Annotated in this window: 63 protein-coding genes (2 of these 63 cut by a window edge); 57 read left to right on the top strand and 6 right to left on the bottom strand. The window is 36.2% G+C overall.

Features of this window, described 5'->3' with window-relative positions:
- The 18 genes from IGI52_RS00855 to IGI52_RS00940 form a co-directional block, all read left to right on the top strand.
- Nucleotides 1–329, top strand: the 3' portion of a protein-coding gene (locus tag IGI52_RS00855; RefSeq protein ID WP_438780138.1) for a hypothetical protein. The gene continues 310 nt to the left of window position 1, outside the view; only the last 329 of its 639 coding nucleotides appear in the window; the start codon falls outside the window, past its left edge; the stop codon is at nt 327–329.
- A 716-nt stretch (nt 330–1,045) separates the two neighbouring features.
- Nucleotides 1,046–1,660: a recombinase family protein gene (locus tag IGI52_RS00860; RefSeq protein ID WP_438780139.1), complete on the top strand. Its 615-nt coding sequence runs from the start codon at nt 1,046–1,048 to the stop codon at nt 1,658–1,660.
- Between the two features lie 291 nt (nt 1,661–1,951).
- On the top strand, nt 1,952–4,234 hold the full coding sequence (locus IGI52_RS00865) for a MucBP domain-containing protein (protein WP_438780140.1): 2,283 nt from the start codon (nt 1,952–1,954) through the stop codon (nt 4,232–4,234).
- A 35-nt stretch (nt 4,235–4,269) separates the two neighbouring features.
- Nucleotides 4,270–4,521, top strand: a complete 252-nt coding sequence (locus IGI52_RS00870; RefSeq protein WP_438780141.1) for a hypothetical protein — start codon at nt 4,270–4,272, stop codon at nt 4,519–4,521.
- 16 nt (nt 4,522–4,537) lie between these two features.
- Entirely contained in the window at nt 4,538–5,167 is a 630-nt protein-coding gene (locus IGI52_RS00875) for a hypothetical protein (protein ID WP_438780142.1), read from the top strand.
- Between the two features lie 308 nt (nt 5,168–5,475).
- Nucleotides 5,476–5,619: a hypothetical protein gene (locus IGI52_RS00880; RefSeq protein WP_438780143.1), complete on the top strand. Its 144-nt coding sequence runs from the start codon at nt 5,476–5,478 to the stop codon at nt 5,617–5,619.
- A 56-nt stretch (nt 5,620–5,675) separates the two neighbouring features.
- Nucleotides 5,676–6,191 carry a hypothetical protein gene (locus IGI52_RS00885; RefSeq protein WP_438780144.1) on the top strand — a complete coding sequence of 172 codons (516 nt, stop codon included), beginning with the start codon at nt 5,676–5,678 and terminating at the stop codon, nt 6,189–6,191.
- Nucleotides 6,192–6,941: 750 nt separating this feature from the next.
- Nucleotides 6,942–7,730, top strand: coding sequence for a TraX family protein (locus tag IGI52_RS00890; RefSeq protein ID WP_438780145.1), 789 nt, complete (start codon nt 6,942–6,944; stop codon nt 7,728–7,730).
- Nucleotides 7,731–7,957: 227 nt separating this feature from the next.
- Nucleotides 7,958–8,104, top strand: a complete 147-nt coding sequence (locus IGI52_RS00895) for a hypothetical protein (protein ID WP_438780146.1) — start codon at nt 7,958–7,960, stop codon at nt 8,102–8,104.
- Between the two features lie 277 nt (nt 8,105–8,381).
- Nucleotides 8,382–8,684: a winged helix-turn-helix transcriptional regulator gene (locus tag IGI52_RS00900; RefSeq protein WP_438780147.1), complete on the top strand. Its 303-nt coding sequence runs from the start codon at nt 8,382–8,384 to the stop codon at nt 8,682–8,684.
- Nucleotides 8,656–9,018 carry a hypothetical protein gene (locus IGI52_RS00905; protein ID WP_438780148.1) on the top strand — a complete coding sequence of 121 codons (363 nt, stop codon included), beginning with the start codon at nt 8,656–8,658 and terminating at the stop codon, nt 9,016–9,018. The genes IGI52_RS00900 and IGI52_RS00905 overlap by 29 nt, the downstream gene beginning before the upstream one ends.
- Before the next feature lie 4 nt (nt 9,019–9,022).
- The gene (locus IGI52_RS00910; protein WP_438780149.1) at nt 9,023–9,412 is read left to right on the top strand and encodes a hypothetical protein; all 390 of its coding nucleotides are present in this window, start codon (nt 9,023–9,025) and stop codon (nt 9,410–9,412) included.
- Between the two features lie 211 nt (nt 9,413–9,623).
- The gene (locus IGI52_RS00915; RefSeq protein WP_438780150.1) at nt 9,624–10,241 is read left to right on the top strand and encodes a recombinase family protein; all 618 of its coding nucleotides are present in this window, start codon (nt 9,624–9,626) and stop codon (nt 10,239–10,241) included.
- Nucleotides 10,242–10,328: 87 nt separating this feature from the next.
- On the top strand, nt 10,329–10,937 hold the full coding sequence (locus IGI52_RS00920) for a site-specific DNA-methyltransferase (protein WP_438780151.1): 609 nt from the start codon (nt 10,329–10,331) through the stop codon (nt 10,935–10,937).
- A 2-nt stretch (nt 10,938–10,939) separates the two neighbouring features.
- Nucleotides 10,940–12,157: a DUF3883 domain-containing protein gene (locus tag IGI52_RS00925; protein WP_438780152.1), complete on the top strand. Its 1,218-nt coding sequence runs from the start codon at nt 10,940–10,942 to the stop codon at nt 12,155–12,157.
- A gap of 455 nt (nt 12,158–12,612) precedes the next feature.
- A complete protein-coding gene (locus IGI52_RS00930; RefSeq protein ID WP_438780153.1) occupies nt 12,613–12,990 on the top strand; it encodes a hypothetical protein in 378 nt (125 codons plus the stop codon).
- A 227-nt stretch (nt 12,991–13,217) separates the two neighbouring features.
- A complete protein-coding gene (locus IGI52_RS00935) occupies nt 13,218–13,754 on the top strand; it encodes a hypothetical protein (RefSeq protein ID WP_438780154.1) in 537 nt (178 codons plus the stop codon).
- Nucleotides 13,687–14,391 (top strand): hypothetical protein, encoded by a 705-nt coding sequence (locus tag IGI52_RS00940; protein ID WP_438780155.1) that lies wholly within the window; start codon nt 13,687–13,689, stop codon nt 14,389–14,391. The genes IGI52_RS00935 and IGI52_RS00940 overlap by 68 nt, the downstream gene beginning before the upstream one ends.
- A 26-nt stretch (nt 14,392–14,417) precedes the next feature.
- On the opposite strand, the gene IGI52_RS00945 is transcribed toward IGI52_RS00940, so the two are convergent.
- Both IGI52_RS00945 and IGI52_RS00950 read right to left on the bottom strand, forming a co-directional pair.
- Nucleotides 14,418–14,714, bottom strand: a complete 297-nt coding sequence (locus IGI52_RS00945) for a DUF1827 family protein (RefSeq protein ID WP_016180631.1) — start codon at nt 14,712–14,714, stop codon at nt 14,418–14,420.
- Between the two features lie 148 nt (nt 14,715–14,862).
- A complete protein-coding gene (locus tag IGI52_RS00950; RefSeq protein ID WP_070557921.1) occupies nt 14,863–17,082 on the bottom strand; it encodes an ATP-dependent Clp protease ATP-binding subunit in 2,220 nt (739 codons plus the stop codon).
- 440 nt (nt 17,083–17,522) lie between these two features.
- On the opposite strand from IGI52_RS00950, the gene IGI52_RS00955 reads away from it, so the two are divergent.
- The 31 genes from IGI52_RS00955 (at nt 17,523) to IGI52_RS01105 (ending at nt 44,355) form a co-directional block, all read left to right on the top strand.
- The gene (locus tag IGI52_RS00955; protein WP_010740408.1) at nt 17,523–17,789 is read left to right on the top strand and encodes a phosphocarrier protein HPr; all 267 of its coding nucleotides are present in this window, start codon (nt 17,523–17,525) and stop codon (nt 17,787–17,789) included.
- Nucleotides 17,789–19,516, top strand: a complete 1,728-nt coding sequence (ptsP, locus tag IGI52_RS00960; RefSeq protein WP_016180633.1) for a phosphoenolpyruvate--protein phosphotransferase — start codon at nt 17,789–17,791, stop codon at nt 19,514–19,516. The genes IGI52_RS00955 and ptsP overlap by 1 nt, the downstream gene beginning before the upstream one ends.
- A gap of 251 nt (nt 19,517–19,767) precedes the next feature.
- Nucleotides 19,768–20,811 carry a glycosyltransferase gene (locus tag IGI52_RS00965; RefSeq protein WP_438780156.1) on the top strand — a complete coding sequence of 348 codons (1,044 nt, stop codon included), beginning with the start codon at nt 19,768–19,770 and terminating at the stop codon, nt 20,809–20,811.
- Nucleotides 20,812–20,826: 15 nt separating this feature from the next.
- Nucleotides 20,827–22,065: a glycosyltransferase family 4 protein gene (locus IGI52_RS00970; RefSeq protein ID WP_438780157.1), complete on the top strand. Its 1,239-nt coding sequence runs from the start codon at nt 20,827–20,829 to the stop codon at nt 22,063–22,065.
- Between the two features lie 32 nt (nt 22,066–22,097).
- Nucleotides 22,098–22,997: an NAD(P)-dependent oxidoreductase gene (locus tag IGI52_RS00975; protein WP_227150647.1), complete on the top strand. Its 900-nt coding sequence runs from the start codon at nt 22,098–22,100 to the stop codon at nt 22,995–22,997.
- A gap of 104 nt (nt 22,998–23,101) precedes the next feature.
- Nucleotides 23,102–23,332, top strand: a complete 231-nt coding sequence (locus IGI52_RS00980) for a YkuJ family protein (RefSeq protein WP_016180637.1) — start codon at nt 23,102–23,104, stop codon at nt 23,330–23,332.
- Nucleotides 23,333–23,580: 248 nt separating this feature from the next.
- A complete protein-coding gene (locus IGI52_RS00985) occupies nt 23,581–24,744 on the top strand; it encodes a cyclopropane-fatty-acyl-phospholipid synthase family protein (protein ID WP_311895324.1) in 1,164 nt (387 codons plus the stop codon).
- 133 nt (nt 24,745–24,877) lie between these two features.
- Entirely contained in the window at nt 24,878–26,293 is a 1,416-nt protein-coding gene (locus tag IGI52_RS00990) for a DUF2142 domain-containing protein (RefSeq protein ID WP_438780158.1), read from the top strand.
- A gap of 191 nt (nt 26,294–26,484) precedes the next feature.
- Nucleotides 26,485–26,925 carry a fatty acid biosynthesis transcriptional regulator FabT gene (gene fabT, locus IGI52_RS00995; RefSeq protein WP_016180640.1) on the top strand — a complete coding sequence of 147 codons (441 nt, stop codon included), beginning with the start codon at nt 26,485–26,487 and terminating at the stop codon, nt 26,923–26,925.
- Complete coding sequence (locus IGI52_RS01000) at nt 26,922–27,884, top strand: beta-ketoacyl-ACP synthase III (protein ID WP_438780159.1); 963 nt, start codon at nt 26,922–26,924, stop codon at nt 27,882–27,884. The genes fabT and IGI52_RS01000 overlap by 4 nt, the downstream gene beginning before the upstream one ends.
- A 52-nt stretch (nt 27,885–27,936) precedes the next feature.
- Nucleotides 27,937–28,164, top strand: coding sequence for an acyl carrier protein (locus IGI52_RS01005; RefSeq protein WP_010746005.1), 228 nt, complete (start codon nt 27,937–27,939; stop codon nt 28,162–28,164).
- 64 nt (nt 28,165–28,228) lie between these two features.
- Complete coding sequence (gene fabD, locus IGI52_RS01010; protein WP_438780160.1) at nt 28,229–29,155, top strand: ACP S-malonyltransferase; 927 nt, start codon at nt 28,229–28,231, stop codon at nt 29,153–29,155.
- Nucleotides 29,156–29,201: 46 nt separating this feature from the next.
- Nucleotides 29,202–29,933 (top strand): 3-oxoacyl-[acyl-carrier-protein] reductase, encoded by a 732-nt coding sequence (gene fabG / locus IGI52_RS01015; protein WP_016180643.1) that lies wholly within the window; start codon nt 29,202–29,204, stop codon nt 29,931–29,933.
- 17 nt (nt 29,934–29,950) lie between these two features.
- On the top strand, nt 29,951–31,177 hold the full coding sequence (fabF, locus tag IGI52_RS01020; RefSeq protein WP_016180644.1) for a beta-ketoacyl-ACP synthase II: 1,227 nt from the start codon (nt 29,951–29,953) through the stop codon (nt 31,175–31,177).
- 2 nt (nt 31,178–31,179) lie between these two features.
- Entirely contained in the window at nt 31,180–31,647 is a 468-nt protein-coding gene (gene accB, locus IGI52_RS01025) for an acetyl-CoA carboxylase biotin carboxyl carrier protein (RefSeq protein WP_438780161.1), read from the top strand.
- A gap of 200 nt (nt 31,648–31,847) precedes the next feature.
- Nucleotides 31,848–32,270: a 3-hydroxyacyl-ACP dehydratase FabZ gene (gene fabZ / locus IGI52_RS01030; protein ID WP_016180646.1), complete on the top strand. Its 423-nt coding sequence runs from the start codon at nt 31,848–31,850 to the stop codon at nt 32,268–32,270.
- A gap of 6 nt (nt 32,271–32,276) precedes the next feature.
- The gene (locus IGI52_RS01035; protein WP_270267985.1) at nt 32,277–33,641 is read left to right on the top strand and encodes an acetyl-CoA carboxylase biotin carboxylase subunit; all 1,365 of its coding nucleotides are present in this window, start codon (nt 32,277–32,279) and stop codon (nt 33,639–33,641) included.
- A gap of 11 nt (nt 33,642–33,652) precedes the next feature.
- Nucleotides 33,653–34,519 carry an acetyl-CoA carboxylase, carboxyltransferase subunit beta gene (gene accD / locus IGI52_RS01040; RefSeq protein WP_102872616.1) on the top strand — a complete coding sequence of 289 codons (867 nt, stop codon included), beginning with the start codon at nt 33,653–33,655 and terminating at the stop codon, nt 34,517–34,519.
- On the top strand, nt 34,519–35,304 hold the full coding sequence (locus tag IGI52_RS01045; RefSeq protein ID WP_438782205.1) for an acetyl-CoA carboxylase carboxyl transferase subunit alpha: 786 nt from the start codon (nt 34,519–34,521) through the stop codon (nt 35,302–35,304). The genes accD and IGI52_RS01045 overlap by 1 nt, the downstream gene beginning before the upstream one ends.
- Nucleotides 35,305–35,547: 243 nt before the next feature.
- Complete coding sequence (locus IGI52_RS01050) at nt 35,548–36,390, top strand: transporter substrate-binding domain-containing protein (RefSeq protein ID WP_102872617.1); 843 nt, start codon at nt 35,548–35,550, stop codon at nt 36,388–36,390.
- 12 nt (nt 36,391–36,402) lie between these two features.
- Nucleotides 36,403–37,092, top strand: a complete 690-nt coding sequence (locus IGI52_RS01055) for an amino acid ABC transporter permease (RefSeq protein ID WP_438780162.1) — start codon at nt 36,403–36,405, stop codon at nt 37,090–37,092.
- An 18-nt stretch (nt 37,093–37,110) separates the two neighbouring features.
- Nucleotides 37,111–37,845: an amino acid ABC transporter ATP-binding protein gene (locus tag IGI52_RS01060; protein WP_438780163.1), complete on the top strand. Its 735-nt coding sequence runs from the start codon at nt 37,111–37,113 to the stop codon at nt 37,843–37,845.
- Nucleotides 37,846–37,972: 127 nt separating this feature from the next.
- The gene (locus IGI52_RS01065; protein WP_016180653.1) at nt 37,973–38,497 is read left to right on the top strand and encodes a YqeG family HAD IIIA-type phosphatase; all 525 of its coding nucleotides are present in this window, start codon (nt 37,973–37,975) and stop codon (nt 38,495–38,497) included.
- A complete protein-coding gene (gene yqeH / locus IGI52_RS01070) occupies nt 38,498–39,607 on the top strand; it encodes a ribosome biogenesis GTPase YqeH (RefSeq protein WP_438780164.1) in 1,110 nt (369 codons plus the stop codon).
- 29 nt (nt 39,608–39,636) lie between these two features.
- Nucleotides 39,637–39,948: a ribosome assembly RNA-binding protein YhbY gene (gene yhbY / locus IGI52_RS01075; RefSeq protein WP_216409746.1), complete on the top strand. Its 312-nt coding sequence runs from the start codon at nt 39,637–39,639 to the stop codon at nt 39,946–39,948.
- Nucleotides 39,949–39,983: 35 nt separating this feature from the next.
- Nucleotides 39,984–40,619, top strand: coding sequence for a nicotinate-nucleotide adenylyltransferase (locus tag IGI52_RS01080; protein ID WP_438780165.1), 636 nt, complete (start codon nt 39,984–39,986; stop codon nt 40,617–40,619).
- The gene (yqeK, locus tag IGI52_RS01085; protein WP_127978779.1) at nt 40,609–41,205 is read left to right on the top strand and encodes a bis(5'-nucleosyl)-tetraphosphatase (symmetrical) YqeK; all 597 of its coding nucleotides are present in this window, start codon (nt 40,609–40,611) and stop codon (nt 41,203–41,205) included. The genes IGI52_RS01080 and yqeK overlap by 11 nt, the downstream gene beginning before the upstream one ends.
- A gap of 59 nt (nt 41,206–41,264) precedes the next feature.
- Nucleotides 41,265–41,621 carry a ribosome silencing factor gene (gene rsfS / locus IGI52_RS01090; RefSeq protein ID WP_277956735.1) on the top strand — a complete coding sequence of 119 codons (357 nt, stop codon included), beginning with the start codon at nt 41,265–41,267 and terminating at the stop codon, nt 41,619–41,621.
- Complete coding sequence (locus tag IGI52_RS01095; protein ID WP_137440051.1) at nt 41,621–42,349, top strand: class I SAM-dependent DNA methyltransferase; 729 nt, start codon at nt 41,621–41,623, stop codon at nt 42,347–42,349. Before rsfS ends, IGI52_RS01095 begins: the two co-directional genes overlap by 1 nt.
- 74 nt (nt 42,350–42,423) lie before the next feature.
- Complete coding sequence (locus IGI52_RS01100) at nt 42,424–43,563, top strand: nucleotidyltransferase (RefSeq protein WP_438780166.1); 1,140 nt, start codon at nt 42,424–42,426, stop codon at nt 43,561–43,563.
- A gap of 72 nt (nt 43,564–43,635) precedes the next feature.
- Nucleotides 43,636–44,355 carry a YebC/PmpR family DNA-binding transcriptional regulator gene (locus IGI52_RS01105; protein WP_438780167.1) on the top strand — a complete coding sequence of 240 codons (720 nt, stop codon included), beginning with the start codon at nt 43,636–43,638 and terminating at the stop codon, nt 44,353–44,355.
- Nucleotides 44,356–44,399: 44 nt separating this feature from the next.
- Here the strand turns inward: IGI52_RS01105 and helD are convergent, their stop codons facing one another.
- The 3 genes from helD to IGI52_RS01120 form a co-directional block, all read right to left on the bottom strand.
- Nucleotides 44,400–46,682: an RNA polymerase recycling motor HelD gene (gene helD, locus IGI52_RS01110; RefSeq protein WP_438780168.1), complete on the bottom strand. Its 2,283-nt coding sequence runs from the start codon at nt 46,680–46,682 to the stop codon at nt 44,400–44,402.
- A 404-nt stretch (nt 46,683–47,086) separates the two neighbouring features.
- Nucleotides 47,087–47,953: a VOC family protein gene (locus IGI52_RS01115; protein WP_438780169.1), complete on the bottom strand. Its 867-nt coding sequence runs from the start codon at nt 47,951–47,953 to the stop codon at nt 47,087–47,089.
- 15 nt (nt 47,954–47,968) lie between these two features.
- Nucleotides 47,969–48,379, bottom strand: coding sequence for a VOC family protein (locus IGI52_RS01120; protein WP_438780170.1), 411 nt, complete (start codon nt 48,377–48,379; stop codon nt 47,969–47,971).
- 319 nt (nt 48,380–48,698) lie between these two features.
- Here IGI52_RS01120 and IGI52_RS01125 point away from each other — a divergent pair, with 319 nt between their 5' ends.
- From IGI52_RS01125 to IGI52_RS01155, 7 genes are all read left to right on the top strand, one after another.
- Nucleotides 48,699–48,875, top strand: coding sequence for a 2-hydroxymuconate tautomerase (locus IGI52_RS01125; RefSeq protein ID WP_016180667.1), 177 nt, complete (start codon nt 48,699–48,701; stop codon nt 48,873–48,875).
- A gap of 319 nt (nt 48,876–49,194) precedes the next feature.
- Nucleotides 49,195–51,135 (top strand): threonine--tRNA ligase, encoded by a 1,941-nt coding sequence (thrS, locus tag IGI52_RS01130; protein WP_270786007.1) that lies wholly within the window; start codon nt 49,195–49,197, stop codon nt 51,133–51,135.
- Between the two features lie 419 nt (nt 51,136–51,554).
- Complete coding sequence (locus tag IGI52_RS01135) at nt 51,555–53,681, top strand: penicillin-binding transpeptidase domain-containing protein (protein WP_438780171.1); 2,127 nt, start codon at nt 51,555–51,557, stop codon at nt 53,679–53,681.
- A gap of 163 nt (nt 53,682–53,844) precedes the next feature.
- A complete protein-coding gene (locus IGI52_RS01140) occupies nt 53,845–54,318 on the top strand; it encodes a glutathione peroxidase (protein ID WP_438780172.1) in 474 nt (157 codons plus the stop codon).
- Nucleotides 54,319–54,442: 124 nt separating this feature from the next.
- A complete protein-coding gene (gene rpmG, locus IGI52_RS01145) occupies nt 54,443–54,592 on the top strand; it encodes a 50S ribosomal protein L33 (protein ID WP_010740369.1) in 150 nt (49 codons plus the stop codon).
- 272 nt (nt 54,593–54,864) lie between these two features.
- Nucleotides 54,865–55,272, top strand: a complete 408-nt coding sequence (locus tag IGI52_RS01150) for a hypothetical protein (RefSeq protein ID WP_016180671.1) — start codon at nt 54,865–54,867, stop codon at nt 55,270–55,272.
- On the top strand, nt 55,269–56,000 hold the full coding sequence (locus IGI52_RS01155; RefSeq protein ID WP_137440042.1) for a DUF6681 family protein: 732 nt from the start codon (nt 55,269–55,271) through the stop codon (nt 55,998–56,000). Before IGI52_RS01150 ends, IGI52_RS01155 begins: the two co-directional genes overlap by 4 nt.
- A 59-nt stretch (nt 56,001–56,059) precedes the next feature.
- Here IGI52_RS01155 and IGI52_RS01160 read toward each other — a convergent pair whose 3' ends face one another.
- Complete coding sequence (locus tag IGI52_RS01160) at nt 56,060–56,986, bottom strand: ABC transporter substrate-binding protein (RefSeq protein WP_016180673.1); 927 nt, start codon at nt 56,984–56,986, stop codon at nt 56,060–56,062.
- Between the two features lie 158 nt (nt 56,987–57,144).
- Here IGI52_RS01160 and IGI52_RS01165 point away from each other — a divergent pair, with 158 nt between their 5' ends.
- A protein-coding gene (locus IGI52_RS01165) for an ABC transporter ATP-binding protein (RefSeq protein WP_016180674.1) crosses the window boundary here: on the top strand, nt 57,145–57,671 show its 5' portion. The gene runs 262 nt beyond the window's last position; 527 of the gene's 789 nt are visible here — the first part of the coding sequence; the start codon lies at nt 57,145–57,147; the stop codon falls past the right edge of the window.

The following is a 57,671-nucleotide window of genomic DNA, read 5'->3' on the forward strand; positions in this document are numbered from 1 at the left end:
AAGAAGCAGTTGAAATTTTAAATAATTGGAACAATAAAAAATATAGATGTGAAGATAATCTTGTAAATAGAGAATTTTTCAAAGTAGTCAGAACTATTAATAAAATTAGACGAAGGAAAAAAATTGGGATTTCATTTGAATATATTGCAGATTCTAAGAATGAAGCTGCTAATTTGGTTTCAAGGTATGATTTTCTCTATAATAGAAGAGTTCTTTTGAAGCGAAAAGAACGGATATCCATAACAGATGAGAGAAAACAAGAATTAGAAAATAAAAAATTCCGCTTAACTAATGAGCAACTCAAAAATTTTGACTTTTTAAAAATTTAAAATAAAAAGTATACTTTACTTTTAATTGGCTTGAATGAAATAACCGCACGGTTGAGCCTTGTTTTTCGTTTCTATAAAATAACTAAAAATACTTGACAAATCATGCTATATGCTATAGAATAAAAGCAAGGGCAGATGCAACTTCCTCTATATACACATACTATTTATTACTATATCCAGTCCTATATTACTTATTCCATATATATTATTCTTACTTCCTATTCCATACTACTAATACTAATTGAAGATAATAAACCTAACTGAAACAATTAGACAGAATAAAGAGAAGAAAGGTCTTAGGTGTTATCTCTATAAACGTTATAGTATCAACGATATTCAGTAATCATAAACATAATACAACATCAATACCCGAACGCCGAATTTTTAATATTATGGTAAAAAAGTGCAAGAGGTTGAAAATAAAAATTGATAGGATATCTTTCTTATAAGATAAGCCTATTTTTTATATCTTCAATTACTGTTATTATGTATTATTCTATCTATAAACATTGCTGTTATAGGATTTATAGAGTGTTCAATAGTTTCAAACTCATGCACTTTATATTTTTTGATTTTAAAATAGAATACTTATGCCAGAGATATTCCTATATTTAGAGTAGGAGTATCTTTTTTTAGTTCGAATGATGAAATAAATTTTTATCTGAAAGAATTAAAATAAGTAGATTACAAAATTTTTTAATTAGGAGATGAAGTTTATGGAGAAATTAAAAGAATATAAGATAGGTTATGCTAGGGTATCAAAAACAGATGATACGCAAAATGATTCATTGATGGAGCAAGTAAAATTATTAAAAGAAAAAGGTTGTGAAAAAATATATTTTGAAAAAGCAAGTGGTGGAAAAGATGATAGAGTAGAATTCCATAAAGCTATCAAAAAAGCTAAAATGTTATCTAAGAATTATCAAGTAAGCTTAGTTTGTTATAGATTAGACCGTTTGGCAAGAAGCCCGAGACTTATTTTAAATGTATTAGAGGATTTGGAAGAAAAAAATATCAACATTATATCTCTTTCAGAAGGATTAGATTCAAATTATGCTACAGGGAAAATGATGATTCAAATGTTAAGCATTATGAGCAATTGGGAGTTAAATTCTATAAAAGATAGGGTACGAGTTGGTGTTGAAAATGCAAGAAAACGAGGAGTTCGATTAGGAAGACCGCCTAAACTAAATAAATCTAAGATTAATCAAGTAATCCGCCTATACCAACTGAATTCATTGACAGTTAAAGAGATAGCTGCACGTTGTTCAATTTCAGAAAGTTCTTGTTATAGCATACTAAAGCAAGCTAAAATCAGCAGAAGAAGATAATTTAGGAAGAACATATTGAAGAAAAACAAAAAAATGGTATTATTAAATCATAAGTTATTTTAATGAACCAAATCATCAAATATCAAATGATTTTTGGAGTACATACATAAAAAAATATACATATCTAAGAAGCTTGCTATTATTGAATTTCCAATAAAGTAAGTTTCTTTTTTTGCTAAAAAAACCTAACTTTTCCAATCATTTGATAATTGTAGTTTATGGTTATTAAAATACTTGTTTATGTTGGCTTAAATACAAAGGACGTGTGATCAACGAAAGGAGTTTGTTTATTTGAAGAAGAAAAAAATATTGGCTGGATTAGGTTTAGGAATGTTATGTGCTACTACTTTTGCATTTGTAGATGAAGCAGATGCTGCAAAGAATATGCACCGTTTATACAACAAGGTAAATCATGAACATCTTTACACAGCAAATGCAAATGAAAAAAACATGTTAGTAAAACTAAAAGATTGGAATTATGAAGGAATTGCATGGACTGCACCGGATATTGGAACAGATGTATATCGAGTATATAATCCAAATAGTGGTGAACATCATTATACAATGAATCCAGGTGAAAGAAACCATTTAATCAAACTGGGATGGAAAAACGAAGGAGTAGGTTGGAAGTCTGATACTTATAAAGGACAAGCATTATACCGTCTATACAATCCTGCAGCTGGTGTAGGAAGTCATCATTATACAAAAGATACAAATGAACGAAAACACTTACTTAAAGTAGGATGGAAGAATGAAAATATTGGTTGGTACGGAATGAACCCAAACCAACAGTTGAATATTACAATAGTTCATAAAGGAAATGATAATAAGATATTAAATAAACAAGTGGTAAAAGTAAAACGTGATAATAACTATACTGCAAAAAGTAAAAATTTCAGCGGATATACCCTTAAAGGTTCAAGTAGCCAAAAAGTAAAAGCAGATGGAAATAAAACAGTTACTTTTACTTACAACAAAAATGCAGTTAAACCACCATTAGTACAAAAATTTACTATTACAACAGTCCACAAGGGTTCAGATGGAAAAGAATTGAAGAAAACAACTACAAGCATTGAAAAAGGCAAGTCATTTACAGCAAAAGCAGAAACATTTTCAGGATACACATTGAAAGGCAATGCTACACAAACAGTAACAGTCAATGGAAACAAAACAATTACCTTTAATTATACGAAGAATGCAGTACCTATTCAAAAATTCAAAGTATCTATACAATATAAGGAAAAAGGCGGCAAGTTATTAACAGCTACTATTGATACAGCAACAGTAGAAAAAGGGAAGCAATATACAGCAACAGCAAGAACGTTTTCAGGTTATAAAGTAGAGGGAAGCAAAACACAAACAATAACAGTAAATAGAGATACAACTATCACCTTTAATTATCTAAAAGATGCTGTTAAGGTTGATAAAACAGCTTTAATTGCCTATTACAATGACTTAGTCAAAAATACTGTTTTAGCTGATTACACTAGAGATTCTCAGGTCAATTTTAACCAATCAACTAGTTCAATCAAGGTCTATTACATCGATAAAGCAGATGTGACTCAAAAAGATGTGGATGCTGCATTAGCCAATTTAAAGACATTAAAATCCAAACTTGTATATATCAAAACATTGAAGATAAAAATTGATGAAGCAAATAAAATCATTAAGGGTAATAAAACAGATGCCTCTTGGTCAGCATTCCAATCAGCTTTAACTAATGCAAAAACTATTTATGGGAAAGCTAATGCAACACAATTAGAAGTGGATGGGGCTTTATCTAAATTGAATACTTCTATTGCTAATTTGAAAGATAAACCAGCAGTTGTTGTAAACAAGACAGCATTACAACAAGCCATAAACAAAGCTACTGCAATCAGTAAAGGGAACTATACAGATACAAGTTGGAACAACTTACAAACTGTCCTAACAAATTCAAAGAACACTTATAATAATGCTAATGCGACCCAAGCGCAGGTAGACCAAGCCACAACAGTGTTAAATCAAGCTATCAATAATTTGCAGGTAAAACCTACTGAGGATTTAAATGCAATTCAAAACCAAGTAAACCAATCTGCACTAACACAATGGAACCAACATAGAGCAAGTTATGGAAAAACTCAGGTAAGTAATCAAGCAACACTTCAAGCAGGAGCAAATCTACGTGCAAGAGAAATAGCACAAGTATATGACCATTACCGACCTTCAGGATATGATTCTATAGATGGAGAAGATAAAAATGGTAATTTTGGGAATACTTTATCAGAAGAAATTGGGTATATTGTACAAAGACCACACCCAAGTATTCCAAATGCTATGTTAGTAAGTAGGGATATTGTGGGAGAATGTATTGCAAAAGTTTATGATGTAGATATTGCTTGGATTAAAGCAAATGGAGCAACATACGCAATTCAAAGTTGGAAAAATTCATCTGCACACAATAATATTATGCTAACAGATGGAAGTACACGTAAATACAACCAAGGTTCAATAGGTACATTTATAGAAGATAATGGAAATGGAACATACAATGTGTATTATGTCTTGCTGTTAGGGTATGACACTAATTTATAGAAGGATAAAGTAGTACAATAGAAGGGAAGAGTATTATGGCATTTAGAGTAGAAGAATTTGCAGCTGCAATTAATCAATCAAACTTACTTTTAGAAAAAGGAAAGCTTGTTATTATCAATAATCGAGGGATTAGAGAAGAATACACTTCAGAAAGTGAGATTGTTGGCAAAGGGACAGTAGGATTTTATAGTGATAGAATCATCTGGACAGAAAATGGTAAAGAAGTAAGTAAGAATATTTCAGTTATCAAGTCAGCAAATGGAATACCAACAAACCAGTATAAATAAAAGAAGGCAGGAGAATATGGGATTATTTGACGTATTAAAAATTTTATCAAAAAATAAAAATGCACCAGATAGTGAACAAATCTTATTGTATAAAGATAAGATTGGTGAATTAGAGAAACAGCTACCAAATAAGAACATTTCTAAAGTTTTACTGACTAAGTGTGACTTGAACTTCAGTGTTTCCATTACAGAAAATGAGTTGGCAATTTATGTAAGTGTTGGAAACAATAGTTCTTCTACCAGCTTAGATTCATTTGATTCATCCATCAATGAATTTAATGATACTGAATTATTCAACTTTATTGAGCAATCAATAAAAGGCTATGAAGAAACTTCTATCAAAGATTTATTTTGTGTAGATGAAAGCTTTGGTGGAATGGGAATCCACATTGATTTTGATGATGCAAAAGAGGAAACATTGGTTGTAGAATTATTTTATTTTGCTAAATCAAAAGTTGATGCGCATAATTTCAAGTACAATGAGTATGATACAGAGCTGAATGAAATAGAGCTATCCAAAGAGAACCAATTGCTTATAGAAAACATTTTAGATAAAGTTGAGCAAAATAATTATTCTATTACTCATCCAATCAATAAAGAAATTGGCGAATACTATGAAAACTATCTAAAAGACAAGCTTAATTAAATAATGTAGACACTCCAATAAAAGGAGTGTCTATTTTTATGAAAACAAAAAACAAGCTATATTCCATTTCAAATATTTCATGCTTTAGAATAAGTACATAAATTTTTAGAGGAGTATTTAAGTAAAATTGATCCAGATGAAAATTTTTATTTAGCTAAAAATGTACAATAAATGCTATAAAACAGGCGGAATTAATATGAAGTACAAAAATGTTGAAAAGCTGATAATAATTTCAAGATTTAAAAAGAATCAGATGTTATAGTTAACTTAGTAACAAAAACAACTAGAAAATAAGTGAGGAGGAATACATGAATAAGAAAGATATGAAGATTATTAAATCAGTAATAGAATTAATGAAAGAAAACAATTATGAGTTAAATGCAGCAAGCCAAAGAGATTACAATGAATACATAGTCTCAGTTTTACAGAAAATTATTAGCAGTGAGGATTAATACATATGGAACACGATTAATAGGAAAAATTTAAAGCCAAAAAAAGGGGATAGTCAATGAAAGTATACGTTAAGGCAGTTTTAAACACAGAGGATAGGATTCAATACATAGTGAAAGCAGTTGAAGATAACAGAGTGAGGGGCTATTCAGTATCTAAGAATAGAGAATTTACATATTTAAGAAACAAAGAAACAACTGAAATACTAGCAGCATTTGAAGCAATAAATTACGCGTTTTGGTGGTTAAAAGGAAAAGGATGGACCAAAAAAATTAAAATTTATACAGATGTTGACGCCATTCCTGGTTACTTTTTCAGAAAAAGTTGTTATAAAGTATCAGGAATTAGTGTTATAGACAAAAAATTTTATTCATTTAAAAAATCACGAAAAGATTTTGAAACAGTACTAATTGAATATAGTGAAGATATCGAAGAGGTTTTAAAAATACAACTTGCCAAAATTGACAGAAAAGAAATTCCAGAAAAAAAGAAAACGGGAGAACCAGCCAAGCGAGTCAAGTTTACTGAAGAAGAGACAAATAAATTTATAGCAGAGTTAGAAGCATTGAAATAATATGCTTTTTCTTTGTTCCTAAAAATAGAAGTTGCTTGGATCAAAATAGGGCTTTGTTGAGGCTTCAAAATAAAGTTCCGGTAATTTACCGGAAAAATGTCGGAAAATTCCGGTAGTGAGAAAAACCTTAAATATTTTGGGAAAAGAACGCTCAAGAACATTTACTACTGTAAAGGGGGATGCTGTTTTATGGCGGCACGTTGTTTCTAAAATATTAAAAAGAAAAGGGATATTTTTTTTATGCAATTTGTAGTATCCTTTTAAGGAATAGGGTGTTATAAATTGAAATAGCACAAATTGGAGATGAAGATATTGTATAGGAAATTTTTTGAAAGTGGATTATATAAGTGGGCACATTTTATATTAATAATAGGCATTTTGATTGGAATGGGATTCACTGAGAAATATCCAAATTCAGTATGGTATATTTTAATATTGTGTTCGTTTGGATTGAATGTTATGTTATCTTTTCTCAAATATATGAGTTTTAAGAAATGATTTGTGCTGCTAATAATGGAAACAATATCTAAGATGTCATAATACAATGTGAGTTATAGTAAATAAATCTGACTGGCAGTATGTAAACTTGTCTTTTGTGAAATATAAATTTTTCACATGATTAAAGAATAATCAAGCATAAAAATTGACCATTGTTTTGTATAAGGATAAAGTTAACATGTAACTGGGATGGAGTTTTTGCTTTATAGCATTAATTATTTTGACAAAATGTGAACTGACTGGAGACGTATTATGAAAAAAGGATTGACAGGTTTTCAAATAAAAATTATTGGAGTAATAACAATGGTATTTGACCATGTGGGAGAGTTTATTATGGTTGCTCCAACCTGGTTTCATTGGATAGGGCGGGTTACAGCACCAATATTTCTTTTTGAGAGTTCAGAAGGATTTGTTCATACAAGTAATAGAAAAAAATATATGATGAGATTGCTGATAGGATTTTGGGGTATGGGCATATTAACTACTATACTTAATAAATATTTTGCAGCGGAAAATCAGGCTATTGTGAATAATATTTTTTCTACACTTTTTCTAGGAACAGTATACATGCAAGCTTGTGAGTATTTTAAAATAGGATTTAAAAATAAACAGATTAAGGTAATTGGTAAAGGACTGCTATTCTTTTTAACCCCTATACTTACGACTATCGGAATAATTATTTTAATGTCAGGAAATATCCAATCTCATTTAACATTTTTTAAGTTATATGTATTGCTTATTCCTAATCTAGCAATAGTGGAAGGTGGTTTCCTCTTTGTAGTGTTAGCAGTTCTGTTTTATCTTTTTCATGGACACAAGGTTGGGCAAATTATTTCACTTATTGTTATTGGAGGAATTAGTTTGTTTGCCAATGGATTAGATGCAGCATTTACTACTAATTATCAATGGATGATGATTTTTGCTTCAATTCCAATAATTTTATATAATGGGGAAAAAGGAAAGGGAATGCGAAATTTCTTCTATTTCTTTTATCCAATTCATATTGCAGTACTAGCAATCATAGGGTTTTATATAAATTAAGTTTAATAAGCATCATGTGAATCACTTAATCAGCTTTTTAGCCAGCTGATTAAGTGATTTTTTTTTGCATGAAATAGTTGACTGTTTAGATTTAATAAAAGGAACGAATTTGAAAAGTGTGAAATGGGTCAAAAAAAATATACGGTAGACAAAATTGTTGAAAAAAATTTTAGATTGAAAGTAATTTATTATAAAAGTAAGATGCATTAAATTAGGAGGTAGTAAGGATGAAGATAACAGAAAAAGAAAAGAAGACTATAAAAAAATTGGTAGAAAGCTTAGAAAAAAGTGATTTTTTAGTACCAAAAATGTTGGAAATAAAAGTAAACAGATTTACAGTAGAAATTTTCAAAAAAATATTGGAGGAGGGATAAAATTAGGACAAAAGGTTGTATGTGAGATGGATGGAATGTAGGAACTTTATGTCCTATAGATTCAACTCTCTATGAACAAGAATGTATGTAGATGAAAATAAAAATACAAAGAAAAATGATGATGAAAAGTAGAAATTTTTATCCTTATTTACAAAATCTCATCCTCAATCTCATCATTTGAATTTTTAAAAACAACTTTTTGTCCATAGATAAAATGAACCTTTTGTTCAATTAATGATAAAAAAATTTATGGACAAAAGGTTAGGAGGCTGAGGCAATGAATGAAGATAGTTTAAAAAAAATTGGATTTGATGAATTTGATGTAGGTATGCAAGTAATGGCGGAATTTAAGAGGGTATCTAAAAATCAAGAAATTATCAAGGGGATGGAACATACAGTAAAAGTTATTGGTAGACCAAGAAAGATAACAAAGCAACAATTATTGAAAGCATACGGTTTGTGGGAAAAGGGAAAACTAACACAAAAAGAAGTAGCCAGAGAATTAGGTGTTTCAATAAGAACAATAAATAGAAATTTTAAGAAATTGGAGAGTGAAGATAATAGTATACATAGAAAATAAATTAACCAAAGAGGAAGTAAAAGAAATTATAGAGAGTTTGAATCAAAAGGACAGTGATATTGCCGAAGCAGTAGAATATTTTGTAGAACACTTGAAAAATTCAGAATTAAAAGGATTTAAATTAAGTTATTCGAATAAAAATGTTGGTGAATATTTTCATCACTTAAATATTTATGTAAAACAAGAGAAAATAGAGAAGAATTATACATATGATTTTCCGTTATGTTTAGAAGAATTTTTTCAAGGGAAAGAAGATTTTTTAAACTGGTATGAAGAGGAAATTTGTTATGTAATAAATGAATTGTTAGAAGATGAATTGAGAGGAGAGGATTAAAAAAATGAGATTAGAAGAAAAGATGGATATTATACTTGCAGAGTTGAAGGAAATGAAGGTAGAAAATGACAGAAGAGAAATAAATTTAATGTTAGAAAAATCAAGAATGAAAGTGGAGTGGATTTTAAGAGGGTATCTTGCAGGAATAGAAAATAAAGCAGATTGGAAATTAAACTTAATAGATTTTTCAATGAAGTTGCATACAAAGGAACAAAAAATAGATATTTATTTAGATGTGCACCACAATTCGAAAAAAGAAAATTTTAGTTTTGACACCTTGTATAGCTTTTCTATCAGTGATTTCAATACATACAATTTCTATGAAAAAAGATTTTTAGAGAAACTGTTAGAAAAATTGAAGCAAACGAACGTTCTAGAGCTTAGCTTAAAGTAGTTCATATAATAGAAATCTGGAGGAGTGACATGTATTGGATTAGAGTGGCGGTTGTCACTCTTTTTCAAGATATGAAATGGTCAGTTAGAGGGGGAGCTACATTAACAAACTGAAGTTTGAAGAAGAGTTTGTTATTAATGGATTTATGGAATTTTTAACAGTGGTCAAGCAAGATGGTCAAATTTAAATGAAAAGAGGGAGATGATAATAAATGAGTAATGTGGCATATATGCGCGTGTCTACAAAGGAATTGAATATTGAGAATCAAAAACAAGTTTTAGAAAAATATGACATAGACAAATGGTTTTCTGATGATGGAATTTCTGGTAAATCAATGGAGAACCGTGAAGGATTAAATAAATTATTAAATTATGTTAGGGAAGGCGATTTTATTTACATAGTTTCATTAGATAGATTGGCTCGCAATCAAAAGGACCAAGAAAAAATAAGTGCTGAGATAACCATAAAGGGCGCTACAATAGTTCCCTTGGATTTGATGGAAATGCTGGGATATAAGGAAGTTCCAGATAATGGAGGACTTAAATTTATATGGGATATGATGAATGTGGTCAAGCGATACACAGCGGAACAAGAAAGGAAAGATATGTTGCGAAGACAAAGAGAAGGAATCTTGAGGGCGAAAGCCGAAGGAAAATACAAAGGGACTTTGCCAAGATATCGCAGCAATACAAATAATAAAAAGGACCTTTTAATTTTTAATGAAGTAATTAAGCGATTGTATAGGAAGGAGCCAATGCTGAGAATTGCAAGTGAACTAGGAATTTCTAGAAATACAGTGAAAGAAATAAAAAATCGTGAGAATATTTAATGTTACAACATTTAATATGATAGTGAAGTTTAAAACTGGTAAAATGGAGAAGATAAAATAATTTGCCAAGGAGTTTGACAATTTTTAATGGAAACAAAATTAATGAAACAAATTAAAGAAGTCCTGAATGATTTTCCTAAATATTGGGATGGTGAAGAATTACAACGTACAATCGTTATTGAAGACCTAAAAAGATATGACGCAATACTGATTTCATCACTACTTAGAAACAAAAAAATCAAAGAAGTATATAGTGTTCAAGCTGGAGATGTGGTCATTTTCAAAGTACAGGAATTTATTGACCTATTAAGATACAAAGATTATTGGGCAGACAGTTACACAAAATATTCAAATACAATTGGCTTATCAAGTGAAGGAAAATACTTACAATATAATACAGATGTAGTATTAGATTTCCCCTACAAAGACTGTGTTCTTGAAGGTGGCATGGCTAAAGAGGATGCTGGAAAAGAAGAAATTTTTTATAATGAGATTATTGCAAGAGATGAGATTGATACCCTTTTGGCACCAAAAGCATTTGTGAATGTAAAAAAATATGATTCTGATGGAGAACATGGGATTGATTCTTTTAATGATGAGGATAATCTGATTATAAAAGGTAATAATTTATTGGCTTTACATTCCTTGAAAGGACGATATGCGGGGAAAATCAAATTAGTAAATGTAGGAGAGTAAATATGAAATTAGAAAATTTCGAGGAATACATTCTGAAGTTCATTAATGAAGATAAGTATAATAATGAGTACAAACGTGCTTATACAAATTCAGTTGAAGCATTTCAAAATGATTATAATGCAAATGTTTTAAAAAATTTGACGGCAGAACAAATGGTTTATGGTAATAAAGATAAGGGACTGTATCATAGATTAAAAGAAGAAACTAAAGTCATTGGTTCAATTGATGTAAGAAGTTCGAATTATGGAGTATTCAAAAAGGATGGGAAAATATATCCTAATCCTAAATTTGGAAACACTATAGAAAAAGCTGCTCAGAATTTTAGAGATAATATGTTTGATATTTTAGATTCCTCTTTAGATTGTGACGAATCAAGAATAATAGAAAATCCTCTTCCTAAAACCTTAAAGTACAAATTGGCATCAATTTATAATTCTGCATACTTTTTGCCTATATATTCAGTACATCATGTAAATTTCTTTCTGGAATGTCTAGGATATTCTGCATTGGGTAAAAATCAAAAAGATTATTTTAAAGGAGTACACTTATTATTAGATGAAAAGAATTCGAATTCCATTACAAAGAATTGGTCAAATCATAAGTATGCAAGAGTACTTTACTATATGTTTGATAGTCCAAAAAAAAATGGAAAACAGGGGGAAGTATTTAAAACCAATGAAGGGCTTGCAATAATATCTACGGATAAATACATGGGAAAAGAAATTATCCATGTTGAGTCACATTTAGTAGATGCAGAAGAAAGAGTATTTAAATTTAATCCTAATACTAGAGGAAAAACTAAAGATTTTGAAAAAGAGCAAAGAAAGAATATTATAAATGGAGATATTGCAGAAGAAAAAGTTATTGAGTTTGAAAAACAAAGATTGTTAAAACTGGATAGAAATTATGATGTTTCAAAAATTGAGAAAGTATCTGAGAAAAATTATTCTGCAGGTTTTGACATAAAGAGTTTTAATGAAAATGGTTCTGAAAGATATATTGAGGTGAAATCAACTGTTACTAATAACCTATCTTTCAATTTGTCAATCAATGAATTTTTAGCAGGAAAGTATTATAAAGAAAATTATTGGGTTTATTTTGTATGCCTTGAAAATGAAAATATTGAGATTAGAACCATAAATAATCCTTTTTCAGAAGAGAATCTGAAGAAGTTAGACATACAACCAATTAATTTTCAAGTCAATATGAAATTTGAATAAGGGAGTAATTTTGGTATTAACTCCATGTCAATTTTTTATGGAAGAGATTTTTTAGTGGGAACAATCAACATGTATATTCCTCCTTGAGGTTTAACTAAATTGTATCATATGATGAATTTGGGAATTCTAAAATTGATAAATCTATTTTGAATTTATCTGTAATATTAAAACAAATATATAATAGAAGCTTCTTACCAAATGAATCAATGTTATGTCAAAATTTAATTCATAATTTCACAGAAAAATTATCGTACTTTGCGTTGGTTCCTAGCAATTTTTGGTTGATAAAAAATCTTACTGATGTTAAGCTTAACGTCGATAAAAGATTGATATAACAACGTTTACACAACCATTGTTCCTTTTTGAAAACCAATTTGCAATGCGTTGGTTTGCAGATAAGTATCCAGATGTAGAATTGAAGAGCTTGATGTAAAAAGATTAGAAAGGGATTTTTGATGCAAAAACTAAAAAGTGATACGACTTTTGCTTTAAAAAAAGTGATACGACCAAGTAATTTATTCTGGTTAATTATTTTGATCGTGTTAACGATGTTTCGCCTAATGTTGAGCATAAAATCCCCCTATTTTATCAATTTATTTGCTGGTTATGATGATCAATTATTTATTCATTACAGTGAAGAATTATTAAAGGGAAATTGGCTAGGTGAATATTCAACAAAAACCTTATCTAAGGGAGTATCTTATTCGTTTTTCATGGTTTGGGCTAATAAGCTACACCTGTCGTATGGATTTCTTTTGGGTCTGTTCAATATATTCGCTAGTTCGATAGCAGCAATCGCTTTACGACCATTACTAAAAATCGGTGGATTCTAACGTTTGTTTATACATTCTTTTTATATTCACCAGTGACTTTTACGAGTGAATATAGCACTAGAATTTATCGGAATACGCTCGTGGTTCCGGCTGTTTTATTAGTAGTTGGTTGCCTTATTGGATTATATTTTAGAAGAAATGGAAAGCTAAAACCGTTTATTTTGTGGTCTCTGGGCTTATCAATAATTTTTTCTTTTTATTGGTATATACGAGAAGATTCATTATGGTTGTTACCGTTAGCGAGTGTCGGTTTATTGATTATTGCCGGCTCTGTCATTTTTGAAAATGATTCTAGCTTCAAAATCAAAAATATCCGTATAGCTATCAAAAAATTCTACTTTACGAAAAGGCAATTGGCTAAGTTAATTTTTTGTGTGTTACCCTTCGTTTTGCTTTTTTCTACAACAAAGTTACTTGAAAAAATAAACGAAGAGCATTATGGAATCGCCGTGGTTAATGACCGGACAGGTGGAGCTTTTGCCAATGTCTCAAAGCAGTTAATTCGCATGGATGATGGGACAAATTTGAATCAAACGAACAGCAAGGTCTGGGTATCAAAAAAAGCATTGAAAAAGGCTGAAGCGGCTTCACCGACACTTAAATCAATCGAAAAAAATATTGACTGGATTTATCAAGGAAGTCCTTGGAGCGGTGGCGAAGATATCGCTGGCGATATCGTCTTTTGGGCATTAAGAGATGCTGCAGATCAGGCTGGGTATTATAAGGACGGAAAAAAAAACAGAACGATTTTGGGAAAAAGTTGACACAGAATTAGCCAAAGCATACAAAAATGGACAAATTAAAGAGAAAAAAGAGATTTATCTTACTGCTACGGGAGACGGCAAATTAATGAAAGACCTGCCATCAGTAGGGGATTTCATGCAAAGCGGTTTGAAGTATAATCTTTTTTACAAAAACTATGGTCAGGGATCAGACACAACCCTTGGGCCAAAAGAGGATGTAGCTAAAGCAGAAAAATTACTAAATCAATCTTTTGCTGAAAACTGGCAAGATGTGAATAAGCCTTGTTCTGAGCCGGTTAAAATTACAAATTCTGCAAAGTTATCTAATCGTATCATTCAAATTTATCGTGATTTAAATCTAATTTGGTTAGTTTTATGTGGATTTGGGGTTTTAATAATCTTAGTGGGCAGCCTTTTTTCAAAGGCACAGTTAAAAATTTTTCGCGGATTGTTATTGCTCTTACTAGGATTAACATTGTCATATTTAATTTTTATTATTGGTGTTTCATGGTTTTGCTCTTGGGCACCAGAACGTAAGGATATGTTTATGATGATTTATACAGGGGCAGGTGTGCCAGTGATTCAATGGATTGAAATTTTGGCCTTTGTAGGAATTCTACAATTACCGATTATTGCTAAGAGAATCAACAAAAAATAGTTGAAGCTAAGTTTTTTTAGCTCCAACTATTTTTTATTGATCGACATTTCAATTAAACCAGGGGACTCCAAGTAAGAGATATTTGCGAAATCATAAGTTCCCTTGTCTAGTTTTCTTTTAAAATATTTATGTACAAAATCAACTTCTGATGGCAGGATGTTTCGATTATCGTTTTTTAATACAATTTCGGCATGCTTATAGGCATCTGTATAAATCACAGTCGTATTGCCGATGGTATAGACTTTAATCATGTTTGCATCAGTGTTTTCCAGTTGATTATAAACCAATTGCGAATGACTATTGGTCACGTTAATAAGTTTCATCCTGAAACACCTTCTTCCTAAACCTTACTCCATAATGTAATTATATAAGAAAGATTAAGAAAAAAGAAGGATGTTGCTCACTTTTATTAGAATATTTGAAAAATTTGGTAAAAAGGAAAGGATTCTCGCGAGAGAGAATCCTTTCCTTTTAAACTTTATCTTCTTTGGCTAAGCGTTCAGGCTTTGACGTGATCACAATATGATCTTCTTTATCAAGCTTTGCTTTTAGATCGGTAATCGTTGGATGATCTAAATAGAATTCAGCGATTCCGTCTTCGATATTTTCTTGAATCGTCCGACGTAATGGACGAGCTCCCATTGCAGGATCATAGCCAAGATCTACTAATTTTTCTTTGACATTATCTGGTACATCAATATGAAGTTTTTGCGAAGCCAACATTTCGTTGACATCATCTAGCATAAGCGAAACGATTTTCATCAAGTTTTCTTTTGACAGTGAGCTGAACTCGATGATACCGTCAAAACGGTTTAAGAACTCAGGAGCAAAGAAGTCTTTTAGTTGACCCAAAACAGAGCGGGTAGTTCCTTCTCTTGCAGCTCCGAAACCGACATTGGCTTCGATCTTGCCAGTTCCAGCGTTACTAGTCATGATAATAATCGTGTCCTTAAAGCTGACTGTTCGACCTTGAGAATCAGTTAAACGTCCATCATCAAGAATTTGCAAGAACATATGAAGTACATCAGGATGTGCCTTTTCTATTTCATCTAGTAAGATTAAACTGTAGGGATGACGACGAACTTGCTCGGTCAATTGTCCAGCTTCTTCGTATCCAACATAACCTGGAGGAGAACCGATCAATTTAGAGACACTGTGTTTTTCCATATATTCACTCATATCAAAGCGAATCATGGAATCACTAGAGCCAAATAGTTCTTCAGCTAGTTGACGAGCCAGCTCAGTTTTACCAACACCAGTAGGTCCAACAAACAGGAAAGAACCAATTGGACGATTTTTCTTATTCAAACCGACACGATTACGACGAATAGCTTTGGCTACTTTATCGACTGCTTCATCTTGTCCAATAACGTGTTGCTTCAAGTCGACGGCAAGATTCTTCAATTGTGTTTGTTCTTTTTCTTTAAGTTCGCCCACTGGAATGCCAGTCCGTTTTTCAACGATCTGCTCCATGTCCTTTTCAGAGATGACCGGTGTTTCTTCATCCGTCAATTGACGATCTTTCATTTTTTGCAATTTATTGATTTGATCACGGTAGTAAGCGGCTTTTTCAAAATCTTCTTCTTGAGAAGCTTGTGATTTTTGTTGTTCAGCTTCCGCTAATTTCTTGTCAATCGTCTTTGGATCGACGATTTGAATCGTTAAGTTTTTCTTTGAACCTGTTTCATCTAGCAAATCAATGGCTTTATCCGGTAAGAAGCGGTCTTGAATGTAACGATTTGAAAGCTCAGCTGCTGCTTTGATAGCATCATCCGTATATTTTACATGATGATAATCTTCATAGCGTGGCTGTAAACCCTTCAAAATTTCGATCGTTTCTTGAACAGATGGTTCTTCCACTCGAACAGGTTGCATCCGACGTTCTAGCGCCGCATCTTTTTCAATGATTCTGTATTCGTTTAACGTGGTGGCGCCAACCATCTGCAATTCGCCACGAGCTAAAGCAGGTTTTAAGATATTACCAGCGTCCATGTTGCCATCTCCGGCGGCACCCGCACCAACAATTTCATGTACTTCATCGATGAAGAGGATAATATTTTCAGCTTGACGTATTTCTTCGATCAATTTCTGCATCCGTTCTTCAAATTGACCACGGATTCCAGTACCTTGAACAAGCGAAGCAACATCCAAACGGATAACATCCTTGTCCATTAATTTTTGTGGTACATCGCCGTCAACGATTTTTTGAGCCAATCCTTCAACAACCGCTGTTTTACCAACACCGGGTTCTCCGATAAGAACCGGATTGTTTTTTGTCCGGCGATTTAAAATTTCGATGACGCGTTGAATTTCATCGTCTCGACCAACGACTGGATCGATATTTCCTTCACGAGCCAATCCTGTGATATTAATTCCGTATTCACCTAATAGACCGCCACCATTATTCCGGGGTGGTTGATTGTTAATACCATTTCCGCCACCGAATTGGGTAGGTGGTGTTTGATCCGCAGCTCCTTGACGCTGTTGCATTTGTTGAGACATAGAGCGGAACAAGTCATCTAAACTTCCAAAACCAAAAGGATCATTTCCTGCCATTTGCGGCGCACCTCCAGCTTGATTCTTCAATTTTTGATAGCAATTTTGACAATAATCTAATTGCTTTCGTTGACCATTGACATTTGCATATAAATGAATCGTTGCTTCATTTTCATGACAATTTTGGCAAAGCATTTTTTTCACCCTTTCAACAGTTAATTGTTTCTTCCATTGTACATCGAGTAAGCGAATCTCGTAAAAAGATACGCTGATCAGTTGTTTGACTTTTACTGACCTTAAGAATAATTATAGCGAGAATCTCAATAAATGCAAACAGTTTGTTTCATTTTTTAGCAGACAGAGATATAGAGTGCTAAAATGAATGGACAATTACTTTTTTCACAAGTCATAGTTGTTATGTAAAAAAGATGAAAACAAGAATAATAAGGGTTTAAACAGTTAATCAAGATATTTTAAGAAAGGGCATACAAATTGAGAGAATAAATCGATTAAAATTGTTGTATCCACCGCAAAAAAATGGTAATCTAAGAAAATGAAGGGCTCAAAAAGATGGATGTTATCATTAAAGCCCTAACATAAAAAAACATTTTTTTTTATAAAGGAGAACGGTCAATATGGAAAAAAAAGATTTTCACGTAGTAGCAGAAACAGGGATTCATGCACGTCCCGCAACTTTATTGGTGCAAGCTGCAAGCAAATTTAACTCTGATATTAACTTAGAGTATAAAGGAAAATCAGTTAACCTTAAATCAATCATGGGAGTTATGTCTCTAGGTGTTGGCCAAGGCTCTGACGTGACTATCTCTGCTGAAGGTGCTGACGAAAAAGAAGCAATGGAAGCAATCGTAGAAACAATGAAGAAAGAAGGATTATCTGAATAATGGTTGAATTACTAAAAGGTATTGCCGCAAGTGACGGAGTTGCCGTTGCGAAAGCTTATCTGCTAGTACAACCGGATTTATCTTTCAAACAAAATAATGTAGAAGACACTGCTGCCGAAGAAAAGCGTTTAGACGACGCTTTGGCGGCTTCTTCTGCTGAATTAGAAAAAATTCGGGATAAAGCAGCGAAAAGCTTAGGTGAAGAAGAAGCACAAGTTTTTGATGCTCATTTAATGGTTCTTTCAGATCCAGAAATGATTGGTCAAATTAAGCAACATATTCAAGATAACAAAGTGAATGCTGAAAGCTCACTTAAAGAAGTAACTGATATGTATATTGGCATGTTCGAGGCAATGGATGATAACGCTTATATGCAAGAACGTGCAGCGGATATTCGCGACGTAACGAAACGTGTTATGGCGCATTTATTAGGAGTATCTTTGCCAGATCCATCAATGATCGACGAAGAAGTTATCGTTGTAGCGCATGACTTGACGCCAAGTGATACTGCTCAACTAGATAAAAATTTTGTTAAAGCCTTTGTTACTGATATTGGCGGACGTACGTCTCACTCAGCAATTATGGCTCGTTCATTAGAAATCCCAGCAATCGTTGGTACGAAAGAAATCACTTCTAAAGTAAAGGAAGGCGATGTACTGGCAGTTAATGGAATCATCGGTGAAACGATCGTTAACCCAACTGAAGAACAAGCGGCTGAATACAAAAAAGCTGGCGAAGCTTACGCAACGCAAAAAGCAGAATGGGAAAAATTAAAGGATGCAGAAACAGTTACAGCTGATGGCAAGCATTTTGAATTAGCAGCAAACATCGGTACACCAAAAGATCTTGAAGGCGTTCATAATAATGGCGCTGAAGCGATCGGCTTGTACCGTACTGAATTCTTATATATGGACTCTTCAGATTTTCCAACAGAAGACGATCAATTTGAAGCTTACAAAGCCGTTTTAGAAGGCATGGGCGACAAACCAGTCGTAGTTCGTACAATGGATATCGGGGGAGACAAAGAGTTACCTTATTTAACATTACCTCACGAAATGAATCCATTCTTGGGTTATCGTGCATTGCGTATTAGTCTATCCGAACTAGGCGATGACATGTTCCGTACACAATTACGTGCATTGTTGCGCGCTTCTGTTCATGGTAACTTACGCATCATGTTCCCAATGGTTGCGACATTAAAAGAATTCCGTGCAGCGAAGAAAATGTTCAACGAAGAAAAAGAAAAATTGGTTAAAGAAGGCGTGGAAGTTTCTGATACGATCCAAGTCGGAATCATGATCGAAATTCCAGCTGCAGCTGTACTAGCTGACAAGTTTGCCAAAGAAGTTGATTTCTTCAGTATCGGAACAAATGACTTAATTCAATACACGATGGCAGCTGACCGTATGAACGAACGCGTTTCTTACCTTTACCAACCATATAACCCATCAATTCTACGCTTAATCAAAAACGTGATTGATGCAGCACACGCTGAAGGAAAATGGGCTGGTATGTGCGGCGAGATGGCCGGCGATCAAACTGCTGTTCCATTGTTAATGGGTATGGGCTTAGATGAGTTCTCTATGAGTGCTACATCTGTGCTTAGAACTCGTAGCTTGATGAAACGTCTAACAACAACTAAGATGGCTGAATTAGCTGAAAAAGCATTGAAAGAATGCGATACAATGGAAGAAGTTCAAGAATTAGTAGAAGAATATGTAAAATAAAAATGGTTTATTGAACCGTTGCCTTTTAAAGGCAACGGTTTTTTACATATCTTCTTAAAAAAAAACGAAGCAAACGTTTTCATTGTAAAATCAGACTATAGGTTGAGAAAAAGCTGAAATGCTTATGATATAATTGATTTGTTTTAGAAGGAAGTCAATTTTCGATTTGCTTACTGCTTTAAGAAGTGAATCGAGAAAATAAAAATAATTATGCAAAGAGTCATCATAGTGAAATGTAGAAGGAGGCGCTTATGAAAATATTATTATACTTTGAAGGTCAGAATGTAATTGGTAAATCTGGCATTGGACGAGCGCTTAGCCACCAAAAAAGAGCGTTAAGCTCCATGGGCATTGATTATACATTGGACCCTAAAGCGACTGATTATGATATTTTACATATTAATACGTATGGACCGAAAAGCTTACGTTTAGTAAAAAAAGCCAAAAGACTCGGTAAAAAAGTTGTTTTTCACGCACATTCAACTGAAGAGGATTTTCGAAATTCATTTGTTGGGTCGAATCAGGTTGCGCCCTTGTTCAAAAAATGGCTTGTCACTTTATACGAACAAGCAGATCATTTAATTACGCCGACACCCTATTCAAAAAAATTGTTGCGCAGTTATGGCTTAACTCAGCCGATCTCGGCTATTTCAAATGGGATTGATTTAAAAAAATACTATCCTGACGAACATAAAGAAGCAGCCTTTAGGAAACATTTTAATTTGACGGAAACGCAAAAGGTCATCATTTGTGTGGGACTCTTTTTTGAACGCAAGGGAATTCTAGATTTTGTTAAGATTGCAGAGAAAATGCCTGAATATACATTTATTTGGTTTGGTGATGTACCAATGATTTCGATCCCGGCGAATATTAGACACGTTGTAAAAAAAGCACACCCCAAAAATGTTATTTTTCCTGGCTATATCAATGGAGATTTGATTGAAGGGGCCTATTCGGGAACTGATTTATTCTTCTTTCCTTCTTATGAAGAAACTGAAGGGATTGTTGTACTAGAAGCCTTAGCTAGTCAGCAGCAGGTCTTATTAAGAAATATTCCTGTCTACGATGGTTGGATGGAGGATCGAAAGAATTGCTATATGGGGGATAACAATCAAGAATTTGAACAATTGATTCATCAATTAGTCAATCATCGTTTACCTAATCTTTCTATGGCTGGTTTTAGAACAGCTCAGGAAAAAAGTATTACGCAAATTGGTGAAGAGTTGAAATCTGTTTATCAAGCGGTTTTGGAGCTGCCGTATGATCATCAGGTCTATGCAAAAGTTACAAAATAGTTTGGAGGAGTGGACGTGCGGATCGGTTTTTTTACAGACACTTATTTTCCCCAGGTCAGCGGGGTAGCAACATCAATTAGAACACTAAAAAATGAACTGGAAAAGCAAGGCCATGAGGTTTATATTTTTACGACGACAGATCCCGATGCAGATGAATTTGAAAAGGATATTGTACGTATGCCTAGCGTTCCTTTTATATCCTTTACAGATCGGCGGATTGTAGTCCGTGGTCTTTGGTTTGCTTATCAAATTGCCAAGGAATTAGAATTAGAGATCATTCATACACATACAGAGTTTGGGACCGGATTTTTAGGGAAAATGGTAGCAAATCGTTTGCGTATCCCAGTCATTCATACCTATCATACGATGTATGAAGACTATCTTCACTATATTGCGAATGGGAAAGTCGTAAGACCATCTCACGTTAAGCATTTCATAAAAATGTTTGTTAATCACTCAACTGGCGTCGTGTGCCCTAGTAAACGTGTGGTGGACACACTAAAGCGTTATGAAGTTGATGTTCCAATGCGAATTATTCCTACAGGCATTGATGTATCTAGATTTTCACGAGCTGATATAACGAAGAAAGATACAGATCAGCTGCGGGATAAGTTAGGATTACACACAGATGATTTGATGATTTTATCATTGAGCCGGATTTCTTATGAAAAGAATATCCATGTCATTGTTCAACAATTTCCGGAGGTTTTAATGAGTTATCCTAACGCTCGACTAGTAATTGTTGGCAAGGGGCCTTATCGTGAAGATTTAGAAGAGTTAAGTCGTCAATTAGGTGTCGAAGACTATATACAATTTACTGGAGAAGTTCCTCATGAGGATGTCGCATATTATTATCATGCTGCAGATTATTTTGTTAGCGCCTCTACTTCAGAGACACAAGGCTTGACCTACGCCGAAGCAATTGCGTCGGGGACACAATGCATTGTTGAAGGAAATGATTACTTAAATCAATTGTTAAACGATGAGTCTTTGGGAATCACATTTGAACAGGATGCGGATTTTAGTGAAAGTTTTGTTAGTTATGTTCAACAACAGATCGCTATAGATCCTAGGGTCCAACAAAAAAAACTAATGGAAATTTCGGCTGAGCGCTTCGGTGATGAGATGATCAAGTTCTATCAAGAGATGATTGCTTATTATGCTGAAAACTATACGGAAGTAAGATTGCCTAGTCGAACAGTTCAAAAAATGCGGGTTCGAATTAATTCCCTTAGAAACAACGAAGATAAATAAAGCTGAAATCCACCTCTTCATGTATACTGGAGGTGGATTATTTTTTATTATGGAGGGTTAATAGCATGAGAATAGGATTTATCGGTACTGGTGTAATGGGAAAATCAATCGTTAAACATTTTTTAGCAAAGGGTCATGAAGTGATGGTGTACAATCGTACAAAAAGCAAAACAGATGAATTAGTTGCCCAAGGTGCGATTTGGCAAGAGACACCAGCAGAAGTTACGAATGCTAGTGAAATTATTTTTTCAATGGTAGGCTATCCTAGCGATGTAGAAGAAATTTATTATGGCGCAAACGGAATCTTCTCAGTAGAGGTTAAAGATAAGATTTTGGTTGATTTAACAACTTCAACTCCAACGCTGGCTGAAAAGATTTATCAAACAGCTAAAAAAGAGGGCGCAGCAGCTTTAGACGCTCCGGTATCCGGGGGGGATTTAGGGGCTCAGAATGGAACATTATCGATAATGGTAGGCGGAGATCAAGCAGTATACGATAGTGTTGTACCTCTTTTCGATATTATGGGCAAAAGCTATTCTCTTCAAGGAAAAGCTGGTGCTGGTCAGCACACAAAAATGGCAAATCAGATCATGATTGCTGGAACGATGACGGGGATGACAGAAATGCTGGTCTACGCTAAGGCGGCGAACTTAGATGTAGAGAAAGTTTTGGAGACATTAGGTGGCGGCGCAGCACAAAATTGGTCTATGAGCAATTATGCACCACGGATTCTAAAAGCTGATTACTCCCCTGGCTTTTTCGTCAAACATTTTATCAAAGACTTAAAAATTGCTTTAGATGAAGCAGAGAAGATGCACTTAAACCTCCCTGCAACAAAATTAGCGACTGAATTATATGAACGGTTAGCTGACCAAGGATTCGACAATGACGGGACACAAGCATTAATTAAATTATGGTGGTCGAAATCTTAAGTTAGATTTAGTAAAAAAAACATAAATTTATTGATGAAAATCAATGCAAGATACGGTCGGATTTGATACAATAAGACAGAATTGAGAAGAAGGGGGGCACCTAGATGAAACATTCACAATTAGTTGCCATTATTAAACGCTTAGAAGCAATGACTGAATCGACTGATAATGAAGTACAAGTACGTCGTTTTGAAAAAGAGGGCGTAGAAAAATGTACTGTAACTTATGATAATACGACAGAAACATTTGAGCTGACTGAAAGCGACAGCAAACAATCTTATCAATTTGATAACATCGATATTGTTGCGATGGAAATTTATGATTTGATTCAATAAAACGGGGAAACCCGTTTTTTTTGTACACATTTTTACTTGTTTAACTAATAGTTAGTAAGAGTGCTACTCAGACTAGTAGCTTCATTACTTCCTATTTTTAGATGGTCACCTTTTTCTTTGGACTAAAGGGTTTTCAGATAATTTTTGATTATAATTTTATGAGTAATTCCTATTTTTTAAGCCAACTCAGGTCAAATCTTTTGAACTTATTAAGATTTAGTCAGAAGATATTATGAGGAGGTAATGATATGTTAGACAAAGAAGTATACAATCAACTATTTAAGCCATCTTTTTCAAAGAGAACGCAAGTTACTTTCTGGGATGGTTCTGTGAAAGAGTATGGTGATTCTGAAAGTGAAGTAATCTTCAAAATTATTTTCAACGAAAAGATCCCTGTTAAAGAACTCATAAATAATGCTTCATTAGCATTAGGCGAAGCTTATATGGAAAAGAAAATCGAGATCGAGGGCGACCTGCAGGCATTGATTTATGATGTTTATAATCAAGCGGATGGTTTTTTTCATAATACGAATTTTAAGAAATGGATGCCAAAGGAAAAGCACACAAAAAAGCAATCCGCTCATGATATTCATAGTCACTATGATTTAGGAAATGATTTTTATGAGATGTGGCTAGATCATACTTTGACCTATTCTTGTGCATTTTTTGAGTCGCCAAACGATACTTTGGAACAAGCACAAATAAATAAAGTTCATCACATCTTAGATAAACTATTTATTCAACCAGGTGAAACATTGTTAGACATCGGTTGTGGTTGGGGTACGTTGATTTTGACAGCCGCGAAAGAATATAAGGTCAAGGCTAAAGGTATTACGTTAAGCGAGGAGCAATATCAGCATATCCAAGAAATAATCACCAAAGAACAACTAGAAGATACTGTTTCAGTAGAACTTATGGATTACCGTGATTTAGTTGGAACTTTCGATCATATTACAAGTGTCGGTATGTTTGAACACGTTGGTGCCGAAAATTTGCAAGAATATTTCAAAGTGATCAAACGACATTTAGCGCCAAATGGTACGGCTTTGATCCATGGTATCAGTCGTCAGCAAGGCGGTGCGAAAAATGCGTGGATTAATCAATATATTTTTCCAGGCGGGTATATTCCTGGTGTGACGGAATTAGTCGGACATATCACAGAAAACGATTTACAATTAATTGATCTTGAAAGCTTGCGACGTGATTATCAATTAACCTTAGAACATTGGACAAGAAATTTCCATCAAGTTGCTGACAAAGTTATGGAGCAAAAAGACGAAGTTTTCTATCGAATGTGGGATTTATATTTGCAAGCTTGTGCAGCATCATTTCAGGCCAGCAATATCGATGTCATTCAATATTTACTGGTTCATCCAAATAATAATTCAATACCCATGCATCGGAATGTTTAAGAAGCGGAACTCCCGCTTCTTTTTTGAATTAAAATAAGTGTAATATAGATTGTGACTATACATATTCAGTATTCTCAATTACTGATATAATTATTTTATAAAAATTACGTGTTTCTTTTTTCAAGGAGGAATTATGGTAAAACAAATAAAAAATAGCATGAAAGAAAAAATCAAAAGGCTCATTGAACTCCCCTACGTTCTAAAATTCTTTTTAGTTTTTTCAAGTTTTTTTGGTGTGTTGATGATAAAGACAATTCCTCCACTGCAAGCGCCAGATGAGATTGGGCATTATGTAAAAGCAGAAGCTTTTTCGGATTTTAAAATTCGTCCACGAGAAAAGTCTTCAACTTCTAGTAAAAAAGGAAATTCAACCTGGGGAGAATATGGATTTAAGGTCTCTTCTGAAATTTACAAAATGAATGAGTATGCTAATCAGACACAAGGAAAAGAGTCTAAACCTCCCTACCAGATAAAAGAAAAAAATATTGCAGAAAAAATGTTTATTGGTACTGGTGGTATTACCAACTATTCGTTTATTAATTATATACCTCAATTAATAGGCATTCAGATTGGGAAATTATTTCAAAAAAACTATGTCTGGCAATACTATTCAGCGAGAGTGTTCAATTTAATTTTTTATATTTTTATTGTTTTTTTCGCCCTTAAAATTTTCCCTTTTTCTAAGTGGGGAGCAGCAATACTTGCGCTGAATCCAATGGCCTTATTTTTGACCTCTTCTGTTTCAGGCGACGGTATGATAATTGCTGGAAGTTTTTTCTTTACTTCTTGGATGTTGAAATTAATTAGCGAGGCAAAAATAACAGATCGACAAATGTTAGTCAGCGCTCTGATGATGGTGAGCCTTGTCTTGATGAAACCAACGTTAATCGTATTAGGAATATTGTTCTTTTTAATCCCTAACAAAACTTTGGATCTAAAAAGAAAGGGTATTTGGGGTATAGGAATTTTTCTTATTAGTATTTTACTTTATGTTTCCTGGAATAAATTAATGATCGATCAACAGCTTCTTTATCGTGATTTTGCAAATCCTGAAGCTCAGGTAAAAGCGTTTCTCAATAATCCCCAGATATTTTTCGTAAATTTTTTCGAGAATTATCTATTTGGAATAAAAGGGGATGGCATCATCTATTCTTTTGTCGGAAATTTTGGATGGTTAGATACGCCACTGGGATGGCATTGGGTGATTATTTATTTTATCAGTCTGACCATCGGCTGCCTAGTCCAACAAGAGGGAGATCATTCTTTATTGATCCTCCAACGTGTATTGATGATATTAGGAATTGTCGCATATATATTTCTTACTTTTTTTGCTTTGTATCAGATATGGAATAAGGTTAATCGCAAAAGCTCTATTGAAGGTGTCCAAGGAAGATATTTTATCCCAGGAAGTTTACTCATTGTTCCGCTATTTTCCAGTAAAGAAAAAATCTTGAGTTTGTCGAATAAAAAAATTAATATGATTTTGTCTTTATGTATGTTGACTGTTTTACTCGCAACCATGATTACATTAAATAATCGCTATATTTAAGAATCGCTAATATGCGGTTCTTTTTTTAATTACTTTGACAGCCAAAGTATTTTTTTATGACTAGATTTATCTATATTGAGTGTTAATCATTAATTTTTGGTTAATTGAAAAAATCTTGTTGCATTCAGAAAAAAAATAAGATATAGTTTGAACATCAAATGATTTGATAATCAAACTAATTAGGTGAGGACATGGAAAGAAACTGGGAAGAATTAAATACCTATTTAGTTTCAATTTTCAACGACGTTTTGTCGATTGAAGAAAACGAACTAAAAAAATCACAATTCAGCGATTTGACGATCACGGAGATGCATACCATTGATGCGATCGGGATGTACAAGAAGAAAACGACCACGGAGGTTGCTAGAGAGCTATTAGTAACTGTTGGGACTTTAACGACATCGATCAATCGCTTAGTGAAAAAGGGCTATGTAGAACGAATTCGCAGTGAGGATGATCGCCGCGTTGTCAAATTAGGTCTAACGAAAAAAGGAAGACTCGTTTTTCGTATTCATCAACATTTTCATCATGAAATGGTCAAAAGTGCCATCAAGGATTTAGATGAGGATGAACAAGAGGTTTTCTTAAAGGCGCTAGTGAATCTATATAGTTACTTAGAGGAGATCAAATGAGTATGAGTTTCGGAAAAATAACCGCAACAGCCCGTTATTTACCTAAGAAAATCGTGAGTAATGATGACTTGGCTGAATGGATGGATACTTCTGATGAATGGATTCAATCACGTACTGGAATTAAACAGCGTCACATTGCAGAAACTGAAAATACTTCAGATATGTGTGCGCTGGTTGCAAAAAAATTGATTGATAAATCTGGGATTGATCCAGTAGATTTAGACTTCATTATCGTTGCAACGATGTCACCAGATTACACTTCTCCTTCTGTCGCTTGTCAGGTACAAGGAGAACTTGGAGCTAAACAAGCAATGGCCTTCGATATTGCAGCCGCTTGTGCGGGGTTTGTCTATGCACTGGCGACAGCTGAAAATTTTATGCGTGCGGGAATGCAACGAGGCATTGTGATCGGCGGTGAGAAAACTTCGAAGTTGTTGGATTGGCAGGATCGTTCTTCTGCAGTTCTTTTCGGTGATGGTGCAGCGGGTGTTTTGCTAGAAGCAAATGAAAAAGCTTCTATTATAAAGCAAATGTTGCGAGCAGATGGTGAGCGCGCCAATTCGTTGACATCTGGTTTCCGCAAAAACAGTAATATTTTCCATGAAGGACCAGAAACGAGTGCGGCCTTAGCAATGGACGGTCGCGGCATCTGGAATTTCGCCTTGAATGATGTCACTAAAAGTTTGAAGGAATTTATTGGTGAAGAAACAGTTGATTATTATCTGCTGCATCAAGCCAATAAACGAATCATTGAAAAAATTGCTCGTAAAATGAATGAGCCAATTGAAAAATTCCCCATGAATCTGATGAATTATGGGAACACTTCAGCGGCGAGCATCCCCATTTTATTGGATGAACTCATTGAAGCAAATATTTTGTCATTAAATAGCAATCAAAAAGTGGTATTGACAGGCTATGGCGGTGGATTAGCGTGGGGAAACCTACTTATCCAGCTGTAAGTTTGTTAAAAATATAAAAACTAAAACTTAAAATTATCGGAGGAAACAACTTATGACATTCGAAAAAATCCAAGACATTATCGTAGAAGAACTAGGGGTAGAAAAAGAGGAAGTTAAATTAGAAACAAATATCCAAGAAGATCTTGAAGCAGACAGCTTAGATTTATTCCAAATCATCAACGAAATCGAAGACGAATTTGATGTGAAAATCGAAACAGAAGATGGCATCACAACAGTTAAAGATTTAGTTGAATATGTTGAAAAACAACAAAACGCTTAATTAATAAAATTTCGGGAAAAGGCTAGGCGTAAGGCCTGGCCTTTCCTGCTATTAGGAGACGATCATGAAAACAGCATTCTTGTTCAGCGGGCAGGGCGCTCAATATGTCGGGATGGGTAAAGAGTTGTACCAGCAAGAAACAATTGTGAAGGAAACGTTTGAAGAAGCCAGCGATCTGCTAGGTTTTTCGATGGAGAATTTATGCTTCGAAGAAAATAACCAGCTTAACGAAACGAAATATACGCAACCAGCAATATTAACAGTCAGCACCGCTTTTTTACGTGTGTTAAGGACTAAAGGCTATCAGGCTGATGCAGTTGCAGGATTGAGTTTAGGAGAGTATACAGCATTAGTTGCTTCTGGTGCATTAGCATTCAGTGACGCCGTTCAGTTGGTTCACAAACGAGGGCAATTTATGAGTGAAGCAGCACCGACTGGCAGTGGGAAAATGGTGGCTGTGATGAATACGCCAGCAGAGATCATTGAAGACTGCTGTAAGCAAGCTTCGGCTTTAGGTATTGTTTCGCCAGCAAACTATAATACTCCGCAACAAATCGTGATTGGCGGTGAAGTGGCCGCAGTTGAAAAAGCGGAAGAATTATTGCAAGCTGCTGGAACAAAACGGATGATTTCATTGAATGTCAGTGGACCATTCCATACAGCGCTATTGGAACCAGCCAGCAAGCGTCTAAACGAAGTATTGCAGACAATCACTTTTAATGAAATGCAAGTGCCTGTGATTTCAAATACGACAGCGGAAATTATGCCACAGGATCAAGTCGTGGAGCTTTTGACAAAACAAGTCATGTCGCCAGTTCGTTTCAGTGATAGTATTGTAACTCTGAAAGAACTTGGTGTGTCGCAATTGATTGAGATTGGTCCTGGAAAAGTCTTGACGGCCTTTATCAAGAAAATTGATCGCACGTTAGCAACCAGTCGTGTAGAAGATGTAAAGACATTAGCTGAGACGGTCAGTTTTTTAGGTGAATAGTATGAGTAGTGAGAATAAATTCCTTAAAATGAATTAGGAGGATCGAATGGAACTAACGAATAAAACAGTGTTTATTACCGGCAGTAGTCGTGGAATCGGCTGGGGCATCGCAAAGACTTTTGCTCAAGCAGGTGCAAATGTCGTTTTGAACGGTCGAAAGGAAATTCCAGCAGACAAGATTGCTGAAATCGAAGCGTTCGGCGTAAAATGCATTAGTATTTGCGGAGACATCAGCTCATTCGATGAAGCGGGCAGAATGATTAAGGAATGTGAAGAGTCGTTGGACTCGATCGATATTTTGATCAACAATGCTGGTATCACGAAGGATCAGTTGCTTTTACGCATGAAACCGGAAGATTTCGATGCGGTTATGGATATCAATTTGAAGGGAACCTTCAACATGACCCAGCAAGTTTTGAAAAAAATGATGAAAAAACGCGCTGGTGTGATCATCAACCTTTCTAGTGTGGTTGGTCTGATCGGAAATGTTGGACAAAGCAATTATGCAGCGAGTAAAGCTGGTGTGATTGGATTTACTAAAGCGGTAGCTAGAGAAGTTGCTCCGCGAGGCATCACCTGCAACGCGATCGCTCCTGGTTTTATCAAAACAGATATGACAGATGAATTAAACGATAAAGTAAAAGAACAAATGGAAGGTCAAATCCCGTTGAAATGTTTCGGCAGTGTAGAGGATGTGGCGAATGCTGCGTTATTCTTAGCTCAAAACAGCTACATCACTGGCCAAGTGCTAAATGTGGATGGCGGAATGGTCATGTAAAGAAAGGAAGGAAGTAAATGAATCGTGTTGTAATTACAGGCTTTGGTGTCGCATCACCAATTGGTAACGATGAAGAGACATTTTTAAAGAATTTAAAAGAAGGAAATCATGGTTTTGGACCGATCACACGTTTTGATGCCAGCGAAACGGGTATCTCAGTAGCAGCAGAAGTCAAGGATTTCCCTTTGGAAAAATATTTTGTTAAAAAAGATACGAAACGGATGGAAACTTATTCATTGTATGCCATCTATTCTGCTCTTGAAGCGTTAGAAATGAGCGGTATTAACACAGAAGAGGAAAACATGGAACGTTTTGGCGTGATGATTGGCTCTGGTGTTGGCGGTTTGGGAACAATCCAAGATCAGGTACTAAAAATGGATGCAAAGGGCCCCGCTCGAGTATCACCAATGTTTGTTCCTTTGGCTATTGCTAATATGGCTGCAGGAAATGTGGCATTACGAATTGGTGCAAAAGGAATTTGTACTAGTACTGTAACAGCTTGTGCTAGTGGCACACATTCAATCGGTGAAGCATTTAGAAATATAAAGCATGGCTATTCTGATGTAATTGTCGCTGGTGGTGCTGAATCATGTATTAATAAAATTGGAATAGCTGGTTTTGCGGCTTTAACAGCTTTGAGCACTTCGGAAGACCCTGCTCGTGCATCCATTCCGTTTGATAAAGATCGTAACGGATTTGTGATGGGAGAAGGTGCCGGTGTCTTGGTCTTGGAATCTTTAGACCATGCGCAAAAACGCGGTGCAAAAATTCTAGGTGAAGTTGTTGGTTATGGTGCAACCTGTGATGCATACCATATGACATCGCCTACACCTGATGGTGATGGTGCTGCAAGAGCGATTACTGAAGCAATTAAAGAGGCTGGAATTCAGCCAGAAGAAGTGAATTATGTGAATGCTCACGGTACAAGTACGCCACCTAATGATGTTCCTGAGAGTCGAGCGATTGCGAAAGCATTGACTGACAATGCTTATGTCAGCAGTACAAAATCGTTGACTGGCCACTTATTGGGCGGTGCTGGCGGAGTCGAAGCGGTAGCATCCCTAATGGCTTTACAACATCAATTTATTCCACCAACTGCAAATATTAAAGAGATCGATCCAGAGGTTGTAGCAAATGTTGTAATCAATGAAGCAAAAGAAACAACAGTCAACTACGCTGTAAGTAATTCTCTAGGTTTTGGCGGTCACAACGCTGTGATTTGTTTGAAACGCTGGGAGGCATAACAATGGAAATCAACGAAGTCAAAGAACTGCTGAATCAATTCAACGATTCGAGCCTCACTGAATTTGATTTACGAGAGGGCAGTTTTGAATTATATATGAATAAAAATCAAATAAATCGTCAAACTGCGGCACCTAGTCAAACGGAACAATCCGTGGAAGCGCCAGTCGCTGTAGCAACTTCGACTAGTTCGACAACGGTTGAACCGGAAGCAGCACCAACTGTGGCAAAAGGAGAAGGTCAAGTTATCACTTCACCAATCGTAGGGATTGTCTACTTACAGCCATCTCCAGATCAAGAGGCCTATAAATCAGTTGGTGATTCAGTGAAACAGGGAGAAACTGTTTGCATCATTGAAGCAATGAAATTGCTAAATGAAATCACGAGTGATTTTGATGGCACTGTTACTGAGATCTTAGTAGAAAATGAAGACGTTGTTGAATACGGCCAACCACTATTCCGAATTGGTTAAATAGGCTGTTCGTTGTGAGTTACACTTGGGTGTTTTTAATGGTTAGTGGACTCGGATGCCAACGACAATTAAAAGGTTGTTTTTTGAATTGATTTTATTTTCCCAATTCTTCGCGTTTCTAACTTTAGTGAATTAGGCTACGTAGAGAAAATCAGACTGATAAAAAAACAATCCGTTAATATGAACGAGGAGGATTTAAAATGCTAACAATTGAAGAAATTAAAGAAATTATCCCGCATCGCTATCCAATGTTGTTGATCGATCGCGTAGAAGAATTAGAAGCAGGTAAAAGTATCAAAGCAAAGAAAAATGTTTCTGTTAATGAACCATTCTTCCAAGGACATTTCCCTCATGAACCAGTAATGCCTGGTGTATTAATCGTTGAAGCAATGGCCCAAGCAGGTGCTGTCGCTTTATTATCAATGGAGGAGTTCAAAGGCAAAACAGCTTATTTTGGAGGAATCGATAAAGCGAAATTCCGTAAGAAAGTCGTTCCGGGAGATACTTTAGTATTAGAAGTAGAATTAACAAAAGTTCGTTCTTCAGCTGGTTGCGGAAAAGGCATCGCGTATGTCGATGGCAAAAAAGTAGCCGAAGCAGAATTGACTTTTATGATTGGATAGATGTCTATGTTTTCAAAAATTTTGATCGCCAACCGTGGCGAAATTGCCGTACGAATCATCCGTGCCTGTCGTGAATTAGGAATTCAGACAGTTGCGGTTTATTCTGAGGCGGATAAAGAAGCATTACACACTGAGATGGCGGACGAAGCGATTTGCATCGGTCCGGCTCGTTCAAGCGAATCCTATTTAAACATGCAGGAAATTTTAAGCGCAGCAATTGTGACCAATGCAGAAGCAATCCATCCAGGTTTTGGTTTCTTGTCAGAAAATAGTTTGTTTGCAACGATGTGTGCCGAATGCAATATCAAATTTATCGGACCAAGTGAAAAAACCATCGACGCGATGGGAAATAAAATCCACGCGCGACAATTGATGCAAGAAGCCGGTGTTCCAGTCATTCCCGGCAGTGATGGAGCGATCGATACTTTAGAGGAAGCTGAAAAGCTAGCAGATAGAATCGGTTATCCAGTCATGCTGAAAGCTGCTGCTGGCGGAGGCGGGAAAGGCATTCGTAAAGTTCCTAAGAAAAGTGAACTTGAAAAACATTTTCTATCTGCGAAATCAGAAGCTAAAGCAGCTTTTGGCGATGATGCGATGTATATGGAAAAAATTATTTACCCAGCGCGCCATATTGAGGTGCAGATTCTTGGGGATCAGCAGGGTGAGGTCATCCATCTAGGCGAACGAGATTGTTCATTACAACGGAACAATCAAAAGGTTTTAGAAGAAGCGCCTTCTGTAGTGATTGGCGAAGAGAATCGTAAGATGCTTGGAGATATTGCTGTTAAGGCAGGAAAGGCTGTAAATTACGAAAGCGCTGGAACAATTGAGTTTTTACGTGATGAAGAGGGCAATTTCTACTTTATGGAGATGAATACGCGTATCCAAGTGGAGCATCCCATCACAGAAATGATCACGGGAATCGATATTGTCAAAAAGCAAATCAAGATTGCTGCTGGCGAGCCTTTAGGTTTAAAACAATCAGACGTAAAATTTCAGGGCCATTCTATCGAGTGTCGGATCAATGCTGAAAATCCAGCGTTCAATTTTGCGCCTTCTCCAGGGAAAATCAAAACGTTGCTATTACCAAGCGGTGGTTTAGGCTTACGCGTAGACAGTGCGATGTACAGCGGAGTAACAATCCCACCATATTATGATTCAATGATTGCGAAGATTATCGTTCACGGAGAAGACCGTTTTGATGCTCTAATGAAGATGCAAAGAGCCTTAGGTGAATTTGTTTCAGATGGTGTGATTACGAACGTTGAATTCCAAATGGATCTGATCAGCCACCCAAGTGTTTTATTTGGAGATTATGATACAAGCTTCTTACAAAAAACATTTTTACCTGAATGGCAACAAAGCGAGTAGGAGGAATTTAGGTGGGCCTTTTTAATAAGAAAAAAAACTACATTCGGATCAATCCTAATCGCGACAGTGTACCGACAACGAAGCCAACTGTCCCTGACGATATGTGGGCGAAATGTCCAAATTGTAAACGAACACTCTATAAAAAAGAGATGGGTGCCGAAAAAGTTTGTCCTCACTGTGGATACAGCTTTCGAATCAGCGCTTGGGAACGATTGGCATTGACGATTGATGAAAAAAGTTTTATCGATTGGGACAATGATTTAGTTCAAAAAAATCCGATTGATTTTCCTGGGTATTTGGCTAAAATCGATAAAACAAAAGAAGCAACTGGGTTGGATGAAGCTGTTATAACAGGCAAAGCAACGATTAATGATCAAAATGTTGCAATCGGTGTAATGGATGCTAACTTTATTATGGGCAGTATGGGAACTGTGGTTGGTGAAAAAATCACACGACTCTTTGAAAAAGCGATCGTTGAAGAATTACCAGTCGTGCTTTTTACGGCTTCTGGCGGTGCTCGAATGCAAGAAGGAATTTTTTCTTTAATGCAAATGGCTAAAATTTCGGCGGCGGTTAAGCGTCATAGTAATGCTGGCTTACTTTATATTACTGTCTTAACTGATCCGACAACTGGTGGCGTGACCGCTAGTTTCGCGATGGAAGGCGATATTATCTTAGCTGAACCACAAACTTTAGTTGGATTTGCTGGTCGACGAGTGATCGAACAGACGATTCGTCAACAACTGCCGGATGATTTTCAAAAAGCGGAATTTCTTTTGCAGCATGGGTTTATTGATCAGATCGTTCCGCGTTTAGAGCTGCGCGATCGTTTAACGCAATTATTATCATTCCATCAACAGAAAGGCTGGTGCGAATAATGGGTCTGACTGCTGGAGAAATTGTAAAATTAGCGAGACATCAAGAACGTCTGACTAGTCTGGATTATTTCGAAAAAATTTTTACCGATTTTCAAGAATTCCATGGTGATCGTTTATTCGGTGATGATCCTGCGATCGTTGGCGGAATTGCGAATCTTACAGGAAAGCCAGTCACTGTGATCGGGATTCAAAAAGGAAACGATCTAAAAGAAAATATGGCGCGTAATTTCGGTCAGCCCAATCCTGAAGGTTATCGCAAAGCGTTACGTTTAATGAAGCAGGCAGAAAAATTCAAGCGACCTGTGATTTGCTTCGTGAATACGCCTGGAGCTTTCTGCGGTGTTGAAGCCGAAGAGCGTGGCGAGGGGGAAGCCATTGCTCGTAACCTTATGGAAATGTCTGATTTAAAAGTACCAATTATTTCGATTGTAACTGGAGAAGGCGGTAGTGGAGGTGCTTTAGCCTTGGCTTTAGCTGATGAAGTCTGGATGATGGAATACAGCATTTATGCGATTCTTTCACCCGAAGGCTTTGCATCGATTCTTTGGAAAGATGGAAAGCGCGCGGATGAGGCGGCAGAGCTGATGAAAATTACCGCAGCTGAGCTTTTAGAGCTAGATGTTATTGACCGAGTTATTCCTGAAACGTTGAAGGGAAAAAAACTCAGTGAAGATAAGGTTATTCGCATGATGAAAAAATTATTGATTGAAAAAATTACTGAGTTATCAAAAATTTCTACTAAAGAATTGATCGAAAATAGATATCAACGATTTCGTAAATTTTAACCAAACATCCGACGACGGCAAAGGCCGTCGTCTTTGTTTTTATATAATGAAAATTGAGAGTAGTCAGAAGTTTTCTATCAATCATGATAAAAATATTTATACATTTAAGGGTGGGATATATGCAACAATAGAACTTATATCCAAAAATATTTTAATATTTATACATAAAAATGCTTGTTTTATGAAAATTACATGCTATAATAAATTCATTGAAAAAAGCATTCAAAAATAGGAGGAATTAGGATGAAAAAGATTACCGGCTTAGTCATGACATTAGTAGCATTATTTACCTTAGCAGCATGTGGTGGAGGCGGCGATAAATCATCGGACTCATCAAGTGCTAAAACAGAGGATCAATTGGCAGCAATCAAAAAAGCAGGCGTATTAAAGGTGGCAACTTCAGCGGACTATGCACCGTTTGAGTTCCATACCATGGTGGACGGTAAAGATAAAATTGTCGGTGCAGATATCGATTTAGTCAATGAGATTGCCAAGCAATTAGGAGTCAAGGCGGAAGTTTCAGACATGAGCTTTAACACTGTTTTAGCTTCATTGAAGGAAGGAAAATCGGATATCGCTATCTCAGCGATTTCTGCTACAAAAGAACGTCAGGAACAATTTAATTTTACGGATAACTACTACAATCCGCCACAAGTAGTGATTATCAATAAAAAGAATGAAAATAAATTTACAAGTTTAGATACGTTAAAAGATAAAAATGTCGGTGCGCAAAAAGGTTCGATTCAAGAGGATGTTGTAAAAACACAAATTAAAGATGCCAAACTTGTTTCAATCGAAAAAGTACCAAACATGGTGATTGAAGTGAACAGCGGTTCGTTAGATGCAATGGTTGTAGAAAAAACAATCGCAGAATCTTATGTCCAACAAAATCCTGAATTAATGATCGCTAATATTGATTTAAAGGCAAATGAAGATGAAGCCTTCGCAATTGCTTTACCAAAAGATGGCAGTGATAAACTACAAGCAGAAATTAATAAGATTATCAAAAAGTTGAATGATGAAGGCAAGATTGATGAATATGTTCAACAAAATCATGAATTAGCCGAAAAATCAGCAGAAGAATAGGGGAAACAGGTTTTGAACTTTTCTTTTTTGGATAAATACTTATCTTATTTCGTTTCAGGAGCAGGAATTACTGTTATTATCTCGCTAGTAACAGTTTGTCTTGGGACTTTAATCGGTCTTGCAATGGCACTATTAAAGTTATCTAAACACAAGCCCTTAAACTGGTTAGCAAATATCTACATCGAAGTGCTTCGCGGCACTCCGATGTTATTACAAATTACAATCGGCTTTTTAATTTTACAAGGCTTTTTTCCTTCCAAAGATTTAGATGTCGGGGTGTTAACAGTTAGTCTGAGTCGCTTATTTCCAGGGATGATTGTCCTATCTTTGAATTCTGGAGCCTATGTTGCAGAAATCATTCGTGGCGGTATTACAGCGGTGAATTATGGTCAGACGGAAGCTGCGCATTCATTAGGATTGCGTCCAGCGCAAACAATGCGTTATGTGATCTTACCACAAGCGTTGAGAAACCTCCTACCGCCATTAGGAAATGAATTTATTACTTTGATTAAGGATTCATCTTTGCTTGCAACGATTGGGATCAATGAATTAATGGGCTCTGCCCAAATCGTTGTCTCAAACTCTTATATTCCTTTAGAACCATTAATTGTCGCTGCGGCCGTTTATTTCGTGATGACCTTCATCACTTCCCGTTTAGTAAATCTGTGGGAGAAAAAACTTGGAAAAGGCTATCAGCGATAAGGAGCAGAGGTGAATATAATGACAGAAGCATTGATTCAAATTGAACATCTAAATAAAAAATTTGGTGACAATGAAGTCCTGAAGGATATATCTGCGGAGATTCTCTCAGGCGAAGTGGTCGTGATTATCGGGCCCTCTGGTTCTGGAAAAAGCACGTTTTTACGATGTGTCAATTTATTGGAGGTTCCGACTTCAGGCACTATTAGATTCGAAGGAACAGATATTACTGATAAAAAGAATGACATTTTTAAAACACGTGAAAAAATGGGGATGGTTTTTCAACAGTTCAATTTATTTCCCAATATGACGGTTTTAGACAATATCACTTTATCACCGATTAAGGTTAAAGGATTGGCAAAAGCTGAAGCGGAAACGATCGCGAAGGAATTGCTTGAAAAAGTGGGCTTGTCGGAAAAAGCTGGGGCGTACCCGCAATCGTTATCTGGTGGACAACAGCAGCGTATTGCTATCGCACGTGCATTAGCAATGCAACCAGATGTTATGCTCTTTGATGAACCAACCTCAGCACTTGATCCTGAAATGGTCGGCGACGTATTAGAAGTTATGCAGCAGCTGGCTAAAGAAGGAATGACCATGATGATCGTGACTCACGAAATGGGATTTGCTAAGGAAGTTGGCGATCGTGTCATCTTTATGGATGGCGGTGTGATTGTAGAAGAAGGAACTCCAGAGGACGTTTTTGACCACACGAAAAGCCCTCGAACGATTGATTTTTTGTCAAAAGTATTATAAGAATAGTGAGACTAGGCAAAGAAAGCCTAGTCTTTTTTTAAACCTTTGTAGCGAAATGTAGAGTTTTCAAAAAAATTGCGTTATAATCAGGTTTTGTAGAAGTATAAATAAAGTTATAGGAGTTGCCATGTTAGATAAATACAAACCAACGTGGATGGTCGAAGCCATTTATCAAATAACCCCTGAGCAATTAAAGATGCATGGATTCAGAGCGGTTTTGACGGATTTAGATAATACCTTGATTGCTTGGAACAATCCTAACGGTACAAAAGAGCTGATTGATTGGCTGAAAATGATGGATGACGCAGGAATTCCTGTGGTTGTTGTTTCAAATAATAAGGCTAGCCGCGTGGCTAAAGCGTTAGAAAGCTTTCAACTAGACTTTGTTGCTCGGGCAATGAAACCATTTGCGGTGGGAATAAAGAATGCTCAGCAGCAATTGGGCGTTTCAAAAGATGAGATTGTTATGATTGGTGATCAAGTGATGACTGATATTCGCGGAGCTAATGCAGCTGGTATACGCAGCATTCTGGTTCGTCCCATTTTAAACACAGATGGTTGGAATACGCGAATCAATCGTTTTTTTGAACGTCGTGTGATGCATATTTTGTTGCGCAAAGATCCTGATATGAAATGGAAGAGTGAACTATAAATGGAAGAAGAATTATTTTGTATCGGCTGTGGTGCGAAGATTCAAACAGAGCATTCAAATGAATTAGGCTACACACCGCTTTCAGCTTTGGAAAAAGGCCTAGCCAGTGGCGAAGTTTACTGTCAGCGCTGCTTTCGTTTGCGTCATTATAATGAGATTCAAGATGTGTCATTGACTGATGATGACTTTTTACGTTTATTGAATGAGTTAGGAAAAGCAGACGCCTTGATTGTAAATGTGGTGGACATTTTTGATTTTAATGGCTCATTGATTCCTGGGCTGCACCGTTTTGTCGGTGATAATCCAGTGCTGTTAGTCGGAAATAAAGTCGATTTATTACCGAAATCATTGAAGAGAGGGCGTTTAACACAATGGATGCGAGAACGTGCTCATGAAGAAGGCTTGCGACCTATTGACATCTTATTAACAAGTGCGCGTAAATCAAATGAAATGGCTGATTTATTAGAAAAAATTGAAGAGTATCGAAATGGTCGAGATGTTTATGTAGTGGGTGTGACAAATGTTGGGAAATCGACATTGATTAATCAAATCATTAAGCAAACTGCTGGTGTTCAGGATTTAATCACAACCTCTCAGTTTCCAGGTACTACTTTAGATAAGATCGAGATTCCTTTAGACGATGGACACTATTTATTTGATACGCCGGGAATCATTCATCGTCATCAGATGGCACATTATCTGGGCAAGAAAGACTTGAAGATTATTGCACCTCATAAAGAAATTAAGCCTAAAGTTTATCAATTAAATGCTGGTCAAACATTGTTTTTAGGAGGGTTAGCTCGTTTTGATTTCATTCAAGGGGATCGCGCATCATTTGTTGCTTATGTATCAAATGACATTGAACCGCACCGGACGAAATTGGAAAAAGCGGACGCCTTCTATGAAAAACATGTCGGAGGATTATTGCAGCCACCACGTCCAGATGAGGTCGAAAGTTTCCCAGAACTGGTCCGTTTTGAATTTTCTATCAAAGAGAAGACAGACATCGTTTTTGCAGGTCTCGGCTGGGTAACAGTGACAAAGCCGGCTGTCGTAGCTGGTTGGGCACCGAAAGGCGTAGATGTTTTGACCCGTAAAGCACTGATTTAAAATCTATCATCCGAATAAGGGGAGTATGAATGGAATTAAGAGGAAAACAAAAACGTTTTTTACGTAGTCAGGCACACCATTTACAACCGATTTTTCAAATTGGAAAAAATGGGATCAATGACGCAGTAATTGTTCAGATCAATGAAGCGTTGGAAAAAAGAGAATTGATCAAGATCAATTTATTACAAAATACTGATGAGATCGCTGAAGATGTGGCTCACGTATTAGAAGAAAAAATCAATTGCAAGATTGTCCAAATTATTGGGCGTGTCTTGGTTTTGTACAAAGCTTCAAGCAAAGAAAAGTATCAAAAAATCTCGAAAGAAGTTCAAGGGATTTAATCATCATTTTTTAGAATATTGAGGGGGAGTAACTGTTGTATCAAGATGTCTTAACGATTCCAAAAGTCAAACCAATGACGGATACTATGATGCCTAAAAAGCAGGTTGGTCTATTGGGTGGTAACTTTAATCCGATTCATAATGCGCATTTAATGATTGCGGAACAGGTCGGACAGAAAATGGGATTTGACGAAGTACATCTACTGCCAAGTTATTTACCGCCGCATATCGACGAAAAGAAAACGATCGATAGTAAGCATCGATTGGCGATGGCCAAATTGGCGATTGAAGATAATTCTTTTTTATCAATAGATACAAGAGAGCTTGCTCGTAAAGGTAAAAGCTATACGATTGATACGATGCTGGAAATGACTGCTGAAAACCCTGATACGGAGTATTATTTCATTATTGGCGGGGATGAGGTTGCTTATCTGCCTAAATGGCATCGAATTGATGAACTGGTTCGCCTCGTTAACTTTGTAGGGGTGAAGCGCGCAGGATATTCATCGGAAAGCCCATATCCAATCATTTGGGTTGATGTACCCGAAATCCAATTATCGTCTTCCTATATTAGAAAACAGGTTAATCAAGGTTGTTCGATTCGCTACCTTGTTCCAGATCGAGTGCGGAAATATATCACAGAAGAAGGATTGTACCTTGATGAAATATGATGAAAAGTATACAGCATTAGATCGTGAAGCACTGATGCAAGCTGTTCAGATGCGAATGAGTGAACGTCGTTTCAAGCACGTTTTAGGTGTTGAAGAAACAGCAGTGGCTTTGGCAGAACGCTTTGGTGGCTCACCTAAAAAGGCAAGTATTGCAGCACTGACGCATGACTATGCGAAAGAACGTTCTGATGAAGAATTTAAATTGGCAATTACTCAAGGAAATTATGAGAATAAAACAGAGCTGTTAAAGTACGGCAATGCTATCTGGCATGGGCTTGTAGGCGCGGACTTTGTTGCGCGTGAGTTAGAGATTACAGATGAAGAGATATTGAATGCGATTCGTCTTCACACTACAGGAGCAGCAGAAATGACGTTATTAGATAAGATTATTTATGTAGCAGACTACATCGAACCGGGAAGACATTTTCCAGGAGTAGAAGATGCGCGTGTCATTGCTTTTAGTGATTTAGATCAAGCCGTAGCATTTGAAACGAAACATACACTGGCTCATCTAATCGAAAGTGAAACGCCAGTTTATCCTAAAACGATTGAGACATATAATCGTTGGGTATCCAGAATGATGTAAAATAATGATAATAGTAGCAATATTGAATAAGCAAGTGATTTGGAATAAGGAGGAGAATTATCATAGATAGTAAAAATATGTTAGAAATCGCCGTGAAGGCAGCTGATTCGAAACGAGCAGTTGATATTGTGGCTTTAAATGTCTCACAGGTCTCATTATTGGCGGATTATTTTCTGATTTGTTCAGCGAATTCGGATCGTCAAATCAATGCGATTGTCGATGAAATTATTGACAAAGAAGAAGAAGCACAAGTAGAAGTGAAACGGGTTGAAGGAAAAGATGGCGGGAAGTGGGTCTTGATCGACTTAGGTGATGTGATTGTTCATGTCTTCAGTACTTCAGAACGTGAATTTTATAATTTAGAAAAATTGTGGTCAGATGCACCGCTTGAAAATATCGAGGCTTGGTTAGATTAATGGCCTATGAAACATTCGCCTTTGTATACGATGAGATAATGGACGATTCTTTATACCAGAAATGGTTGGACTTTTCAATGCGTCATTTGCCAAAAACAACGAACCAAGTTTTGGAACTAGCTTGTGGGACTGGGGCATTAGCGGTAGAATTTGCTAAAAATGGTTTTGAGGTAACAGGATTGGACCTGTCTGAGGAAATGCTGACACTGGCCAGTAATCGTGCTATTCAAGAAAATGTCTCTATTAATTGGATTGCTGGAGATATGTTGGATTTAACAGATATCGGAAACTACCAAGCAGTTACCTGTTTTTCAGATTCCCTTTGCTATATGCAGGACGCAACACAAGTCAAACAAGTTTTTGAGGGTGTATATGATTTATTAGAAGTTTCAGGAACATTTGTTTTTGATGTCCATTCGACACATCAAATAGATGAAATTTTTCCCGACTATAGTTTTCATGATCAAACTGATGATTTTGCTTTTCTGTGGGATAGCTATTCAGGCGATTTTCCTCATAGTGTTGAACATTTTTTGACATTCTTTGTTAAAAGAGAAGGCGAAATGTTTGAACGAATCGATGAATTGCATAAGGAACGGACATATCCATTAGAAACATATCAGAAGATGTTGACTGAGGTTGGTTTTAAGTTTGAAGTCTTTGCAGACTTTACAGATGAAGCACCGAGTAAGACAAGTAAACGTTGGTTTTTTGTCTGTCAAAAATAGCCGAGAGAAATCTCGGTTTTTTTGTGAATTTATCTTCGCTGCTTAGCGTTAACAAAGAGAGAAGGAGGATCAATATGCGCAGCTGTGGAATCGTAGTAGAGTACAATCCCTTCCATAATGGACATCGATATCATGCTGAAAAGGCACGTGAATTAAGTGGTGCTGATGTGGTGGTGGCTGTAATGAGTGGGAATTTTTTACAACGAGGAGAACCGGCGATCATAGACAAATGGGCACGAACAAAGACAGCCTTGCAAAATGGGGTTGACCTCGTGGTGGAACTGCCCTTTTCATGGGCGGTACAATCTGCAGATTATTTCGCTAGAGGCAGTATTAAGCTACTGCAAGCTTTGAAGTGTGACGCTATATGTTTTGGTACAGATAGTGATTCTCTTTTTGATTACGCCGAATACGGTCGTTTCTTTATTGAAGAGAAGACAGTGATTGATCAACTTTTTCATGAACTTCCCATTGGCTGGAGTTATCCGGAAAAAATGGCTGAAGTTGTTTCTCGTTTGTATCCAAAAGCAACAGTTTTCCCTCCTAACCATATTTTAGGATTAAGCTATGCAAAGGAAAATGCAATGTACGAACAGCCAATGGAAATTTTTCCGCTAGTGCGTAAAGATCAAGGCTATCATGATGAGCAGTTAGTAATTGATCAATTTGCAAGTGCAACAGGGATTCGACAAGCTGTTCTGGCGGGAGAAGATATCTCAGCATTTGTGCCAAAGGAGATACAAGCTGAAGTGAGTCAATGTCATATTTCATGGTCAGATTTTTGGCCGTATTTAAATTATCAATTACGGGCAAGTTCATTGGACAAACTGCGAGATATTTATCAGATGAGGGAAGGTCTAGAGCATCGCTTAGTTGAGCGAGATCTTGATAGTTTTTCGAATTATTTAAGAGAAATCAGTACGAAACGCTACACACAGCCTCGATTACAACGTCTTTTAACCTATGTTTTGCTACAAGTCAAAGAAGTTGAGATACAAATGGAGCAGGAGAATACAATGCTGCATATTTTGGGCTTTACTGAAAAGGGACAGACTTATTTAAATAATATGAAGAAAAAATTTACGTTACCAGTGGCCGCGAAAATAGGTCAAAAGGAAAAAGAAAAACATTTCTTAACTTATCGTGCGGATCAAGTTTACCAATTAGTTCACCCTATGGAACAAACGATTGGTCGATTTCCGATTCGAGTATAAAAAATACTTTGCAAAGCGCAAGTGAGTCGTTATAATGAGAAAGTATGAAATTAACGAAAGAGAAGTGAAAACATGGGACGTAAATGGGCGAATATCGTAGCTAAGAAAACTGCGAAAGATGCAAACAACAGTAAAATTTACGCTAAATTTGGAATTGAGATTTATGCAGCTGCTAAATCGGGTGAGCCTGATCCGCATGCCAATCAAAAATTGCGTTTTGTTATCGAACGTGCGAAAACGTATAATGTTCCAAAACATATTATTGATCGAGCAATTGAAAAAGCAAAAGGTTCTGGCGATGAAACGTTCCAAGAATTACGTTACGAAGGCTTCGGCCCGAACGGTTCAATGGTAATCGTAGATGCATTAACAAATAATGTAAATCGGACAGCTTCAGATGTTCGTGCTGCTTTTGGTAAAAATGGTGGGAACATGGGTGTTTCTGGTGCGGTTGCTTATATGTTCGACAATACGGCACTATTTGGTTTTACTGGAGAAGATGCTGACGAAATTTTGGAATACTTAATGGACAAAGAAATCGATGTACGCGATGTAGTAGATGAAGAAGGTCAGATCATTGTCTATGGAGAACCTGAAGATTTCAATGCGATTCAAGAAGCCTTGAAAGAAAAAGGTATTACAGAATTTTCCGTTGCTGAAATGCAAATGATTCCTCAGAATGAAGTCACTTTAACTGGTGATGATTTAGAAAAATTTGAGAAAATGATTGATGTGTTGGACGAGTTAGAAGATGTTCAACAAGTTTATCATAATGTCGAATTAAATGATTAATAGAAAAAAGACCAGAAAGAATCATTTTTCTTTCTGGCCTTTTTTTATAGTAGAGATTGTTCTTTATATAAATTTTCTGGAATCATTTCCAACAAAGGACTTCTTTTCCCAATAACTAATAAATTCAGTTCATGCATCGCGCGTGTGCAGACAGTATAGAGAATTAATTTGTCTTGTTCAGTATGATAATTTTCTGGCGAGATATTCCACGCATAAACACGATCAAATTCTAATCCTTTTGCTAAATAAGTAGGAATGATAATCAGACTTTTCTTCATGAAGTCTTCTTCATCAGTCAATAGTTGCACGTATTCTTTTTGAGCTGTAGTCAGTTGATTATACAATGCCTGACATTCTTCTACTGTTTTGGCAATAATAGCCGTTCGCCAATATTTCGCCATTTCAGCTGTTTCTTCAATTTGATGAATCAAGCCTTCAATCATTTGGCTAGATTCATTAGCATAATAGACTTGCGGCAGGTTACCAATACGAGCAGTTAGTTCCACGCGATTTTCTTGCGTTAAAAACTGATTGGCGAAGTTGGTGATTTCTTCTGTTGAACGGTAACTTGTAGTTAATTCAAAATGAGTCAGTGATTGTTCTGGAAAAATCTCCTCTAATGAATGAACCATACTTTCATTTCCAAAAACTTTTTGATTTAAGTCGCCGCATAAGGTATACGTCGCCTTCGGATATAGGTGACGCAATAACGCCACTTGTGCAGGTGAGAAATCCTGCATTTCATCGATAAAGATGAAGCGGGCTTTTTGTTTCACATCTAATGGATGAATGGATTTCATCAAAAGAAACATCAACGTACCATCCTCTAAACTAATATCTTTTTGTTTAAAATCGGTTCGTAGTGCCTCGAGCATATCTTTCCAATTTTTATCAGTCAATTGATAGCGAGTTAAGAGCTGGTTTGGAATGCTCTGTAAGAAATGCAGATATTGTTTGGCGTAATTAATAAATCCAAATCGATTAATCATTCTACGGATCGGACGCATTTTTTTACGTACAATTTTTTGTGCCATTTGTCGGCGTAGGCGGCGTTCAGCCTTTTCTGAATCTTCCATATTAGGGTTGTTAACAAATACAGCTTCAACCAACTCATCTGCAGCCTTTTTAACCCAATCTTTTTTCATTTCGTCTTTTTCTAAGCCACCAATTTTTTTCAAAAGCTTGGTTTGCAATAATTGCATCCGTTGATACATTGGAAGCTCTGGATTAGCTTCTTGATACCAATTGCGAATTTGCTTCTTAGAAATTAATACTTCCTGATTCAACTTAAGATCACGAAAGAGTGGACCAAACTCAGTAATACGATCGACATACTTGTACAATTCCTGAACAATCGCAAAACTACTCTTCGTTCGCAATACTCGGTCATCTTGTCCAGAAAGAAAAACTTCCTCATGGCTTTCTTCTGTATGAATTTGATAGGTCGGAAGTAGGGCGCTTAAAAAGGTTTTAAATGTTTCAGTCGGAATACCACTCTCACCAAGTGAAGGTAGGACTGTTGAGATGTAATCAGAAAAAATATGATTAGGAGAAAATAATAAGACCTGCTCATTATCTAACCACTTACGATTGTGGTACAGCAGGTAAGCAACACGCTGGAGTAATGCGGAGGTCTTTCCGCTTCCGGCGATTCCCTCTACTACTAAAACTTTGCTTCTCGTATCTCGAATTATTTCATTTTGCGAACGTTGAATCGTAGCTACGATATTCTTCATATGATTAGAAGAGGCTTCGTCCAAAATTTCCAATAGAAAATCATCATTGATTGCTTCTGATGTATCTACCATTGATAGTATGTGACCTTCACGGATTTTAAACTGGCGCTTTAACAATAACTCAATCGGGATGATAGCATCATGAGCTTCATACTGAGTTTGTCCCAATGTCCCCTCATAATAAAGGTTAGCAATCGGTGCTCGCCAATCAATTACTACGGTTTCTTCTTGGAGGTCCCGTAAAGAAGCGATTCCTAAATAAAGCGTCTCAGCTTCTTGATCTTCTTTAAAATCGATTCGTGCAAAATAAGGATTTTCCAACATCAATCTTAAAGCTCGTTGCCGTTTTTCCTGAGAGGCTAAAGATTGGTAGCGTACAAGTAGTTCTGCTTCATGCTGCCGAGTATCGGCCATTGTTTCAGCCAAAGCTTCAAAAGAACCACCTTGGATTCTTTGTCCGGCATTTTCTAACATATCAGTATCAAATTTTTCTTTTGTTTTTTTCTTTTGGCTGTCCAAAAAAACTATTTCTTGTTGGATCAAAGCGCTTGTCTGTTGGACGTGCTCTTGTTCGTACTCTCTTGCGTTCATTGAGCATCCTCCTTTGTTTTTCCATTAGCTGTTCATAGCAGCATAATAGTATAGCATATAAGGTCAAAGAGAAGCAAAGAGCTCGTTTTGACTAGCAGGAGATGGAATTAGTAACTTTAAAATTTGAATAGTTGATGTTAAACGTGAAAAACATTGAATTTTAGAGAGAAGTGGAAGAAATATATAGATAAACAAGAGAGGTCGAGAAACAGACAAATGTGAGGCTGTTAGATGATTAGAGGAATGCAAAATGACAAAGAAAATTGAACTGTTCAATTATTTGTTCAAAGAAATTCTAAAACGAAGGACTTTTAATAAAAAACGAACACCTAAAGGCTTTAAAATATGAAAGCTCATAAGTGTTCGTTTTACTAGGTATTTTACCTAAACTTCTTTATAGGTGGTCAATTAGTTCCATCAAAAGCCTGCTTAATTTGTGCAAGATTAATTTTTTTCATTTTGTACATTTCTTGCGTCGCGCGGCGAGCTTTTTCGGAATCCGAACTATTGGTCCAATTTAGCAGATCCTTATTGAGTGTTTGCCAAAAGACTCCGTATCGATCTTCCATCCAGCCGCAAGGCCATTCCTTGCCATCATGCGTAAGAGCCTCCCATACCTTATCAATATCCGTTTGATCCTTAAAATAGAAGTAAAAAGAATTTGCCATCGTAAAAGTAAAAGTATGCTTTTCTGGGCTATCCATAATAATCAGATCGTGACCGCGTAATTGAAATCCTGAAGCGCGCAGACGGTCTTCTTTTCCTTTGATGACAAAAGTCTGTTTTCCACCAAAGATGGCGATCCATTCATCAATTGCGGCTTGAGCCAAGCCATAATTGTTGTTGGCAAACATGATACAAGGGATAATTGTTTGCAAGTTTTCTCCCAAACGGATCTGCCAGGAAAAACCATAGCGATCATTTGTCCAGCCAAATTTGCCAAGCTCAGGATAATCTGTCAGAGGCATTAATGTTTCACCGTCCTGATTTAATTGTTTCCAAACATTAAGAAGTTGTTCTTCGTTTTCACAATTAACAACATAGGAGATTGCAGGTGTCGGTGAGAAATCGTCCCCTCCATTCAATAAAAGAAATTCGCAGCCGGCTAATTCTAAAGTAATCGTTAATAAGTCACCAATTTCACCGTGCTCATCTGTAATAAAATGTGTTTGATTCACAATCCTACTATCTTCAAAGGTGGACGAATAAAAGTCAGCAGCTTCACTAAGATGTCCGTTAAACCAGAGACAACAGCCAAATTGCTGTTCCATGGGATTTCCTCCTTTTTAATAAAGATTGATGTGCCAAATCACACCATATTGATCTTTAACCATTCCATATAATTCTGCCCAAAAGGTTTTCTCAAGCGGGAGCAATATAGTACCATTCTCTGCTAATTGCTGAAAAATATCTGTAGCTTCTTCTGTTGTTTTCGCATTATATACTAAGGCCACGTTGTTCCCCACAATTATTGGAGGTGCCAAATTTTCAGGGCTGTCTGAGATCATAACATTCGTGTCATTAATTTTTAAATTGGAGTTCATCACTAAATCTTTGAGACCATCATCAATCGGATGCTCGTCATCTTGGGGCATCTGTCCAAAAGTCATAATTTGAGCTGGCTCTGTTTCGAAAACTTTTTCATAAAAGGCGATTACTTCAGCAGCTTGATCTTTGAAATACAAGTAGATATCCATGATTTTTTCCTCCATTCTTATGCTGATACTTTAACACGAAGAAAGGGCTATCAATAGTAATTTGACTTACTGAAGAGACAGATGCTTGATTTTTTTGAAGAATGGCTGAAATAGTTGTCGTGAATCTGCTCAGAGTGGTTAAGTTAGAAGCTTTTTTGCTAATTTAAAAATTTTTCTATGTATAAAAAATAAGCTCTGATTCATTAATCATCTGCAATTATTTCCTTAAGTTAGCAAAAGGTAATCTGTAGCACCATGTTTTTAGATGAAATATGATAAAATAAGGCGATAAAAACAAATGTTAAAGGAGCGATTTATTATGCCATTCGTGCACATCGAGTTAATTGAAGGAAGAACAGAAGAGCAATTGACTAAAATGGTGGAGGAAGTAACTGAGGCAGTTTCAAGAACAGCAGGAGCGCCAAAAGAAAATATTCATGTTATCATTAATGAGATGCAAAAGGGCAAATATGCACAAGGTGGTAAATGGAAATAAGATTTCCTATTTATACTTGCATTTCAATCCAATAAGTGTTTATAATGACTTTGTAATTGATTGATGAAGAAAGACACCTGAACTTGAAGGCTGTTTAACAGAGAGGAAAAGCTCGGCTGAAACTTTTTCCAGACAAGCGCAAGGGATGACCACTTTCAGAAGACTCTTGTTAAATGCAGGAGCGGACAGCACCGTTATCGCTTGTGAGGGACAGGAAATCTGTCCAAAGATTAGGTGGAACCACGTTAATTCGTCCTAGTACCGATTTCGGTACTAGGACTTTTTTTTATCAATCAAAACGAATAAGGGGGAACATAGGATGGTAAAAATTTCATTTCCAGACGGATCAGTAAAAGAGTTTGACAACGGTATTACTGGCTTAGAAATCGCAAAAAGTATTTCTAGTTCATTGGCAAAAAAAGCATTAGCGGTTGTTGTAAACGGTGAGTTGGAAGATTTAAACCGAGCAATCGAAGAAGATGCGGAATTAAAAATCGTGACTGAACAAGATGAAGAAGCACTACCACTAGTTCGTCATTCAAGCGCGCATTTAATGGCACAAGCAATTCGCCGTTTATTTCCAAATATGCACTTTGGTGTAGGTCCGGCGATTGATTCAGGGTTTTATTATGATACTGACAACGGTGATGGAGAACAAATCAGCGAAGAGGATTTCCCTGCAATTGAAAAAGAAATGAAGAAGATCATAAAAGAAAATCTGCCGATTGAACGCAAAGTAATGAGTCGTCAAGAAGCATTAGATTTCTTCAGTTACGACCCATATAAAGTAGAATTGATCACAGATTTACCAGAAGATGAAGTTATCACAGCGTATACTCAAGGTGAATTCACAGACTTATGCCGCGGACCGCATGTTCCTTCAACAGGAAAAATCAAGATTTTCAAATTATTATCAGTGGCTGGTGCGTATTGGCGAGGAAACTCCGATAATAAAATGATGCAACGGGTTTACGGAACAGCATTCTTCAAACAGGCAGATTTAGATCATTTCTTAAAAATGCGTGAAGAAGCCAAAGAACGTGATCACCGTAAACTAGGTAAAGAATTAGATTTATTTATGATCTCGCAAGAAGTAGGCTCAGGCTTGCCATTCTGGTTGCCAAAAGGTGCAACAATTCGTCGAATCATCGAACGTTATATCGTTGATAAAGAAATCTCAATGGGCTATGAACATGTTTATACTCCTGTATTAGCCGATACTGGTCTATACAAAACTTCTGGCCACTGGGATCATTACAAAGAAGACATGTTCCCAATTATGGACATGGGAGATGGTGAGGAATCATTAGTACTTCGTCCGATGAACTGCCCACACCATATGATGATTTATAAAAATCATATTCACTCATACCGTGAATTGCCAATTCGTTTAGCTGAACTAGGAATGGATCATCGTTATGAAAAATCTGGTGCGTTGTCTGGTTTACAACGGGTTCGTGAAATGACAATGAATGATGCGCATATTTTTGTTCGTCCGGATCAAATCAAAGAAGAATTCCGTCGTACATTGGACTTAATTTTGGAAGTTTATAAAGACTTTGGTTTTGAAGATTATCGCTTCCGCTTAAGCTATCGTGATCCTGAAAATACTGAAAAATATTTTGATGACGATGCGATGTGGGAAAATTCTCAACGTCTATTGAAAGAAGTTATGGATGAATCTGGTTTTGATTATTTTGAAGCAGATGGCGAAGCAGCTTTCTATGGTCCTAAACTAGACGTGCAAGTTCAAACGGCTTTAGGGACTGAAGAAACATTATCGACAATTCAATTTGACTTCTTATTACCAGAACGTTTTGATTTATCTTATATTGGTGAAGATGGAAAAGAACATCGTCCAGTCGTTGTTCATCGTAGTGTTGTTTCAACAATGGAACGCTTCACTGCTTACTTGATTGAACAATACAAAGGAGCTTTTCCAACTTGGTTAGCACCAGAGCAAGTAGCAATTCTGCCAGTATCACCAGAACATCATGGCGATTATGCGTATGAAGTGAAAGATCGTTTGGTTCGTGAGGGTGTCCGGGTTGAAGTTGACGATCGTAATGAAAAACTTGGCTATAAAATTCGTCAAGCACAAACTCAAAAAATTCCGTATCTGTTAGTAATCGGTGACAAAGAAGTCAATGATGCGACAGTTAACGTTCGTCGCTATGGTAGTGAGGAACAAGAGGTACAGGATTTGAATATGTTCGTAGATGCTATTAAAGCAGACATTGACAATATGAGTCGTAATTAAGAAAATGCCGGTGGGTTCCTCCACCGGTTTTTTCTTAGGTTCAAATTGGAAAAATAGTCTTATCATAAATGAATAAGCTCAAATTTATGGGAAACGAGAGAACGAACCATTTGTGGAAAACTTTTTAAAGAAAATGCGTAATAGACGCTTTTTTATTTTTAAAAGTTTTCCACAGAAAATCGCTGAATTTAATGTTTCACAAAAGAAGGATTTGTTATTAGCTGAAAAACCATATTTTAAGCTAAATTAATTTTTGTTTAAAAAAATAATTGTATGCTCGTGAAACACATTACTGTTTTCAAGGTAAAGTAAGCGGAAGTTCTTAAACTATATTAAAGGAACCACGATTAATCCTTTTGAAAAAACACTTTTTCGGCTACAATAAGACAAGTAACTGTCAAAGTGGAAGGAACAGATGAATGAAACTAACGAATCCATTTAAGAATTTTTTTGAGAAATTAAAACTTGCGGATGAAAAAGGCCGTAATCAAAATAAGAGTCATATTCCATTCAGGTTGAATTTTCTATTTTTTGTGATTTTCGGCTTATTCGTTATTTTGGTTACACGACTAGGTTATCTCCAAATTGTTGAGGGCGATAAAATGAAAGCCGAAATGAAGGCTTCTACCACAATCACTGTGAAAGAAAATGCACCACGTGGGGTTATTTATGATGCTAAAGGAACAGCGTTAGTTAATAATAAGGCTAACCCAGCAATCACCTTTACCCGTGGTAATCAAATGGAAGCATCAGATATTCTCAAGTTAGCGATTGAGTTGGATAAGTTAATCGATGTACCGACTGATGAAAATCTAACTACCCGCGACAAAAAGGACTATTGGCTCGCGGATAAGGATCATTTAAAAGAAGCCGAGGATCGGTTATCCTTTAAGGAAAAAAATCTTGATAATACAAATGAATACCAAAAACTTGTAGATAAAGTTAAAGATAGTGAAATTCAATTCACCGAAGACCAGTTGAAAATTGCAACGATCTTTAAACGAATGAATAGTGCCTCCGCGCTTAGCACTGTCTTCATTAAAAATGATGGTGTGACAGACGAGGAGTTGGCAGTGGTAGCTGAACGTGCCTCCGATTTGCCAGGAGTCTCTACAGGTACTGACTGGGATCGTTCTTATAATGAGGATTTAGATGGTTCATTAAGAAGTATCCTAGGAAAAATTACAACTGAAAAAGAAGGACTGCCTGCCGAAGAAGCGGACGAATTATTGAAAAAAGGTTATGCAAGGAATGACCGTGTCGGCAAGAGCTATCTAGAAAAGCAATATGAAGAGCAACTTCAAGGTAAGAAAGGTGAATACAAGGTCACCTTGAACAGTGAAGGAAACATTGAAAAACAAAAGGAAGTAAAAAAAGGTGAAAAGGGATCGAATCTCGTTTTGACTATTAATAGCGACTTCCAGAAAAAAGTCGAAGATATTTTGAAAAAGCATTATCAAGGTTTAGTTGATAGTGGTGTTGCAAAGTATTCTCCAGGGGCCTATGCTGTAGCGATGAATCCAAGTACAGGCGAAGTTTTAGCTATGACTGGCTTTACACATGATGTGAACAGCAAAGAGATAGAAGAAAACACATTAGGGACAATCACCAGCGCGTTTGAACCAGGTTCTGTGGTGAAGGCCGGTACGGTGACCGCTGGTTATCAGACGGGTGCCATTACTGGAAATGACACATTAATTGATCAACCGATTAAATTGTCCGGTACAGCGCTAAAAGGGTCGATTTATAATAAAGTATTAGGAAATCAAATTCCATTGAATACAGTAAAAGCGTTGGAATGGTCCTCTAATGCTTATATGATGCAAATTGTGTTGCGTATGCTAGGAGTTCAATATCAACAAGAAATGTCCTTACCAGAGAGCGCCTCTTCTAAAGAAATGTACGATAAATTACGTAACGCTTTTGCAGAATACGGGATGGGCGTGAAGACGCAAATTGATTTGCCAAACGAAACGCGTGGGCTAGTTAATGAAGACTTTGGAACGGATCATGCTCCTGGGGGCGGAAACTTGCTTGACCTGTCATTTGGGCAGTATGATACGTATACACCCATGCAATTAGCACAATATGCGTCCACTGTTGCGAATGGCGGTACTAGAATTGCTCCGCATGTTGTTAAGGGAATTTATGGAAATAATGACAGCGGTGGTCTTGGAGAATTGCAGCAAGAGATTACTGGCAAAAAACTGGATCAAGTGAATATCACAGCAGAGCAAATGGGGATTATCAAGCAAGGTTTTTATCAGGCAGTACACGGAAGTGATCCTTATACAACGGCTAGAGACTTAGCTTCGGCAAAACTTGATCCTGCGGCAAAAACCGGAACAGCCGAAACAGTTGTATCGGTCAACGGTCAGGCGGTTAATACGATTAACAGTAATATCGTCGCCTATGCTCCCCACGATAAACCACAAATAGCTATTAGTGTGATGCTGCCAAACTTAGACGAAGAGCATGACGATACAAATAAAGCAATTGCAAAAGACATAATAAATGCATTTGCAGACACATATGGCGTACAATAAAGCTAGGGAGCTTTGCTCCTTAGCTTTATTTGTTTAGTTTTCTCTATTATTCTTGTGAAAGAAGAGTAGAGAGAATTCTTAACCATAGTTTTGAGAGAAATATAACATAAAAGTATTTTCCTAAAAAGGATAAATGGATTTTGTATGAAAGGGAGTAGACACTATGACAGTTTATAACTTTGAAGTGAAACAAACGGATGGGACAGAAAAATCTTTAGCGGATTATCAAGGAAAAGTTTTATTGATCGTTAATACAGCAACCGGATGCGGGTTTACACCGCAATATGAAGGATTGCAAGACTTGTATGACCATTATAAAGATAGCGGCTTTGAAATTCTGGATTTTCCTTGCAATCAATTTGGAAATCAAGCACCTGGCACCAATGCCGAAGTCGCAGATTTTTGTCAGATGAATTATCATACGACGTTTGAAACATTTGGAAAAATCGATGTGAACGGCGAAAATGAAGCCCCATTGTATAGCTATCTAAAGAGTGCGCAAGGTGGTTTACTTAACAATGCTATCAAATGGAATTTTACAAAATTCCTGATTGATCGTGAGGGAAACGTAATAAAACGCTATGCATCACAAACAAAGCCAGAAGATATTGCAAAAGATATTGAAGCCCAACTTTAAAAACGTCAAGTAGAACTACTTAACAAAATTGACAAAAAGACTGGTCAAGAAAATAAAAACATGATATGATATCAAAGTCTGAGAAATATCTTGGAAAACTGATCTTAACTGGGGAGGGAAAATCATGCGCGTAAATATCACTTTAGAATGTACTTCTTGTAAAGAACGTAACTACCTAACTAATAAAAACAAACGTAACAATCCAGATCGTTTGGAAAAAATGAAATATTGCCCACGCGAACGTAAGGTTACTTTGCATAAAGAAGTAAAATAGTCATATCAATAAGCCAGCGATCACTTATGATTGCTGGCTTTTTTGTGTTTTTAAAGTTACACGTTTTTATCAGTATAATTGTATCCGTAGGTAAAGATGAGTCTATCTGCTTTTAGTAAAAATTTTAGCTAAGGGTAATTTATAAAGAATGTTAGAGTCGCAAATCATTTTCAGAAATCTACATGAAATCTTCACAGAATCCTAAACAAAAGCTAACCTTCCAGTGCTAAAACTAAGTATTAAATAAACTAAACATAGAAAGGAAGAATCCAATGCGTAAAGTTCCACCGATTTTAAAGCCAATCGCTCTTCTGACCCTGTCAATCTTGATAGCGACGACTACAGGAATTTTAAATAATTCGAGTTATCGACAGGTTAAAGCAACGACACCGACAACTTCGACGACAGAATCTACGAATCCTACGACCGATTCTTCTCGTGATCTAAATAGCATTACCAATGAAACAAGTACAGCCGATGAAGTGACACCGACTGAAGAGTCGAAGGCTAATAATACTATTCAAGAAAGCACGGCTGGAAACAATCAGGTTGAAAATACACAACCTTCAACAGAAAGCAGCTCTGTAACAGCTCAAACCTCAACGGAGGCATCGCAGACGACGCCCACACAGCAGCCAGCTGATGCTCCAATTGGTTCAGAAGCAGGTGGTAATCAATGACGATACTTTTAGATATTATTAATGGGCTAAATAAGTTTTTAGGATTTTTAGATATCAGTCCGAAGTACTCAAATCGAGCATACACTTTGTTGAGTATTATTCCAACTGTGTATATTTTACGAATTGTTTATGGATTGTGGCTTAATCAAAACTATCTGCAGTTAGTACTCTATGGGTTAATCTTTATTGTTTTAGTGTATTTCTTCGTTTTGAATTTCTTTTATTACTTTTTGGATAGAAATGTGAAGGGAGATATTACACAGCTTTTTGTTAAATATCTACCGGATGATGCCTTCAATATTCAAAATGAACAACCTAGAAAAAATAAGAAAGTTTTTGGTCAGGCCAAAGAAATTTCAGTTGACTTCAATGAAGATTATCAATTAAAACTCGCTGAAAACATCCAATCACTAATTGATAAAAAAGAGATTGTAACGCGGGATCTTTCTAAAGAAGAAGGATTTTTAATCGACGAAAATACATTGTATCCCTATTATTATGTTAAGCAAGTCGATACAGGGATATATCAGTTACAGATTGGTAGAAATTATCGTGAATTGGAAACGATTGGAACCATTCGACATGTCGAACCACTAAAACCGATTGGATTATTTATCGTCGGTGGAGATTTTGTTAAGGAGGGCATACGATACCATGAACCTTATCGCTTAAAATTTTTAGTCAAAGTAGAAGAAAGCACTACACGAACTCGCCGTAGTAAAAAATAAATACCGTCTGATCAAGAGCCGCTTTCTAAATAGAATGAGCTTTGATCAGAACGGTATTTTTATTTTAAGACATCTCGAATATTTTCCACCATTTTTGTATAAGCGATGGGACCATTGTACAACCAGCTTGACTCTCCATCAAATTCAAATAGTCGGTTGTTTTTGACAGCTGGAATATTGCTCCATAACGGATCTTTAAACATCGCAGCACCAGAATCGCTATTGACTAAGAAAATATAATCCGCGTCAAGTTGTGACAGGCTTTCTAAAGAGACTTGAGAAAAATCTGCCGTTGCTTTTTTACTGATATCTTTTGTCAGTTGAGGAACTTCAAATCCAAGTTCTTTATATAGTAGTTGCCCACTTGAACGATTATCCGCTACCATGAAGGCTGAATTATTTGTTACCCATAATACGGCAGCTGACTTGCCGTTGATTTGCTCTTTCAGATCCTTTTTAGTTTGGTCAATGAGTTGATCATAGTCTTTTTCCACTTTTTTGGCTTGGTCTTTTTTATCCAAAACGTTGCCGATATCTTCTAATTGCTCCCGCCAAGTGACGTTCCCACCATTTTTTACAACATAGGTTGGTGCAATCTTAGAATACTCTTTGTATTTTCCGCCTTCAAGTGACCCGTTTGCTCCAATTAATAACAGATCAGGTTCAAATTTCAATACAGCTTCATAGGGTAAGTCGTAATTAATAGTCGGAATATCTTTTAGTTCATCTTGTAAGTAATTTTGAATTTTTCCTTCACCGACTGTCCACTGAGCAATCGGTTTTTCGTTTAGAGCCACTAAGTAATCCTCTAAATAGGAGGCAATGATACGTTTCGGTTTATTAGGGATTTTCACTTTATGATCTTGCGCATCGGTCATCGTTCGCACGTCATTGTTTTTATCTTTACTCTCACTGCTTTGCCCACAAGCAGTTAAGCTGATTAAAGCCAGCAGAGAAAATGTACCTAAAATTATTTTTTTTAGCATAAAAAAACTCCTTTGAAGTTAATTGAGAAATATTCTCAATTGCTATTATTACTGAAAGACATAAGGGTGTCAACCGTAATTTTTTCTAAATGATAGTTGACGTAGATAACAAATAAGCTCATAATTGAGAACGATTATCAGAGAAATGAGGAAAGTCTATGACAAAATTGAATACCACTGATCTTTCAATCGGGTATGATAAAAAAATTGTCGTAAACGATATTACCGTAGAAATCCCTAAAGGTCAGATCACTAGTTTGATTGGTCCAAATGGTAGTGGAAAATCGACTTTACTAAAAACCTTAGCTCGAATTCTTGAGCCTGCCAAAGGTGAAGTTTTTATTGACGGTGAGAATATTCAACGATTAGATACCAAAACAGTCGCACAAAAAATTGCTTCATTATCACAGACCAGTACACAAATCAGCGGGCTGACTGTTGAAGAAATAGTTGCCTATGGTCGTTTCCCATATCAGAAAGGTTTTTCAGGCTTAAAAGAACAGGATCATCATTTGATTAATTGGGCGATAGAGGCAACGAATCTACAAGAATTGAAAGAGCGGACATTAATTACGTTATCTGGTGGCCAGCAGCAACGAGTATGGATCGCTATGGCTTTAGCTCAAGACACGGATATTTTAATTTTGGATGAACCCATTACTTTTTTAGACCCTGCTCATCAATT

Source organism: Enterococcus sp. DIV0187, assembly GCF_051713785.1.
GTDB lineage: Bacteria > Bacillota > Bacilli > Lactobacillales > Enterococcaceae > Enterococcus_A > Enterococcus_A avium.

What these genes read in the sequence shown, in the direction of transcription:
- IGI52_RS00950 (WP_070557921.1), bottom strand. Translation starts at nt 17,082, where the DNA reads ATGCTTTGCCAAAATTGTCATGAAAATGAAGCAACGATTCATTTATAT.
- IGI52_RS01140 (WP_438780172.1), top strand. Translation starts at nt 53,845, where the DNA reads ATGACAGTTTATAACTTTGAAGTGAAACAAACGGATGGGACAGAAAAA.
- helD (WP_438780168.1), bottom strand. Translation starts at nt 46,682, where the DNA reads ATGAACGCAAGAGAGTACGAACAAGAGCACGTCCAACAGACAAGCGCT.
- rpmG (WP_010740369.1), top strand. Translation starts at nt 54,443, where the DNA reads ATGCGCGTAAATATCACTTTAGAATGTACTTCTTGTAAAGAACGTAAC.
- fabT (WP_016180640.1), top strand. Translation starts at nt 26,485, where the DNA reads ATGGAAAGAAACTGGGAAGAATTAAATACCTATTTAGTTTCAATTTTC.
- fabZ (WP_016180646.1), top strand. Translation starts at nt 31,848, where the DNA reads ATGCTAACAATTGAAGAAATTAAAGAAATTATCCCGCATCGCTATCCA.
- IGI52_RS01155 (WP_137440042.1), top strand. Translation starts at nt 55,269, where the DNA reads ATGACGATACTTTTAGATATTATTAATGGGCTAAATAAGTTTTTAGGA.
- IGI52_RS00895 (WP_438780146.1), top strand. Translation starts at nt 7,958, where the DNA reads ATGAAGATAACAGAAAAAGAAAAGAAGACTATAAAAAAATTGGTAGAA.
- accB (WP_438780161.1), top strand. Translation starts at nt 31,180, where the DNA reads ATGGAAATCAACGAAGTCAAAGAACTGCTGAATCAATTCAACGATTCG.
- IGI52_RS01135 (WP_438780171.1), top strand. Translation starts at nt 51,555, where the DNA reads ATGAAACTAACGAATCCATTTAAGAATTTTTTTGAGAAATTAAAACTT.
- IGI52_RS01045 (WP_438782205.1), top strand. Translation starts at nt 34,519, where the DNA reads ATGGGTCTGACTGCTGGAGAAATTGTAAAATTAGCGAGACATCAAGAA.
- IGI52_RS01035 (WP_270267985.1), top strand. Translation starts at nt 32,277, where the DNA reads ATGTTTTCAAAAATTTTGATCGCCAACCGTGGCGAAATTGCCGTACGA.
- IGI52_RS00885 (WP_438780144.1), top strand. Translation starts at nt 5,676, where the DNA reads ATGAAAGTATACGTTAAGGCAGTTTTAAACACAGAGGATAGGATTCAA.
- IGI52_RS00915 (WP_438780150.1), top strand. Translation starts at nt 9,624, where the DNA reads ATGAGTAATGTGGCATATATGCGCGTGTCTACAAAGGAATTGAATATT.
- yqeH (WP_438780164.1), top strand. Translation starts at nt 38,498, where the DNA reads ATGGAAGAAGAATTATTTTGTATCGGCTGTGGTGCGAAGATTCAAACA.
- IGI52_RS01065 (WP_016180653.1), top strand. Translation starts at nt 37,973, where the DNA reads ATGTTAGATAAATACAAACCAACGTGGATGGTCGAAGCCATTTATCAA.
- IGI52_RS01150 (WP_016180671.1), top strand. Translation starts at nt 54,865, where the DNA reads ATGCGTAAAGTTCCACCGATTTTAAAGCCAATCGCTCTTCTGACCCTG.
- IGI52_RS01125 (WP_016180667.1), top strand. Translation starts at nt 48,699, where the DNA reads ATGCCATTCGTGCACATCGAGTTAATTGAAGGAAGAACAGAAGAGCAA.
- IGI52_RS00860 (WP_438780139.1), top strand. Translation starts at nt 1,046, where the DNA reads ATGGAGAAATTAAAAGAATATAAGATAGGTTATGCTAGGGTATCAAAA.
- thrS (WP_270786007.1), top strand. Translation starts at nt 49,195, where the DNA reads ATGGTAAAAATTTCATTTCCAGACGGATCAGTAAAAGAGTTTGACAAC.
- ptsP (WP_016180633.1), top strand. Translation starts at nt 17,789, where the DNA reads ATGGTTGAATTACTAAAAGGTATTGCCGCAAGTGACGGAGTTGCCGTT.
- IGI52_RS00870 (WP_438780141.1), top strand. Translation starts at nt 4,270, where the DNA reads ATGGCATTTAGAGTAGAAGAATTTGCAGCTGCAATTAATCAATCAAAC.
- yhbY (WP_216409746.1), top strand. Translation starts at nt 39,637, where the DNA reads ATGGAATTAAGAGGAAAACAAAAACGTTTTTTACGTAGTCAGGCACAC.
- IGI52_RS01000 (WP_438780159.1), top strand. Translation starts at nt 26,922, where the DNA reads ATGAGTATGAGTTTCGGAAAAATAACCGCAACAGCCCGTTATTTACCT.
- IGI52_RS01050 (WP_102872617.1), top strand. Translation starts at nt 35,548, where the DNA reads ATGAAAAAGATTACCGGCTTAGTCATGACATTAGTAGCATTATTTACC.
- IGI52_RS01095 (WP_137440051.1), top strand. Translation starts at nt 41,621, where the DNA reads ATGGCCTATGAAACATTCGCCTTTGTATACGATGAGATAATGGACGAT.
- IGI52_RS00985 (WP_311895324.1), top strand. Translation starts at nt 23,581, where the DNA reads ATGTTAGACAAAGAAGTATACAATCAACTATTTAAGCCATCTTTTTCA.
- IGI52_RS00890 (WP_438780145.1), top strand. Translation starts at nt 6,942, where the DNA reads ATGAAAAAAGGATTGACAGGTTTTCAAATAAAAATTATTGGAGTAATA.
- IGI52_RS00880 (WP_438780143.1), top strand. Translation starts at nt 5,476, where the DNA reads ATGAATAAGAAAGATATGAAGATTATTAAATCAGTAATAGAATTAATG.
- IGI52_RS01100 (WP_438780166.1), top strand. Translation starts at nt 42,424, where the DNA reads ATGCGCAGCTGTGGAATCGTAGTAGAGTACAATCCCTTCCATAATGGA.
- IGI52_RS01060 (WP_438780163.1), top strand. Translation starts at nt 37,111, where the DNA reads ATGACAGAAGCATTGATTCAAATTGAACATCTAAATAAAAAATTTGGT.
- IGI52_RS01120 (WP_438780170.1), bottom strand. Translation starts at nt 48,379, where the DNA reads ATGGATATCTACTTGTATTTCAAAGATCAAGCTGCTGAAGTAATCGCC.
- IGI52_RS00940 (WP_438780155.1), top strand. Translation starts at nt 13,687, where the DNA reads ATGCTGCAGATCAGGCTGGGTATTATAAGGACGGAAAAAAAAACAGAA.
- fabG (WP_016180643.1), top strand. Translation starts at nt 29,202, where the DNA reads ATGGAACTAACGAATAAAACAGTGTTTATTACCGGCAGTAGTCGTGGA.
- IGI52_RS00965 (WP_438780156.1), top strand. Translation starts at nt 19,768, where the DNA reads ATGAAAATATTATTATACTTTGAAGGTCAGAATGTAATTGGTAAATCT.
- IGI52_RS01160 (WP_016180673.1), bottom strand. Translation starts at nt 56,986, where the DNA reads ATGCTAAAAAAAATAATTTTAGGTACATTTTCTCTGCTGGCTTTAATC.
- IGI52_RS00900 (WP_438780147.1), top strand. Translation starts at nt 8,382, where the DNA reads ATGAATGAAGATAGTTTAAAAAAAATTGGATTTGATGAATTTGATGTA.
- IGI52_RS00980 (WP_016180637.1), top strand. Translation starts at nt 23,102, where the DNA reads ATGAAACATTCACAATTAGTTGCCATTATTAAACGCTTAGAAGCAATG.
- fabF (WP_016180644.1), top strand. Translation starts at nt 29,951, where the DNA reads ATGAATCGTGTTGTAATTACAGGCTTTGGTGTCGCATCACCAATTGGT.
- IGI52_RS00945 (WP_016180631.1), bottom strand. Translation starts at nt 14,714, where the DNA reads ATGAAACTTATTAACGTGACCAATAGTCATTCGCAATTGGTTTATAAT.
- IGI52_RS01005 (WP_010746005.1), top strand. Translation starts at nt 27,937, where the DNA reads ATGACATTCGAAAAAATCCAAGACATTATCGTAGAAGAACTAGGGGTA.
- IGI52_RS01115 (WP_438780169.1), bottom strand. Translation starts at nt 47,953, where the DNA reads ATGGAACAGCAATTTGGCTGTTGTCTCTGGTTTAACGGACATCTTAGT.
- IGI52_RS00925 (WP_438780152.1), top strand. Translation starts at nt 10,940, where the DNA reads ATGAAATTAGAAAATTTCGAGGAATACATTCTGAAGTTCATTAATGAA.
- IGI52_RS00930 (WP_438780153.1), top strand. Translation starts at nt 12,613, where the DNA reads ATGCAAAAACTAAAAAGTGATACGACTTTTGCTTTAAAAAAAGTGATA.
- IGI52_RS01105 (WP_438780167.1), top strand. Translation starts at nt 43,636, where the DNA reads ATGGGACGTAAATGGGCGAATATCGTAGCTAAGAAAACTGCGAAAGAT.
- IGI52_RS00990 (WP_438780158.1), top strand. Translation starts at nt 24,878, where the DNA reads ATGGTAAAACAAATAAAAAATAGCATGAAAGAAAAAATCAAAAGGCTC.
- fabD (WP_438780160.1), top strand. Translation starts at nt 28,229, where the DNA reads ATGAAAACAGCATTCTTGTTCAGCGGGCAGGGCGCTCAATATGTCGGG.
- yqeK (WP_127978779.1), top strand. Translation starts at nt 40,609, where the DNA reads ATGAAATATGATGAAAAGTATACAGCATTAGATCGTGAAGCACTGATG.
- IGI52_RS00910 (WP_438780149.1), top strand. Translation starts at nt 9,023, where the DNA reads ATGAGATTAGAAGAAAAGATGGATATTATACTTGCAGAGTTGAAGGAA.
- IGI52_RS00955 (WP_010740408.1), top strand. Translation starts at nt 17,523, where the DNA reads ATGGAAAAAAAAGATTTTCACGTAGTAGCAGAAACAGGGATTCATGCA.
- IGI52_RS00875 (WP_438780142.1), top strand. Translation starts at nt 4,538, where the DNA reads ATGGGATTATTTGACGTATTAAAAATTTTATCAAAAAATAAAAATGCA.
- IGI52_RS00920 (WP_438780151.1), top strand. Translation starts at nt 10,329, where the DNA reads ATGGAAACAAAATTAATGAAACAAATTAAAGAAGTCCTGAATGATTTT.